We start from the raw sequence: 57,671 nt of genomic DNA, 5'->3' as shown, positions 1-57,671 counted from the left end.
GGGTGCCGGTGCATCACCTCCAACGGGATTTCCCCCAAGACGTAACGCAGATACAGATCGGATTCCGTGATGGCTTCCACGTCCCGGCCGCACACATCGCACCGGTAACCCTCGTCGCATTTGGCCATCGGCAACCGCCTTTCACGGGGAAACGGGAATCAGCACCGGCCGGGGAAAGTGATATCCCAAGACGCTGCCGTGCCGTTTGCATAATTGAATGAAACTCAGTTTGAGAAAGCCGAGTTTCGCCAGGTCGGCCCCGTTGCGGAGGTAATTCTTCGCCAGCACGGCCATGTGTGCATCGTAGTTTTTCTTGCTCCCCGAATGGACCTCGCACCGGCCGCCGAGACGGCGAAAGTCTCCGTCGAAAGCGGGGGAAATGTGAAACAGTTCGTGAAAAATCGTGACGAGTTTATCCCCGAACGGCCGGTCTAAAAACCGGGGAAGGCAGAAGGACATCAGATAGAGTAAATCGCGGGATTCATACCGGAACTGCTGGACCGCGTAGAGCCGCCCCCGCTTGCGGGTCACCAGTTTGCCATTCTCACAACGCAACGGCGTCACACGGGCAATCAAGCCGGTTCGATCCAACGTCTTCGCGCGAACGATGCCGATCATCATCCGGTTGAGATCGATGTGGGCAAAGTCCGGACAACATTTCTTGATGTCGAGAACCACTTCCTCAATGGCCCGCGACAGATCGAAGGGATGGCCGGGCAGCCCAGTGTCGATTTCCGGGGGAATCTCCGGGACGACCGCCCGCAACGTGGAGGCCGACGGCCGCAACGCAAGCCGGGGGGCCGGTACGCCGAGTCCCCATTGGATTAGTTTTGGGATGGAGCGGGGATTTCGCACGTTGACTCGGTGAACTCAACTCAGGGAGATTTCGGAGCGGGCATTTTACCAACCACCTCGGCCACAATGGTGGCAATCTGCCGCCGCAGGCCGGTCACCTGGACCTTCTCGGAAATATGCACGCGGTTCGTCAGGATAATAACGGCCGTGTCGCTCGGGCGATCCACCCACAACGAGGTGCCGGTGAAACCCGTATGGCCGAAGCCATCCCGTTTGCCGAACAAATCGCCGCGAGGGGAACTGTATGACGTGTCCACATCCCAAGCCCGCGACCTGGCTCCGCCCGGTACGGTGAGCGGTTCGGTCATTTCCTTGACGCTCTTTTCGCTCAGAAATTGTTTCCCGGCATGTTTGCCGCCATTGAGGAGCATCTTCGCGTAAATCGCCATGTCATCGGCCGTGGAGAACAACCCAGCGTGACCGGCGACGCCGCCGAGGGCATCCGCGCGGGGGTCGTGGACTTTTCCTTGCAGCCAATCATCGCCCGCCTTGGCGGTCGGCACCGCTCTCGCTTGCAGTTCCTTGGCCGGGACATAGCCGCTGTCTTTCATGCCAAGAGGTTCAAAGACATTCTTGCGGGTGAACGCATCCAGCGTTTCGCCGGCGATTTTCTCGACCAGAATCCCGAGCGTGATGAAGCCCACGTCGCTGTATTTAAACTTCTCGCCGGGAGGGTTGTCGAGTTTCAACGCGGCGATTCGCTTCATCGCCTCCTCGCGGCCCATCTTGTAATCGGCGGCGGCATTGTCCGCCAGCAATCCGCTCGTGTGGGTCAATAATTGTTCAACAGTAATTTTGTCTTTGCCATTGGCCCCGAATTCGGGCCAATATTTGATAATTTTGTCATCAAAGGCAATTTTCCCGCGTTCGTGCAAGAGCATGATCGCCGTCCCGGTGGCGACGGGTTTCGTAAGGGAAGCCATGTCAAAGATTCCGTCAATGGTCATCGGCGCGATTTCGGGATGAAGCCGGCGGTTGCCGAACGCCTTGCGATAAATCACTTCGTTTGCGCGTAGCACCAGCACGACCGCCCCCGGACAGTCGCCGCGTTTGATCGCGGCCTCCGTCGCCTCGGCGATTTTGTCGAGCTTCGCCAGATCCAATTTCTCGACGGCAAAACCCCGGCTTGCCAGAAACACCATCGAGACAATCAGCAGCCGAATAGTCATGAGGATTCCCCGGTGTTTAGCCATTGAAACAAAATGATTCGCTGACCGTCCGGATCGGTGAAAACAACCCGGCGATAGCCTTCAGGACTGGTTTTCTCGGCGGCCACGGGAACAATCCCCGCCGCCGCCAGACGGGCCGTCACCGCATCAAGATCCGGCAATTCCAAAGTCAACGTCGTCGAACCCGGCACGCATTCCCCGGCTTTCAACGCCAGCCTCACCGGGGGAAGATCCATCAACGCAAATTGATGCGTTTCATCGATCATCGCCACGGACCGGCCGAGGAAGGTCTCGTACCACTGGCGGGACCGTTCCCAATCCCGCACGCGAACTTCGACCATATGCAACGTCAAGACCGAGCCTCGGCGGTTTTCTTTTCTTCCTCCAATTGAGGAATGACGACCTTGGTGGCGACCAAGCCAAAACCCACCAGACCGACAAGCATGATGACGAAAAGCACCATCTTGCCCTTGTAAGAATACATATTGAACAGACTCAACACGATTTGCAGCCCCAATCCAAGACCGACAATGGCCCCCGTGCCCATGATCACCATTGCGAAATACGGGCCGACGCCTTCCAACCGGGCCAGCCACCAACATGAGATGTCAGCCACTTGGGCGATCAAAACAATCGGCGACAGTACGCATTTGACAAAAGTCGGATAACTGGAATACGCGAACACCAAGCCGGTGAGCGTCCAGAGCATGGCGAACGACAACAAGTGAGCGTGTGTTGATTGCGTTAGTGAATTGATGGAAAGCTGCTTCGACTTGGCTTCCTTAAACGGATCGACTTTCTTGGGCACGGCCTTTTCTGCATTCTTGGGAAGTTGCGGGGCGGGCGTCGCATATTTTGGGGTGATAATTTTGCCGACAACCGGGTCCGGCAGGGGGAACGCATCCGCGTCATAGGTGGCTTCCGGCGCTCCCGCATCAATCCAATCGACCACAGACTTGAGTTCCGCTTCCCGTTGTTTCTCAAGTGTTTCTTTGCCAAGAGCCTTTAGTTGATCCTTCCAGTCATCTGATTTTTCAAAGAAGGCCTGCTTCATGGCGTCTTTGTTGAATTTCGTTCGATTGCCGTTGATGACGAAGTGAAATTGCCCTTTGGGATAATTGCTCGTCTTCACAAAGACCTTTTCCAAGTCCACATACTTTTCCAGCGGCACATCATCTTTTTCCCCGCCATTGCCGTGACACACCGCGCAACGATCCGCGATGATGGATTTGATTTTCACCCCCGGAACTTTCGGGGCGTTCGGATCAATTTGCGGGCGTTCTGCGGGCACGACGGCGAGGCTCTCATCCTTTTCAATCTTCGGCCAGGGCACCCCGGAGAATCGGCCGACCAAATCCTTGATGCCCGGCAACGGCTCGCCGCCGGACGAATGCTTGAAGTGGATTTGGGCCATGCCCCAAAAGTAGCCAAGGCCCACGGACATGAGAAACGTCGTCAGAACCAAACGAACGGGAAGCGGAAGTTCACGCAGGGTGATCCCGCCGGAAGAGGTTTGAGACATGGAGATGGTCTCCGCAAGGAAAAAGTGGGAGGGTGGGTAGGTTGGTAATCAACGGGCGATGGCCAATACTTCCGTGGCGGCCTTCAAAACGGCCTCTCGTGTCACGGACAACGCGGTGGTGACGGTCGCCCCGGCGGCCAGTTTGTGGCCGCCGCCGCCAAAGCGTTCCGCGAGTTTGGAGACATCATGCGGTTCCTTGCCGCGAAAGCTGACCTTCGTGCCGCCATCGGCCTGTTCGATAAAGATCATGGCGATCTCGGCCCCGGTGATGCTCCGGGCGTAGCTAATCAAATCTTCCGTGTCCGGCGGGACGGCCCCGGTCGCGGGATAATCCTCCATGCGGACCTCGGACCAGACAATCTTGCCGTCGGCCAGCGAACTCATCCGCTGGAGAGCCAAGCCAGTCAGCTTCATGCGGGGAAGCGAAATCTGTTCGTAAATCGCCTCATATACCTCCTGCGGCCTCGCCCCGGCGGCCATCAATTCCTCGGCCAAGGCATAAGTTTGCGGCGTTGTGTTCGCGTGACGGAACCAACCAGTGTCCGTGGCGAGGGCCATGAACATCGGATGAGCCATCTCGGCATCGATTTTGACGCCAAGGGCGTTCGTTGCTTCGTAAACCAACCGGCCGGCGGCCTCGGCGGTGGTGTCCACGAATCGCAATCCGCCGAGATCGTCCTGGGTGCGGTGATGGTCAATCACCGCCTTGCCGACGGGCCGGCTTCGCATGTACTCGCCGAAATCTCCAAGCTGGCTCCATGTTCCGGTGTCCACGACAATGATCGCGTCGCAATTGTCGAATTCCCGGCCCGGCGGGTGGAACCGTTCGACCGCTTTTCCACCAGGGTTCAGAAACTCATAACGCGGCCCGAGATTGCTGGCCACCACCACTCTCGCCGTTTTTCCTTTCTTCCGCAGGGCCGCCGCCAAGGCCAGTTCGGACCCAAGGGCGTCGCCGTCCGGCCGGACGTGCGTCATAATCAGGAACCGTGAATGATCTTTCACAAAGGTTACAAACGGCGACCAGTCAATTGGCATGAGAGCGGGAACTCGTGGTGGGAATCGCTGCCATTGATTATACTTCCCCGAAACCGAATGTGGTGAAGGAGTGTCTCCGTGATCCGATCTTTTCCTCTTCTCATCGCCGCATGGTGGGCCGTTTGCGGCCCGGCCTTTGCCAAGCCGAACGTGCTGGTCGTCATCACGGACGACCAAGGCTATGGTGATCTCGGCTTCCACGGCAACCCGGTTTTGAAAACTCCCAACTTGGACGCCTTCGCCAAACGCAGCGTGCGATTCAACCGCTTTTACGTCTCGCCGGTATGCTCCCCCACGCGGTCAAGCCTGCTCACCGGGCGATACACCTATCGCACCGGCATTGTGGATACTTTCCTCGGCCGGTCGATGATGCACGGGGACGAAACGACCCTTGCCGAAGTCCTGAAAGACGGCGGTTACCGCACCGGCTTGTTCGGCAAGTGGCATTTAGGCGACAACTACCCGATGCGGCCGCAGGATCAAGGCTTCCAAACCGTGCTGATGCACCGGGGCGGCGGCATCGCCCAACCGTCGGACCCGCCGGGGGGAAGCAATTACCAAGATCCGGTGTTGTTTGAAAACGGAGTCGAGAAAAAATTCACCGGCTATGTGACGGATATCTTCACCGACGCGGCCATCAAATTCGTGAACACCAAAGCGAACGAACCATTTTTCGCGTATGTGGCTTACAACTGCCCGCATTCGCCGTTTCAAGTTCAGGACGCGGATTGGGAACCGTACAAGAACATCAACGACGGGATGTTTCCGAAAATCGGCCAACCGTGGCTGACCGGAAAATTTGATGCCACCGAGGCCGGCAAAGCCTACGGAATGATCGCCAACATCGACCGGAATTTTCAGAAACTCATCAACGCCGTTCCCGAAGACACGCTGGTGATTTTCCTGACCGACAACGGCGTCGGCGGCAATCGTTGGAACGCCGGACTGCGCAACCGCAAGGGTACTGTCTACGAAGGCGGGACACGGGCGCAATGTTTCATGTCTTGGAAAGCCAAATGGAAGGAATCAAAAGAAATCACGACGCCCGCCGCCCACATCGACCTTTTCCCGACGATTTTGGAAGCTTGCGGAGTGAAGATCCCCAAGGCATTAAAGATTGACGGCCGGAGTTTGCTTGCCCTGATCGAAAACGGCAAACCGCTGGAAGATCGCACCTTGTTTCTGCAATGGCATCGCGGCGACGTGCCGGAACTTTACCGGGCCTTCACCGCCATCGGCGGCAAATACAAACTAGTCCAGGCCAGCGGGGCCATTCCCCCGGCCAAGGGGAAGAACGATCCCAAGTGGAAATTTGAGCTGTTCGACATTCCGAACGACCCGTTCGAGGAACATGATCTCGCGGCCAAATTGCCCGATGAAGTGGCGAAACTGAAAACCAAATATGAAGCGTGGTTCGCCGATGTGAAGTCCACCCGGCAATTCGCCCCGCCCCGAATCGCCGTCGGCGCCAAACAGCAACCCGTCACCGTGCTGACCCGGCAGGATTGGCGGGGCGACCGGGCCGGCTGGCAACCGGGGGATTTGGGTGAATGGATGATTGATGTCACCCAATCCGGGACTTACCGGTTAACGCTGAATGTGAACCCGGTTGACCGCAAGCGAACCGTTTCCATCGGGATCGGGGACGGTGCCACAATGATCGCATTTGAGCCGAAAGAAACAAAACATGTTGTGGAGAAAATGAAGCTGGAAAAGGGAGAGGCCACCGTCCGGCCGTCGAGCGACGACCGGGCGATTCAAATTCAATCCGTCACGCTGGAACGGATCGGGAACTGATTCAGGACTTCAACATCCCGACTTTTTTCGCATACTCGAAGATACCGCCGGCCTCGATGATCGGGGCCACCTCCCCAAGGTCTTGCAACTTCCAAGTGTCCTTGGTGGTGTGATTGGTCAGCGTGTGGTTCTCAAGGTCGATGGTCAATTCGTCCCCGGTGGCAATGTCATTGATCAAGCGCGTTTGACATTCCACGGGCACCAGATAGCTGCCGTTTACCGAGTTCCGGTAAAAAATACGGGCGTAAAACTCGCACACCACGGCTTTGATCCCGGCGGCGGCCAAAGCGATGGGGGCGTGTTCGCGGGAGGAACCGCAGCCGAAATTTTTCCCGGCGACGATGATCGTAAACGGCGAGACAAATTCGTCATCCGTGTGGAAGGCTTGATGCCCCTTCGGCAACCCCATCTGGCCGGGCGGCACGCTGGAGAGCGCGAACTTGCCGAACATCTTGTACTCGGCCGGAATCGACGGGTTGTAGGTGAGGTATTGGGCCGGGATGATCTGGTCCGTGTCCACGTTGTCGCCCAGCACGAACGCCTTGCCCTTGATGATCTTTTCCATTTTCTCGTCTTTTTCGGTTCGGTTTCCAGAAGCCCGCATTTTATGGCGTCGCCGCCGGGTTGTCGAGTTGCAACGGCTCCCGGCCGAAGCGGGCGCGAATCTTGTTGATGCCGAGAGAGACGCCTCTTCGCCGAAGAACCCACCGTTCCACATTGCGCTTGCCCGGAAATTCCAACAACATGATGCCGACCATGATGGTCAAAAAACCCTGGCCGGGAACGCCCGGCAGGGACATCACAATTCCGAGCAAAATGAGGACAATGCCCAAGAGTTGCGAAAGAATGGTCATCGGCCAGCGAATCAGCGGGTGGGATTCTTTCCAACGATTAGCCGCCCGGTCGCTGACGAAATAATCGCCCGGCAGCCTCACAACGACCCACGCCACCATCGCCAGACTGATTACGGCCGTCGCGATGGTAAACCCGGCGGTGACGAACAAGACCTCCCGGCTGTCCCACCCCTCCGGCACGAATTGTTGCAGCCATTCCGGCATGATGACACTCCCGTCCCCCTCTATTATGGGACTTCGTGCAAATGCCTGATCGCTTTGACCATCACCTCCAAAATTCGCCGCAATGATTCGTCGGATGTCCCAAGAGGGGGCATCGCATAGATCACGTTCCCCAACGGGCGCAGCATCACCCCATGCTCCAGCGAGAACCGCCGGACGCACGGGCCGACCTCCGCGAGATACCCGCCGGGAACATCCAGTTCGACCGCCAGAATCGTCCCCCGTCGCCGGACCGCGATCACGCCGGGCAAACCCTCAAAAACACCGTTGTTCGCCGCCCAGAAGTTCTCAATTCGTCGAACATCCGCCAGCCAATTGTCATCGGCCAGCATCTTCAAATTCTCGGCAGCCACCGCGCAGGCCAACGGATTGGCCGTGAATGAGTGGCCGTGAAAAAGCGTCTTCGTGCGATCAACAAAATCAAAGGATTCAACGATTTTCGGGGAAGCTAGGGTGGCGGCCAGCGGGAGCATTCCCCCGGCGAGCGTTTTGGAGGAACAAATCAAATCTGGCTCGATCTTCGCCTGCGAATGCGCCCACCAACTTCCCGTGCGCCCCCCCGTCATGACCTCATCGACAATGAACAAGACTCCATGCTTACCGGCTACAGAACAGAGTTCAGCCAGAATTTCCGGGGAGTGCATTTGCATTCCCCCGGCCCCCTGCACCAGCGGTTCGATGACGACGGCCGCGATGCGGTTTCCTTCGCGGGCCAATGTTTCATCAAGCGATTTCGGGGAAACGGGAATTTGAACGGCATTGAACAGCAACGGCTCAAATTTTCCGAAGAACAGCGGATCGCGGCCAATGGCCATCGCCCCGAAGGTGTCCCCGTGATAGCCGTTCTCGAAGCCCACAAACAACGTGCGTTGTGGTTCGCCCTGGTGAACCCACCATTGGTAAGCCATCTTCAAGGCGACTTCGACGGCCGTGCTGCCATTGTCCGAAAAGAACACCCGGCCGCCCGATTCCCACGGCACGGTTTTCAAAAGGGCCTCGGCCACTTCGACGGCATGGGGATGGGTGGCTCCGCCGAAGATCACATGATCCAACTGTTCGATGGCCCGATGCAACGCCGCCACCAATTTCGGCGGCCGGTGACCGTGCAGGATTGTCCACCAAGACGAGACGGCATCGATGATTTTCCGGCCGTCTTCAAGAATCAAATACTCGGCCTCGGCGGCCACAACCGGCAATGGGTCCAGCGGGTCTTTCAACGATGTGTACGGATGCCAGATGGCCGCCCGGTCTCGGAGGATCAAATTCCGTTGTTTTTCAGGGGCTTTGAGAACTTGTTCCAGATCCGCGAAGACTTGACGGCGAGCCGTGACAATACATTGAAATCCGTCCCGATCCCAAACCTTCGGCACATCAAGCGAGAACACCGGGACAGGCGAGCGCCTGCCAATTTGCTCGACGGCATACGGATCATCCGGTCCAAGCAACACGACGGCCGCCGGAATGATGCCCTCGACACTCAGAGATTTCAAGCACGCAAGCGTGCGTCCGATGGCCCCGACCGCTGAATTGGAAACCAGCACCGCCGACAATTGAATTTGCCGGATGAAGTCCAGTTGCAACTCGGATTCGTTCAACGGGGAGAAGGGGCCGCCGAAGGTTTCGATCAAGAGGGGTTGGTCACCGACTGGCCGCAATTTCAACAGTTTGCCGGCTGATGGGATTGGCCGACCTTCCCGCCTTGCCGCCAGTGGCGGGGCGACCGGTTCCGCGAATCGCATCACCGGGGGATGAACGACTGTTTGCGGGCAAAGACGCCGGATTTTTTCCGTGTCCGAATCGCCGGTTTCGAGGGGTTTCCAATAGGCACAAGCCGGGCCAAACGCCGTCAGCCACAGAATGGAAAACGTCGTCTTCCCTGCGTCGGTGTCGGTACCCAGAACAACGAAATCAGACATGATTCAACGCTTCCGAGGTGTCTCGGGCGAGGCGGCTCAGTGTGTCCGTGTCGTGGTCGGCATGAATCGAAATGCGGAGTCGGGATGTCCCCGGCGGCACGCTTGGCGGCCGGATGGCCCGCACGTCGTAACCCCGTTGTTGTAACACCTTGGCCGCCGCCACGGCTTTCGCATCATCGCCAACGATCACCGGGGCGATGTAGTGTTCGCCAACGGCCGTCACCCCGTGATTGGCCAATTCCATGCGGAAATGCCGAGCGTTTTCATGAAGTTTCCGGCGGCCGATCACATCTGTCTTCACATGGTCAAGCATGTGCTTCCAGGCCAGCCCGGTGATGGGCGGTAATGCCGTCGTGAAGATGAGATGCCGACACTTGTTGATGAGGTATTCGCGGAGCAGATTGGAACAGGCCAGATAAGCACCGGAGACACCGAGCCCTTTGCCGCCGGTGTGCATCGAAGCCAGCACTTGCCCCCGCACCCCGGCGGCATCAACACATCCGGAGCCGGTTTCGCCAAAGCATCCGGTGGAATGAGCCTCATCCACAATGAGATGGGCTTCGTACTTCTCGGCCAAGGCGGCAATCGCCTTCAGCGGGGCGGTATCGCCATCCATGCTGAACAGGGATTCCGTGATGATGAACCGCATCCGCTCCGGGTCGTTGCGGGCGGCCTCGGCCTTCAACCCGTCTTCCAGATGGTTCAAATCGTTGTGCCGATAGCCGAACCGGCGGGACTTGGCCAGCCGCAGCCCGTCAACGATACAGGCGTGATTCAACTCATCGGAGGCAACCCAATCACCCGGTTCCATGATCGTCGAGAGCAAACCTTCGTTGGCCGTGTAACCGCTGTTGAGCATCAGCGTTGTTTCGCTGCCATGCCAGACGGCGAGGTCTTGTTCCACCTCTTCCCAAATGGCATGATGACCGCGAAGCAAACGGGAGGCGATGCCGCTCACCGGGTAAGCGGCCAAATCTTCCGCAGGAATCGGGAAACGGCGGGATGAGCCATAACCCAAGTAGTCATTTGAGGTAAAGTCCATCCCGCGTGGAAGGGCAAAGGAGCGGTATCGCCCCTGTGTGCGGAGTTGATCGAGAGAGGACTGCCAGCGAGAGAACAGGCTCATGCGGAACATGCCGGAACTTCCGGCATTCCCATCGCCCGGAACAAGGCGGCATCTTCCGATTCATCCGGGTTTCCGGCCGTCAGAAGTTTCTCACCGAAGAACACAGAATCAGCCCCGGCTAAGAAACAAAGGGCTTGAAGTTCGTTGCTCATCCGGTCCCGCCCGGCCGACAATCGCACGCGGGATTTCGGAAAGGCGATCCGGGCGGTCGCAATCAACCGCACCAGTTGGAACGAATCCACTTTGGGGGCCATTTGCAGGGGCGTCCCCTTCACCGGCATCAGACAATTGATCGGCACACTCTCAGGCGGGATGGACAGATTGGCCAGTTCGACCAGCATCATCAACCGGTCTTCTTCCGTCTCGCCCATGCCAATGATGCCGCCACAGCACACGGAGATTCCAGCGTCCTGAACATGCTGGAGGGTTTCCAGCCGGTCATCATAGGTGCGGGTGGTGATGACTTCCGGGTAATAACGCCGGGAAGTGTCGAGGTTGTGGTTGTAGGCGGTCAACCCGGCTTCTTTGAGCCGCTTTGCCTGATTGCCGGTCAGCATCCCGAGGGTGACACAGGCTTCCATCCCCAAGGATTTGACCTCTTTCACCATCTCCAACACGCTGTCGAACTCCGGGCCGTCCTTCGGGCTTCGCCAAGCGGCTCCCATGCAAAAACGGGTGGCGCCGCTGGCTTTCGCTTCGCGGGCCTTCTCGGCCACATCGGAAACGCTCATCAACGGCTCGCGGGCCACCGGCGTTTTGTAATGCGCGCTTTGGCTGCAATACCCGCAATCTTCCGGGCAACCGCCGGTTTTGATGCTCAGCAGAGCGCACTTCTGAATGTCCCCGGCCGCGTGTTCGCGCGTGGCCGTCATGGCTTGGCGCATGAGTTCCGGGAGGGGAAGTTGATAAACCGCTTTGAATTCGGCGAGCGTCTTCATGAGACCTGATTTAGCGACGGGACGACCGGAAGGCAAATCACTTCACGCGGGTGGAAATGGCCGCCAGCATTTGCTCGCAAAACAGCGGCAAATCGGGGTTGCCCCGACAGGTGATGACGTTGCCATCAACGATCACGCCCTCGTCCCGGTAACCGGCGTCCGCGTTGCGAATATCGTCCCGAATGCCGGGATCGCCGGTGGCGAGTTTGTTGTCCAGAACCCCGGCGCTGATGAGCAATTGGGTGCCGTGGCCGATGGCCGCGACGATGCCCCCGTCTTGGGCGAACATTCGCACCAAGTTCACCGCTTCTTCTCGCAAACGGAGTTTTTCCGGAGAACGACCGCCGGGAACAATCAAAATCTCGTATTCGTTCGGGCTGAGTTCCGGGATCGGCATGTCCGGTTCAACCGTATAACCGTGAAGACCTTCGGCCGATTGGGCATTCGTGGCAGCCGCCACGGTGACAGTAATGCCCTCTTCACGGAGACGATAATACGGATGAAAGAATTGAAGATCTTCGTAGCCGTCAGCGATCAAAAACAACGCTTTCATGCGAACACACTCACGGATCAGGATTCAGGAAGAAAGATGGCGATGGCATCTTATCCCTGAACCGAAAAACGGGGTAGGTGAGTTTGATTGGTTGAACGGGGCAAGAAACGGGGCCGGATTCTCTTACTCGTACAGCAAATCCTCGGCGAGTTGTTTCCAGTTCACATCGTTGAACGAGTCGTACAGAAGATCTTGTTCAAGCGAGCTTTTGGCCTTGGGAACATCCTTGGTAAGATCGGTCCGCAAGGTTTTGGCCAGTTCCTGCACGGCCATTTCCCCGGAGGTCATGGTGTTTTCCAACACCTCGCGGGATTTCCCGGCCACCTGTCGCTGGGCGGCGGCTTTGTCCCGCCACTCGGCCAGTCGCTTTTTGTCCGCATGGAGAAAATCACTCACCCGTTTGGTGGACGGGCTTGGCTCCCCCGATTGGGTGTGCGAACTTCGCCCCTTGCCCATTGCCACTTTCTGCTCGACCGGAACGCTTCCATAACTGACCGAGTCGAACGTGGCCCCGGTCTTGGCCGGAACCTTGTTCACGCCGGACGGATCAATGAAGTAATTGGCCACCGATTGGCGGGTCTTTTGATCCTGGGCGCCAAGCCACATCACGAGAAAAAAGGCCATCATCGCCGTCACGAAGTCGGCGTAGGCCACTTTCCAAGAACCGCCGCCGCCGCTGGCCATCTGTCTGCTCCCGTTGGATTCAATGAAGATTGATTAACTGACAATAGCGTTGGCAAATCCGAAACTTCTCGCCGCGATCAAGCCGCTTCCGCGTCTTTCAATAATTGGGCAAATTCCGTGGCGCTTGGCCGCAATTCGCTTCCGACCATTCGTCTGGCTCCCCAAGCGACATCTCGCGGGCTTTGCCCTTCGCAAATCGCCACGAGGGCCACGGAAATACTGCGGAAGAAACTGGCCTCAATCGCCCCCAAAGTATCCATCCGGGCGGCCATCGGCGCCACAAACCCGTAGGACGCCAAAATACCAAGGAAGGTGCCGACCAGCGCCGCCCCCACTTTATGACCGATCTCTTCCACCGGGCCGCCAATGGCTTGCATGGTCACCACAATTCCCAACACGGCCGCCACAATCCCGAACCCCGGCAAACCGTCGGCCACCTTGGCCAAGGCTCCGCTGGCGGCATGATGTTCGGTCTCCATCACCCGGATTTCTTCGTCCAAATCACGGGCCAGAATGGCCGGATCGGCTTTGCCGTCGGCGATCACTGTCAGGGCATCGCCAAGGAAGTGTTGCAAGTGATGATTTTTCCCGACGCGGGGGAATTTGGCGAACAAACCGGCGTTCGGATTGGCCACGACCCCTTCAAGAGCCAGCACGCCTTCACGACGGACCAAACGACTGACCGAATACAGGAACATCAGCAATTCGGAATACGTTTTTTTGTTGAACGGCGATCCCTTGATCGTTTGGATGATCCCTTTGACGAGATCGATAATCACTTTTTTGGGTGATTGCAGCACCAAGGCACCCATTGATGCGCCACCGATGGTGATGACCTCGGAAATGTGCAGCAAAGCCTCGGCATGTCCGCCAGCCATGCTGAAGCCGATGTAAATCGACCCGATCACAATCGCACAGCCGATAAAAACAATCATGGACGGATACCAACTTTGTTGAGGGGAGCGTTCAAACCTTACCTCAACATCGAACGAAACCGCGACAACTTGCCGAGGATCAGATTGGCCCGGTTTGTGCCGTGGATGAAATTTGACGGGGAGACGGAAATCCCTTGGTTGACCATCAAAGCCGTCCGTGCGATAATCCCCTCTCCCGCCAATGCTCTCCCGTTTTTCCCGAGGCAAATCAATGTTGAAACTCCGACGAATCCTCACCTCTTCGTTGCTGGCCGGGCTGATGGGGCCGCTGGCGGTCACCGCCCAGGAAAAAGAACCCACGATTGTCTTCAAGGGACACACGGACGCCGTCTATTCCGTCGCCCAAACACCAGACGGCAAGCTGATCGCCACCGGGAGTTTCGACCGCACCGTGCGATTGTGGGATGCCGCCACCGGCAAACAAGTGCGGAGCTACGGCGGGACCACCGGACACCAAAGTCTTGTGCTGAGCGTGGCGGTGCATCCCTCCGGGGAATACATGGCCACCGGCGGGTCCGATAATGCCGTGTTCCTGTGGGATATTCCCACCCGAACCGCTGTGCGGGAGTTTCCGCATTCGGCCAGTGTCGTCGCCACAAGTGTCAGCAACGATGGCAAAACCCTCGGCGGGTTGGGGAAAGACGGGGCCATCCGGCTCTGGCAAACGGCCGACGGCAAGCAACTCCAAGCCATCCCGGCGGTTCGCGGTGGGGGAACAACGGGAATGTTCACCTCGAACGGCCAACAGTTCGTGGCCGCCACCGATGATGGCTTCGTGCGCTGGTTCAACACGACGGACGGCAAACAGACGGCCAGCCTCGGAGCAACCAAGGGGACCATCACCGGCCTGACGGTGGCGGGGAACTCCGTGGTGACGACGGACGAAGAGGGACAATTGAAATTCTGGCAAACGCCAACAGTGTTGCCGAAGCCACTGCCCCCGCACACCGATGCCATCACGACCTTGCAAACCAGCCCTGACGGCAGTTTCCTCGTCACGGTCGGGGCCGACAAAGTGATTAAAGCGGTCAGCACAAATTCCGGAACGGTCGGCAAGGAATTCACCGCCCCGGCACCCGTCACTAGTCTGGCGATCTGGCCGAACGGGACCATCGTGGCCGTGGGCCAACCGGACGGCAAAGCGATCCTTTGGAACCGCACGGAAGGCAAGGTTGTTGAAACGCTCTCCGCCCACCCCAAAAAAGTATCGGGCATCGCCGTTCATCCGAACGGCTCATCGTTCATCACAGTCGCGGACGACGGCACCGCCAACGTGTGGGCCTTCCCCATTGTGAAACCAAAACCCGCGAAAGATGCAAAAGACCCGAAAGACCCCGGTGAAGTCAAACCGACGGCCACCTTCAAGATTCCCGGCGGCGACGTTCTCGGGCTGATATTTCACAACGGTAGAAACCAAGTCCTGGTGTTGACGGCCGACAAAACGGTGAAACTCTTCGATGTGCCCGCTGGCAAAGAAGCCCGCACCGTCGCCACGCTTCCGATTATCCCCAAAGCATTTACCGTGAGCCGGGACTTTGCCACGCTGGCTGTCGTTCTCGACAAGTCGGTGAAGATGTTCAACATCGCCGATGGCAAGGAAAACGGAACCATCGCCCTGCCGACGGACGCGACCAGCGTGGCCTTCAGCGCTGACAAGACGAAACTGATCACCGGCCACGCGGATAAAACCGCCCGCGTGTGGGATGTCGCCAAGGGGGGATTCATCCAAGCCGTGGAACACACCGGGCCAATCACAGGCGTGGCCTTCAATCAAAACCAGCCGCTTGTCTATGTGGTGAGTTCGGACAAAACCGGGGCGATTCTCCCGATTCAGCAACCCAGAATATCGCCGATTTCCATGAAGCCTTTGCGGGCCATGACACTGACGGCCAACGGATCACATGTCGTTGTCGGCGGCGATGAACCGCTCGTCCGGGCATTGAACGCGGGCAACGGGAACGAGGAAAAGAAATTCGAGGGGGCCGAAGGGCCGGTCTATGCGGTGGCCGTCAGCAAGAATGTGCAAACCGTGGCCGTCGGCGGGGCCGACAAGACGATTCGGCTGTTCCAGTTCAACGACGTGAAACCGCTGGCCAATATCCCCGCGACGGGCGTGATCCGGGCGTTGGCTTTCCACCCGTCCGGCAACATGCTGGTGTCGATCACGGAGGACAAAATCCTGACCGCTTGGGGCGTGACGTATCAACAAGGCCAGCCACTTCCGGACGATTTCGGCAGCATGATCCAACAATGGACGCTTCCCGACGCCGGGACCAGCGTGAGTTTCTCCGACAAGGGGGACCTGTATGTCGGGTTGGCTGACAAAACGGTGAAACAATTCAAAATCGCCGGCAATACGCCAATGCGAGCCGCCTTGGGCCACCCGAACTTGGTGGATGCCGTGGCTTTCGCCCCCAACGGCAAACTGCTCGCCAGCGGCTGCCACGACGGCCTCCTCCGGTTGTTTGACACGGAAAAATGGGCGGCCGTCAACGCCATCCCCGCCCACTCGACGCCCGCCCCCGGCGCGGCCATCTATTCGGTGACGTGGACGCTGGACAGCAAACAGATTCTGACGACCAGCTTCGACAAATCCATGAAACTCTGGGACGCGACCGGTGGCAAAATGGTGATTGAGTTCAAGGGATTCTCCGAGAAGGGCAACACCAAAGGGCATCAAGACCAAGTCTTTACGGCCATCTTCACGAAGGACGGCAAAACGATCATCAGCGGATCAAGCGACCGGCACATCAAGAAATGGAATGTCGCCGATGGCTCGGTAACCGGCGAATTCGTGAACCCTAACATCAAGGGAGAACCGGGCCAGGCCCACCCCGGCGGCATCTACGGCCTGCGTCTGACCCCGGACGAAAAGTACCTCATCAGCGTGGGGCCGGCCCCGAGGAACCGGGGCTACATCGCCGTCTGGAACATGGCCGACGGCAAACTCGTCAGCGGCACCGAAACCTCCACCGGCCCGATTTACACGCTGGCCCTGACGCCCGACGGAAAGAGCATCATCGTCGGCTGCGGTCCCAAGGTTCGACAAGTGCCGGAAGCGGAAGCTTTAGTGATCCCGTTGAATTTGAAATGACGGTCTGCCTCTACAACATCGGGCCAACTCGCCGTTTGGGCCAATTGGCCCAGAATGGCGATCCGAGAACCAACATGGAGCGGTTATTTTGGGCCATGAGAAACGCCCCCAAAAGGCTCAGGATTACTCCAAAATCATCAGATGATGTGTCGATTTGCCGGGGGTTTTGAAAAATGGTGTTCAGTTGGCCCACTGTTTTTGACCAGTTGGGTGGGTGTCCAACTGTCCAAAAATGGTCGCCTGAAGGGTGTTTTGTGCTGTTTTCAGGTCACTTTTGGGTCGGTTTTTGACTGGTTTTCAAATCGGGAAACGTCATGCCCTGTAACCTCATTGCTTGCGACGAAGCGATGGGCCGATTGCATGATTTGAATGCAGAATCGGCCACAAATCTCACGAGTAACATATGCGTGAGGCGACCCGGAAGAGATGCGTTTCACGAAAGCCCGAGACGGGCAAACTCACCACCGGGGAGGTTCTGGAAAAGTCCTTTGCGAGAGAGCGCTTTTCGAGGGTTGTCGGACGGGAGCGAAGTTCTAAGATTCTGAATTCGAGAAATTCACGTTATGCGTGGCAATTAACAATCAGGAGTCGGGCACATGGCATCCCGTCGAGGAAGTGGTCGTCGAAAGGTCGGTCGGAAGAAGCGTCGGATGCGGGCCAAGATTCGCCACCGCAAGTAACAGCCCGCCGGTTCGCACACCCGCCGATCACATCGTTCGCCCACCATCCACCACCACCACCTGGCCGGTCATGAGGGTCGTTCCGACGGCCAGAAACTCGACGACGTCGGCAACGTCGTCGGGACTGGCCGCCCGTTTCAGCGGTGTTTGAGCAATGGCCTTGGACACATGCTCTTCGTGCCCTTCCAGCCAACGAGTGAGAATTGGCCCCGGCGCCACGGAATTCACCCGCACGTCCGGGGCGAAGGCTCGCGCCAGTGATTGCGTCATGCAATTCAGGGCTGCTTTGCTCGCGGAATACGGGATTGAGCTGCCGTGTCCTTGCAACCCCGCCACGGAAGATGTGTTCACCACGCATCCTTTCCGGGCTTTCAGCAACGGCATGGCCGCCCGTGTGGCGTACATCGCCCCCTTCAAATTCACCTGAAAAATCTCGTCCCACACTTCATCGGTGAGGGCTTCGAGATCATCGTGCGGAATGAATTTGGTGGTCGCGGCGTTGTTTACCAACACGTCCAACCCGCCGAGTTCTGCCCGACATCGTTCAACCATCGCCCGCACTTGGGCGTCATCGGCCACCGTCGCCTGACACAAAATTCCCGGCACATTTTCGGCTTTCACCAGCCGAAGCGTTTCTTCCGCGTCTTCTTTTGAGCGGGAATAATTCACCGCAACGGCAAACCCTCGCTTCGCCAACCGGACGGCAACCGCCCGCCCAACCCCGGTGGCCGAGCCAGTGACCAACGCTACTTTTTGCATGAATGTTCCTCAAAAAACATTTTCACCGCGGAGAAGCAGAGAAGCAGGGAAGGCAGAAGAATAATTGTTTTTGTCTTCTCTGCTTCTCTGCTTCTCCGCGGTGAAAATGTTTTGATTTTTGATTAATGACTTGCCGGCAAACCCGCTTCAAGCCGGGCGACTTCCGCACAATCTTTGTCGCCGCGACCGGAGAAGCAAAGCACCACCACATCCGTCTTCGGGCGTTTGGCGGCGATTCGCATGGTTTCGACGACCGCATGAGCCGTTTCGAGGGCGGGCAAAATTCCCTCCAGCCGGGACGAGACGCGGAAGCCTTCCATCGCCTCGGCATCGTTGATGCTCGTGTACCGCACCCGGCCGTTGTCTTTCCAATAGCTGTGTTCCGGGCCGACGCCGGGATAATCCAGTCCGGCCGAGATGGAATGCACCGGGGCGGTCTGGCCGTCGTCGTCTTGCAGCACATAGCTGAAACTGCCGTGCAACACACCCGGCTTGCCGTTGCTGATGGTCGCCGCGTGTTCGCCGTAGACGTTTGTGCGGCCACCGGCCTCCACACCGACGAGTTCAACACCCGTGTCATTCACAAACGGGTAGAACATCCCGGCGGCATTGCTTCCACCACCGACACAAGCCACCACCACGTCCGGCAACCGGCCGAACTGCTCCACGGATTGTTCCTTGGTTTCCTGCCCGATGACGGCCTGAAAATCCCGCACCATCATCGGGAACGGGTGCGGTCCGATGGCGCTACCGATGATGTAATGCGTGGTTTCGACGCTCGCCATCCACTCCCGCATCGCCTCGTTCACGGCATCCCGCAAGGTCTTGCTGCCGCTCTCCACCGGGAAGACTTCCGTGCCCATCGCCCGCATTTTGAAGACGTTGAGTTCCTGGCGGCGGATATCTTCCGAACCCATGTACACCCGGCAAGGGAGATCAAACAAGGCGGCGGCGGTCGCGCTGGCGACACCATGCTGCCCCGCCCCGGTTTCGGCGATCACCCGCTTTTTCTTCATCCGCTTGGTGAGCAAGCCCTGCCCGATGGCGTTGTTGATCTTGTGAGCGCCGGTGTGGTTCAGGTCTTCCCGCTTCAGGTAAATTCTCGCCCCGCCAGCCTCTTTGGTGAGGCGTTCAGCAAAGTAAAGCCGGGAAGGCCGGCCAACGTATTCATTCAGGATGCGGCGAAATTCGGCCTGAAACGCCGGGTCTTGACTGGCTTCCGCGTAAGCCTGCGTCAATTCTTCCAAGGCGAACATCAATGTTTCAGGAACAAATCGCCCGCCGTAGGGACCGAACCGCCCGCGTAAATCGGGAACAACCGCAGGTTTGGCGGGAGGTGAGAGTGTCGGCATGTCGGCAAACCCCTTCTAAGAAAACTTCCATTTCACCAATCCAAGACACGATTTCAAGCGGGTATCACCGGCGGTGCATTCCCCGCAACACCGGCCCGGCCAGACCGGGAGCCAGTGCCAGAAACCGAACCAACAATTTCGTCAATCGGGGGCGACGCAATACGCGTGAAGTCCAACGGCAAATCATCTGCCGCCGGGCAACCTGCCGCTGATAAGCTCGCACCCATTCCCCGGCGAGGCCGTTGGTATCCCCGGACAATCCACGTTGCAAAATCGGGACCACGGAAACGGCCGACGCCAAAGCCCACGCCATCCCCTCGCCGGTGAAGGGTTCGACATAACCGGCGGCGTCACCGATGCGAAATACCCGCTCCTCGGCCAATGATTCGCGGCGGCGAGTCAGAAACGGCGTCCCCTTCCAAGGCATGTCTTCTAACCCGGCGACCGCCGGAAACCCGGCCTCGGCCAAAATGCGAACCGCCAGCGGCCCCAATCCCCCAGCCTCTTTCACGGCCGCCGGATCAAACGCCGTGGCGACATCCAACCGCCCTGCCTCAACCCGGACCAACCCGACGTAACCATCTTTTCCACAGGCCATGTGGATGATTCCCGGCGGATAATCATCCTCCGCGTGATCGATCATCACCCCCGCCCCGATGCGGGAATTCGGCGAGACCTCATCGGCCAAGTCGGCCGCCAATTTGCCGCCTAGCCCCGAGGCATCGACCACAAACCGAGCTTCAACAACAGTCTCTTGGCTGCCCTGCCGAAACGTCACCAGCCGATGATCGGCATTCGTTGACGGTTCCAGTTTCGCAGGCGTTTGAGGCAGAAAGTCCACACCTGTTTTGATGGCGGCTTCCACCAGAGCGGCATCAAAAACCTGTCGTGAAAGAGCAAACCCCGCCGGAAGGGCGACCGCCGATCTTCGGCCACCAGCGGCGATGGTCACCCCATGAAGGGGGGTTGCCCCAGCTTCTTTCAAAAGCGATCCAAGCCCGGCTGTTCCCAGCAACTCAATCGAACGTGGATTCAAACAACAACCGCAGACCTTGTACCTTGGAAACGCCGCCCGCTCAACCAGCAGAACGGAAGCCCCTGTTTGGGCGATTCCGCGAGCCGTAAGCGTCCCCGCTGGTCCTGCTCCCACGACGACAACATCCCACCGTTTGGCGGCGGCTTGTGTCAGCATGATTGTCGGATTAAGGGTGATGTTCGGCTCCTGATGATTTTCGGACGCCGATTTAGACGGCCCCGCCGTTGACCCGGACGATTTGCCCGGTGATGAAACCCGCGTTCGGCGAAACCAGCCAGCGAACGGTTTTCGCCACGTCTTCCGGCAGGCCCCAACGCCCCAAGGGCGTTTCTCGTTGAACACGTTCCTGCCACTTGGGGCTGGTCTGTTCTCCCCAAGCCGTCTTGATCCAACCTGGTGCCACACAATTAACTCGCACATCGGGCGCCAGCGATTTCGCCAAACTGCGGGTGAAAGCCATCACCGCCGCTTTGACCGTGCCGAACAATTGGCCGCTATCCCCGGCGAAACCTGTTTCAGCTTGATCCCAGCCCATCGTGACAATGGCGCCGGCGGACCGGGTTTTCATCCGTTCGCCGAAGGCTCGGGCAAGAGTGAGCGTCGATGTGAGATCAACCGCCAGCAGGGCTTCCCACTTTTGTTGAAAACTCCAATCGGGGGCGTCACCCGTCAGCAAATCGGCCCCGGCGTTGAGGACAATGATGTCCAATCCACCCCAAAAATTCCATGCGGCATCCACAAGGCCATCCCGCTCTACTGGATTGGCGAGGTCAGCCATCACCACCCCTGATCGGATGCCGTGGGTTCCGAGTTGGCGGGAAGCCTTGGTGGCCTCCTCCGACGAGCGACGGCCGTGAACCAGCACATCGGCTCCGCCTCGGGCGAGTTCGGCGGCGATGGCCAAGCCGATGCCTTTGGTCGAACCGGTCACCAACACTCTTAGACCATTGAGTTCTTTGGCAGAAACAGGTTCATGCCGCGAAACAGATCGCGGCGGCGTTTCATCCGGCGGGAGTTCCCGGAGAAGTTCGGCGACGGTTTTGCGAAGCACAGGATGCACGAAATCGGAGGCAATTTCCGCAAGCGGTTCCAAAACGAACCGCCGTTGGTGCATCCGGGGATGCGGAATGATCGGATCGGGGGTGGAACGGCATAAGTCGCCGTAAAGGAGAATATCGAGATCAAGCGTTCGGGGGGCGTTCGGTTCGGAACGCACCCGGCCAAGCTGACGTTCGATTTCCAAAATGGCGGCCAGCAATTTATCCGGAGGAAGTGAGGTTTCCCCCTCAACCACCGCATTGAGATACGCCCCGGCATCAGCCGGGCCGCCAACCGGGGCAGTTTCGTAATAAGCTGAAGCCGTGACAACGCGGAGACCGGGCATGGCTCGCAGACGCAGGACCGCTTCGTCGAGAATGCGTTCCCGGTCACCGAGATTGCTGCCGAGGGCCAGAAAGGTGCGGATCATGGGGAGGCGGGTTCTCGCGTCTTAAAATCGCGGGAACCCGAGCAAAGACGGGCTTACTTCTTCTTGGCCGGGGCCTTGGTGTCTTCTTCTTCCTTTTCCTTCTTGGCCTTCTTCAAGCTGATCTTCAGAACGCGAACCTTCGGGAGACCAAAGGGGCTGCGGCCTTCGACCCACTTGTCCGCATCCTTCAGCGTGTTGATTCGCTCGGTTCGCGTAAGAACGCTCCGGTTGCTGATACCGCCGGACTTCCGCTTCAGCGATTTGTCGATCGACATGGGACTTCACAAAAGAAAAAGGTTGTCTCAACCCACGGGAACACATGGCCCGCAGAATTTATGGCAAAAAGGGATGATATGACTGCCAGCCACGGCGACAAGCCAAAGCTCTGTCGACAACTCCCTGTTTAACAACACAACGAGCAAAACGCGGCAAAACGCTGTTTGAAAAATCCAGATTTCGCGTGAACATTCCCGAGGAAAAATCGGTTCATCTTTTACCAAGCCGACTGAAAACGAGCCTGCGAAATCGGGGATCTCTTTTCCCAACTTCCGACGATGACCTCGGCGATGTGATTGTGACCATTCCGTAAGCTGTGAGTTTTTGATGAAAAAAAGATCGATGATTCCATGTGTTTCATCCGTCAACCAACTCAACAAAAGTCATCCATCACAGTGAAATGGGCGGTTAAGTGAAAGCAAGAACAACATTCCCAACGATTGGCCCATCTGTCGGCTGAACTGTTTGAAACACTCTCCGAATCAAACAAATGAGGACAGAAATGAAGGCAAAAAATGTGTTGGTGCTGCCGCTATGGCCTGTTGATCGCGGGCTGGCTTTGATCGCTTGCCTGGGGGTGATTGCTTATCGTCGCTGGATCTCTCCGCACAAAGGCTTCACATGTGCTTATGGCACACTGACGCACGAGCCTAGTTGTTCAACCGTTGCCCTTCAGGCATTTCGCACGCAAATTTTCTCCCAGGCGATGCCCGCCGTCCGGCGTCAACTGACGAAGTGCCGCGAGACCTACAACCACTTTGTGAGCGAACAGCTTAACGCGGCCAACAATCAATCTTTTCCGCACGCCAGTTCAACCAATGAAACGGCATTGGGATGCGGTCCTTGCGAGGCGAACCCGCCGCTCAAAAAGGATGATGGCAAACCGCCTTCGGAACCACAAAAGACGCAAGATCGTTGAACAAACGCCTCACCCGATGAAAATCCCTGCCTGCTTGTTTCATGGTCTCAAAAGCGAAACGGGACCGGTCTCCGATCATTCCCTCACCCCGGAAGATATCTCTCGTTTTTTCGACAAAACGGGCTGGACCCTCGCCTTTGCCAATGCGTTAGACCGACTGGCCTATTCCCGGCTGTTGTCAAACGGCCATTTCTCCGAAGCCTCGGCCGTGTTGGACATCGGGGCTGGCGTCGGCCATCTTGCGGACCGGCTTTTGAAGGGGCATTTGTCGCCCGCTTGCAAAGTCACTCTGATCGAAGTGGCCGCTTCGCTTGCCTCGCGATTGAAACATCGATTCGCTCGCTTTGGCGAACGGGTCCGAGTGGAATTGATAAATCCGAGGGTGCCCTACCCGCTCGCATCCGGATCGTTTGACCGCATCGTGAGCACATATGTGTTTGAAATGATGAACCACGACCAACTTGTGGCAATGACGAAGGAAGCGCACCGGCTTTTGAAAAAGCACGGGTTGCTTTGCCTGCTGACCACATCACGGGGAAATGACTGGCTTTCAAGGATCAACTCAGAGGTCTCTTCGATCTTGTATTGTCTGGACCCTCGCTTTGTGGGGTTGAGTCGTCTGGTCAATCTGCGACCGTATTTCCATGCGAGCAATTGGGAGTTGGTGTTTCTCAACCGGGTGAGTCATTTCGGATTTTGCAGCGAGGCGACCATCTTCAAAAAAATCTCCGATGACGGTTCTTTTGAACCTGCCGCCGAGGAAGAGTTCGCTGTTGGCGACCATCGGGGGAAATGATGAATGCGGACGGGAGCATCGAGGAACAGGCCAGGCGTTTGTTCGCCAAGATTGACATTCACAACTGCAACTACGATGACTTGGGCCGGATCACGGCTGAATGGATCGAACTCGCCGGAAATTCTTTTTCGACCGCCTGGCCCTTCTCAAGACTTCAGTTGGACCGCATCAAGAACTTGATTGCCAGACGCCGGATTAACTCTTGGAGGAAAAGATTACGGCCTCGCTCATTGTTGGAAAACGCCCTGGCCGAACTCTTCCTGTTATCGCGAATTCGTTCATACGTGTCGGCTTACTTGAGTGTTCAGGAGGGAGAAGATTTCGAGGGAGTGGACCGCTACGACACGCCCGTGCCACAATTCATTGCCTCGCTGCTCAGAAATCTTGGAAAGCAGCCTTACGCCACCATTAATCTCGGCGGCCGACATTTTCGGTTCATTTGGGGAGTTGACCCGCTTGTTCACTTGCGAAAAATGTACGGCTTGGAATTGCTCCAACGACGGCGAAGCGGTCGAAAGCCGTTATTCGCAAAATTGGGCATGGTGTTTCACAGAACGGCCTTCTCGCTCAAGACGAAATTGATGTCGATCATCCTTCGTATCGGCCTCAGAAAATTGATCCGCTCTCCTTCTCGTTTCAAAACCGCGTCATGGGTCGCCTCACCATACATGCGTCGACTCATGGAGGTCGCCGTTTTTCATCTGTTCCCCTCCGCTGGCGAATTAACAACGCAAGAATCGAATGAGTTGCAAAGCAAACTGGTGGCGTATTTCAAACCCAGAATTTCCGGTTTGTCGCAGGCCATTTCTCGTGATTCCGTTTTCAACCACGGTTTGATCAAATTGTGCAAAGTCGCGTTTGGCGTTCTTGTTCACCGTGTTGCCGCAAAAAAGAACCACCAAGAAGATCATCCCACATTTATTTTCAACACACTTCGGCTGGCGTTCTCTTGGGGGGTGACATATCCCTTGGTGGACAATGTGCTGGATAGCGGACAGACATCAAACGCCGACCGTGAAATGTTAACGAGAATATTGAGCGATCTGTTCGGTGAAAAACACGTTGTTCAAACACCCACCAAGACAGTCGATCACGTTTGCCCGAGCATCCGAGAGGTTCATTCATGCTTGAGCGAAATGCTTTCGCTTGTGCCAGCCCAACACATTCCGCAAACACTTCGAGTGCTTGGCTTGTTGCTGGAATCGCATCGGCGTGATGCCACCCGGCGACTTTCAACACTTCATGATAACTCTCCGGAAGTGTTCAAGGACGTGATGGTGGACACGGCTCTGAAAAGCGCCTTGGTCCGAATGGCAACAATGGAAGTTTGCGGCATCACGATCACCAACAAGACATTCGCCCAAAGTGTCGTCCGCTCCCTGTTTAATCAACTGGGGGATGACCTTTGGGACATTTACGAAGATTTTGATGCCGGCCGGGTAACACCGTTCACACAATATCTGACCAAAGGCGGCGGCAAGAATCCGTTTCAATTTTATCTGCTTTACTCGACGTTGATCTCTCAAGAAATGTCTCGTCGCCGGCAAACAGCGACGTTCCTCGGATTCTGCGAAACGCTCCGCGATTCTCTCCTCACGTTGAAATCCCAAGGGGACGACCCGCTGGGTGTGTCGAAAGCAATTGCGAATATGCTTGAAATTGTGGCGAACCCGCCGGCAATGAAATGGGTAAGAGTTGTGCCGCATGTCGATTTCGATGCGGTGCTTTTTGCCTTTGAAAATGCTATTTTCGATCTGCTGCCGGAAGCAAATCGTTGACGTCGGTTCGTCTCTCGTCCGGCAAACAGCCCTGTCAGCGGCCCTTGTCCACCGGTCGGATTTGGTTGATGCGGAACGGGGGATAGCCAACCGTATCCCCATGCGGGCCATTCAAGGGGGCCAGCAAATCGCCTTCCAAATAGACGTAATCTCCGTTGCGGAACGTGGCGAGGCGGGGATCATCGATCAATCGCACCTTGCCGCCCCACACGTCATCGGCGGCAAAGTCTGCATATCGCAAGGTCCAGTAACCGCCTCGTTGATGCTTGTCCAGCACACCAGCCACCCATCGATAATCCGTCCCGTGACCGAACCGTTCGCCCGGTTTCAACTTCATCGGCTGAAGTTCCGGAGTCGTGTCCTTGGGAGCGGTCACCACTTCGGTGACCGGGGCGGGGCCGAACACCCGATTCGGGGCGGCGACAAACGGGTCTGGTGAACTAGATGCGGGAAGCCCCGTCAACACGGGACCCGTCGGAGCTGGTTCGGCTTCCACCCGTTTCGTCGGCGGAATCACCACCGTGGCGGGTCGTTCTCCTCCACCGGGGCCCCCGTTGGGCAGGATGATATTGATAGGCGCCGATGTGCCTGTGCGGCTTTGCGGAATGGCCGGGGGAATTTTGGCGTAATCAGCCGGAGGCGGCAGTTCGGTGACCGGATTCTTCGGGGCCGTTGGTTCCGCAGCGACTGGATCGGTTGGCGGGATGTAAGGTCGCGGAACCGGCCCGGCGATCATTCCAACCGGCATGGAGCTGACGGCAGGATTTGGATACGCCATCGCCCCGGTGTCTTGGACGAACGGAGCATGCACCATCGGAACATCCGTGACCGGTTGTTGCTGATGATGATGCTTGCAGCCGGCCAGCAAAGCCAGGCCACCCGCCGCGATCATTCCGGGTGTCCGAAGTCGGAACATGACTGTGTCCACCAATTCGGCCGTAGTTCTCCCCAACCGGGCAAACATCGGCCATGATCCCGGTGGAAATTCACTCCAAGCCGGAGAATTTGGTAAAGAGGGATGCGAGTTGACGGGTTGGGCCGATTAGCCGATCGGCCCCATGAATTCCTCGCGGATGCGTTCAATGGCCTCCCAAGCCTCGCTGACGATGTGCGGATTGTCCGTTTCCGTGAGCAAGTCGAGGTCAGGCCAGAGCCACGACAAGCCCTCGTTCTTGCAAAGCTGGATGGCGTCCTGCACCTGATGGAGATTTTCGCGGGTGAGCATCTCCCGAAGCGTTTGCAGGGCGGAACATTCTCCCAAGCGGGCCGCCGCCGCCAGCGCGGCCCGGCGAACCTGCGGTTGAGAATCTTGTTTGGCCACCCGGATCGCTCCGAGAACTTCCGCTCGGCGAACAGGTTCCCACCAGCCAAGGCTTCGCAAAGCCCCTTGTCGCCAGGCCACGTCCGGATGAACCACACAGGCCAGCAGCACTTTCTCGGTTTCCTCGCCGGGGTGCCCCCGCAAGGCGAGAATGCACGTCTCCACATCGGCCGATGAGCTGACGTTCTGGCCCACGCCAAGTCGTCGCAGCCATTTGGGGGTGCGCCCCCCTTGTGTGGCGTGGGTCACCAACGCGCACAACAAGGATGAAGTCATGGCCGAACGGGACCACCGCAGGCAGGAGATCGCCTCGGAGCGGTATGGAAAATCCGGTTCTGCCAGCAGTGCCAAAGCCGCCTCGTCCGAATCAATGTGCAATTCGTTGATTGCTTGCAGGATCTCCTTGATGCCGCGCCCGCTGGCGGCGGGCAGCATGCGCACCATGTCCACGCCCAGATCGTGCAGGTATTCCCGCATGACGGCCTCGGCGTCCCGCATGAAGGCGTTTTGCCAGCGGACGGTTTGTCGCCGCACCGGATCGTCCCGGAAGGCCGGGGCCGTGTGATAGGTCTGGCGGCAATGACGCATCGCCTCAATGAAAACAAGGGCCAGCCGGGGATTGGTGGCGTCCGGGCAATTTTCCGCAAGACGCCGGATGGCGTCGCCGAAAGCCGCCTCGGCATACACGCCCACGGGGATGCGATTCATCCGAATCCCCTCCATCACCACCCGCAAAGCACGCAGGCCCGCCTGGCCTTCGCGGCTCAGGGGATCGTGCAGAAACTCGGCGAAGGAGGGGAAGCTCACCACTTCGACGGCAAAGCCTTCGCCAGAGGGGAGGTCAAGAGCTTCGTCGATCCGGCGAAGCAAGGCGGGAACCGCCTCGTGCATATTGAGGTTGCGCATCCCCTCGGCAAGATCCATCCAATAACGGACCTGCTCCAGGGGACTTTCGGAAACCCGGCGGTGAAGCTGCCCCTCGAAGAACGTCAGGGCGCCAACGAAATCGACATGGCTGCGACGGCGAATTTCTTCCATGCAACGATGGCCGGGCCGCACGCGGGCGGGTTGAGACGAATTCAAGGCAATCGCTCCTGGAACGGTGGCATGAGCAGCCTCCCGTTCCGGTGTCCGGTCAAACCGGTTGAAATGGGGGGTCGGCGTCATGAAGCCCGTGGACGCCGCCCGCCTGCGACGCCGCATCCGTCGGCTGAGGCCCACATACAGGGCCGACGCGGCCATCGTCAAGATCAAGGCGGAGACGAGCATCCCGACTCCTCGACGGCCCTCTCATTCCCTGAGATGACCGTCGCCAAAGACGACGTACTTGTACGTCGTGAGTTCCTGTAAGCCACAAGGACCGCGGGCGTGGAATTTGTCGGTGCTGATCCCGATCTCCGCCCCCAGTCCCAACTCGTGCCCGTCATTGAATCGTGTGCTGGCGTTCACCATCACCGCGGCGGAATCCACCGCGGCGACAAAACGCCTGGCCGCCCGAAGGTCTTCCGTCACAATGGCGTCGGTGTGATGCGAACCGAAGCGACGGATATGGGCGATGGCCGACTCAATATCGGGCACGATTTTCATCGACACGATCAGATCGCAGAATTCAGCCGCATGATCGGCATCCGTCGCGGTTAACGCATAAGACAGGTAACCTTTCGTGATTTCGCAACCCCTGATCTCGACTCCCTTCTCGCGCAAGGCTTGCCCAATCCGCGGAACAAACCCAGCCGCCGCGTCTTGATGCACCAGCAAACTCTCCATGGCGTTGCACACGCCCGGCCGCTGACACTTGGAATTGATCACAATGCGCTCGGCCATGCCCAAATCGGCGGCAGAGTCGACGTAAACATGGCAGTTCCCCAAGAAGTGTTTCAGCACCGGCATGGTCGCCTCGGCCACCACCCGGCGAATCAAACTTTCGCCGCCGCGAGGGATGGCCAAGTCAATGAATTCGTTCAACTTCAGCAGAATGCCCACGGCCTCCCGGTCCATCGTGGGAACCAGTTGCACGGCATGGGCGGGCAGGCCGATTTTCTCCAACTCTTCCGCGAGGATGCGATGGATGATCGTGTTGGAGTGAAAGGCTTCCTTGCCGCCGCGAAGAATCACGGCATTGCCGGATTTCACCGCGAGGGCGGCGGCATCGACGGTGACATTTGGCCGGGATTCGTAGAGGAAAAAGATCACCCCGAGCGGCACGCTGACCTTTTGAATCTGCAATCCGTTCGGCCGGATGCTCCCCTCGCGGACTTGCCCGACCGGGTCGGTCAACGCGGCCACCTGCCGCATCCCCTCGGCGGCCGCTCGGATGCGTTCCGGCGTTAGTTTCAACCGATCCCGCATGGCCGGTGAAAGATCGACTGCCCCGGCAAGGTCGAGGGCGTTCGCCGCGACAATCTCGTCCGTGCGGCGTTCAAGGGCATCGGCTCCGCGTTGAAGCCAGATGTCCTTTTTTGCCCGTGTCACCAAGGCCAGGTCATCAGAGGCGGCGCGGGCCTGTTTCGCCAGCGTGAGGCAAAGGGTTTTCAATGATGCGTCGGCCACGAGGTGATTCCCCAAGAAAATTGCGAAACAATCATTCTACCGCCGGAACCGCGTTGGCGATGGCATCCAACATCTTCAATGCCCCGACCGTCGGCCCGACGTCATGGACACGAATAATGTGAGCCGAGTTCGTGAGGGCCGCCTGACAGGCCACCGCCAGGGAACCCGCAAGCCGGTCATCCACGGGTTTCCCGGTGATCTCCCCGATGAATCGCTTGCGGGAGACGCCCAGCAACACCGGGCAGCCAAGGGTGGAAAATGTTCCGAGATTACGGATTAGCCGGAGATTGTGGGCCGTCGTTTTCCCGAAACCGATCCCCGGATCGACGGCGATTTGAGAAAGCTCCAACCCGGCATCGAGCAATTGGTGAAGACGATCCCCAAGCCAGTCCCGCACTTCGCCGACCACATCGGCATAAACAGGATTTTGCTGCATCGTGCGAGGTGTTCCTTGCATGTGCATGATGACGAGACCGGCTTGAAACTGTCGTACCGTGGCGGGCATGTCGCCGTCAAAAGCCGCCCCGGAAATGTCGTTGATGATGGCCGCGCCGGCTTCCAGACAGGCTTTTGCTACAACGGCCTTGGTGGTGTCCACGGAAATGACGACACCGGATCGGCCGGCCAGTTTTTGCACCACCGGCAACACTCTCGCCAGTTCTTCCGCAGCCGAGACGCCTTCGGCGCCGGGCCGGGAGGATTCCCCGCCGACATCAAGGATGTCGGCTCCCTCGTCCAATAATCGTTCCGCATGGGCCACGGCCAGATCAGCCGTGTCGAACTTGCCGCCATCCGAAAAACTGTCCGGGGTCGTGTTTACAATCCCCATGACCAGCGGCCGCGATCCGATGGTGATCGAACCGCCCCGAATATTCCAGCCCCGCATCGAACCGGCCCTTTCACCAAGGGCGTTCCATCGCCGAGACAATTTTGACAGCAAGCCGCTTGAGAACCATGTCCAGCCCCGAGGCGTTGGTTTCTCCCAATTCGGGAATGACCCGCCCCTTGTCGCTGATTAACACCGGCTGTGGCTTTTGAGGCCCTTCCGGCGCCGGAGGATTCAGAGTATCAAATGGAAGATCGCCAACATCGACGGCAGACTTCTTCCGTTGGGGATTCGTGAGGATCTTGCCTTCTTTTCCCGGTCGCAGATCGTGCCAGACGATTTCAACACCAATAATCAGTTCCAACTCACGAACTTCGTTGAAGGGCGTGCGGTTCAGGACGTTCTTCCGCATGCTCACAATCGTCCCTTGCAATTCGGTATCGGCCCGGTCCGGTTCGCTAATCACCTTGAAGGGAGTCGTGGATTCGATGGTGTCGACCACCTGACGGGTGAGGGTGAATTCCATGTCTCGATAGGGAGTCGTCTCAAAGATGCCTCGGCCGATCTTGAAAATCGGCACATAAACCGAGCGGATATCCGGGTCATAGTTGGGTTCGGTCGAATACCCGAGGAAGCAAAAGTTTTTTCCCGAGGTGGTGCAACCGAACGACAACACGGAACCGAGGCCGAACAGCCCCAGAAGGGCTTGCCGACGGCTCGGCTGAATCGAATGAGGCTGCGTCCGTGCCATATGACTTCTCGGGTGCGGTTACCGGTTGGGAATAATGTCTTTCGGAAGATCGGCCCTGGTGGCCGGGACCGCCGGCGAAGAGCGGTTCTCGGGAAGTTCCTTGACGTCCGGCTTGTCCGGGATTTTCGCGGTCGGAACCTGATGGCCCAAGAGATATTTCTTCAACATCCACTTCGTTGAAGTCGTGGTTGACGGGTCTTTCAACTCGTCCATTTCCGCCTTGAGTTCCCGTTGTCGTTCGGCCGCCCGTTCCGCGAACTTCTCGATGCCCGGATAGCGGCGAATCACCAGCTCATATTCAAACCACGCGGAACCGTAGCGACCCGTCCGGCGATAGTATTCGGCCGTCTCGAAATCCTTCTCAGCCTGCTGAATTCGGACCATCACCGCCTGCGAATCCAGCATCTTGCTTTGCTCCTGCACCAACTTGGGGCTGGTGGCCTTGGCCATCGTGATGAGCCGCATGGCCTCGGCGGTGTCCCGGCCGTCGTACATCGGGCCGCCCGAACTGTTGTTCTTGGTGATGATGGCCATTTCCAACGCCTCATCCCGCAACGGGCTCTTGTCGTGCGTTTCCACCAATTGCTGGAAGTAGCGGGAGGCTTCGCGATAGTTGCCGCGAACTTCGTTCACCTTGCCCAAGATGAACAACGCCTTGTCCGCGAACGGGCCGGTCGGATCGTTCAGGTAAACCCGTTCCAAAGTCTGGGTCGCCCGGCCTTCGGTGTCCATCGTGGGAAGTTTGCGGTCAAAGTTCACCAAAACGATGCTGTCCGTCCAGCTCTTTTTCTTCCGCTGGTCGGCCGGTTTCTTCGCATCTTCAATCTCGTCGCGGAACGGTTGCAGCCATTCGTTGGCGATGGCAAACATCTGCCCGATCGCCTGTCCGCGATACACGCCGGACGGGAAGTCTTGCAAGAGCTTGTGGTAGGCGTCCGTGGCCTTGGGGTAATACCCCTGACGCCGGAGCGATTCGGCCTGATAGAATCTGGCCCGCTCGGCGATTTCCGGGCGTTGTTTCGTGTCGTCCGCGATGGCCAAGTATAGCTCCTCGGCCTTTTCAAATTTTTCTTCTTTGAAGGCGGCATCCGCGTCGACCATCACGTTGGCGGTCGGGGCGGCATCCTCGCCTTCGGTGTGGCCGGCCTGTTTCACATCTTTTGAGGAAGAGGAGCCTCGGAGGGAACGCGGCAATTCAAAACGTTCACCGATCCCCTGACAGCCCGAAAGGAGAGCCGCACCACACAGAACCAGCCCGATTGACGTGCGACCCAAACGCATGGCGTGTTCCCCCTGCCGTGCTAACCCACCGCAATGAAGTTCAGCATCCGGGGCCGGCGCCCCAGGACCGAACTGATGTAAAACCCCAACACTTCCCGAACTTCCCGCCCGACGGCCGGATGTTCGCCCATCACCAACTCGTTCAGACAAACCAGCCCGTCCATCGAGACGGTCCGTCGGTCGTTGAATTCTTTCCCGCAGGGTCCGCATACCACGCCGCCCGCCATCGGGCTCATGGCAATCATTCCCGTGTCCAGTCGTTGCGTCCCGCAATGAGCGCACCTGTCAAGGATTGGTTTCAAACCCAGTTCGGCCAGCCATTCCAACTCATACCCGGCCACCAACGCGGAGGGGTCTCCCCCCGCCGAGAGTTTCCGCAGCGTGTCCAGGGACGAGTCAAACAACTTGGGATGCGGATCGTAATCCTGCGTCCCCTCGCCGAGCAACTCGGCAATGTAATAACCCGCATACAAGGCCGGGAGGTTGGTTCGCAATCCCGCGAACCGTTCAACCACCTGCGCCTCCGTCAGAAGGTCCAAACCTCCGGACGACTTGCGGAGCAGGACGATACCGCAGACGGTGAGGAGGTCAAGTGCAACCTCGAAGTTGGATTTCAGCCGACGCCCCCCCTTGGCCAGCACGCTCACCTTGCCCAATTCCCGCGTCCAGATGGTGGCGATGCGGCTGGTCTCGCTCCAGTCCGTCGTCCGCACCACAATCCCGGTCGCTTTCTCGGCAGGCATCGGCAAAACCCTGTAAAATGGGCCAATCAAGTAATTCTAAGCGTTCGGGGAGTTTGGGCGTGCATCGTTGTAGGCGATGTCTGCGGATGAACCCGCGCGGGGCGGCGTACTGTTATTTTGACGGGACGGCCATCGACGCCTCCCCGCCCCCCTCGGAATTGTTCCCCAAGGAATGGACATTCGCCGGCCGGCGACCGTGCCGCACCATCGACGAACTGGCTCGCGGTTGCCTCGCCGAATGGGGGGAGGCCAAAAACGCCCTGCTCCGACGCGAGTTTCAACAATTCTTCAGGCAAATACAACGCGAGGATCTGGCGAAGCTCGTCCCGTCGCCCGATCAGGACGGCGATGTCGCCTTGCAATCTTTCCTGGAACGCCTGCCCGCTAAAGTCGCCGTCAAACCCGCCATCGATGTGGCCCCCCGGCGCCTCCACTTTGCCAATCTGCGCAAAGGCCCGCCCCGGACGGTCATGCTTCAAGTGATCAATCGCGGCTCCGGTTTGCTCGCCGGACAATTGAGTCTGGTGGAGAATGTCCGCTGGCTCAAATTAAGCACGACCAAACTGCGAGCCAGACCGGAACAAGCCATCGAATTGACCATCGATCCGGCCGAACTGCCGGGGGCGGGAAGTTTCTTTGCCAAGTTGAAGGTGGAGAGCAACGGAGGCAACCTCGAAGTCCCTGTGCAGGCAGACATGACGCTCTCGGGAATCCCATTTCAGGGTTTCACGGTCAGCGATCCCTACGATCTGGCGAAGGTGATGCTGGCGCATCCGAAACGAGCCGCCAAATGGATGGAAGACGGGTCCGTTGCGAGACTTTTTTGCGAAGAAGGGTGGGACTTTCCAATACCGGGACCGCTCGCCCCGTCGCTCGGTGCGGTGCAACAATACTTCGAGGCATACCGGCTTTCGTCCATTCCGAAGGTAAGTTTGTCGGAATCGACCATCGACTGCACCTGCGAGTTCCCGGAACGCATCACCCGAAGCGTGACCCTGACAACGGCGAAAAAATGGATTTACGCCTCGGCCGAGAGCGATGCCATGTGGCTGAAAGCAGTCGGGCCAATGGTGACCGGAAGTCGCACGGTTGAGGTTCCGTTTGAGGTGGATTCCGGGCTATTGCAAGCCGGCCGGGTTTATGAGGGCTTGCTTCGGATCATCGTCAACGGCGGGATGGAATTGCCGTTGCTGGTTCGCGCGGATGTCCGCAAGCCGTTTGAACCGTGGACCCGCAAACTTTTTCGACCCTTCACCGGATGATTCCGAGATCGTCCGACTGGCCTCTTGCAAGCGCTTTGCCGTTGGCAGATAATCCCCCTACCTGCGTTTCATCACACACCACCTTAGAAGGGCTCTCCATGCGTTTCCGTCTATCACTTCTTTTGCTCTTCGCCGCCATCGGCGTTTCGTTCGGGGCCGAACCGACGATCACTTGGAAAAAGACGGTCCTCGACAAGAAGTTCCGCAGCGAAGGCGTCGCCATCGCGGACGTGAACAAAGACGGCAAAATCGACGTCCTGAACGGCGAATACTGGTATGAGGCGCCGGACTGGAAGGCGCACGAAATGAAGCCGCCGACCGATTACAAGGACGGCCTCCAGAACTACAGCCATTCCTTCGCATGTTGGGCCGACGACTTCAATGGCGACGGCTTCCCGGACTTGATCGTGATCGACTTCCCCGGCGACCCGTGTTACTGGCTGGAAAATCCTCAAGGCAAGGAAGGGCACTGGAAGAAGCACATCATCTGGCATTCGGCCTGCAACGAAACCCCGATTTACGCCGACCTGCTCGGCACCGGCAAGAAGGTGTTGTTGATGGGCTTTCAGCCGAAAGGCAAGGGTAACGAAGGCCAGATGGCCTATTTCACCCCGAACGCCAAAGACCCGAACGCCCTTTGGGACATGCACCCGATCAGCACGCCGAGCATGCCGCCGAAAATGGAAGATGGCAAGCCGGTCAAAGGCACCGGGTTTGAAGTGCCCGGAACCCAAAAATTCAGCCACGGTTTGGGCGTCGGCGATGTGAACAACGACGGCAAAAATGATGTTCTCTGCACCGGCGGTTGGTGGGAACAACCCGCGAAGACGGACGGGACGACGCCCTGGGCGTTCCACCCGGCCAACCTCGGCGAAGCCTGCGCGGACATGTTCGTGCTGGACATGGACGGCGACGGCAAGATGGACGTGGTCTCTTCCAGCGCCCACAAGTTCGGCATTTGGTGGCATCAACAAAAGCCCGGCAAGGAAAATCCGACCTTCCTGCGGCACGATCTCTTCAAAGATCTCGTTTCCGAAACACATGCGATGCACTTTGTGGACATTGATGGCGACGGCTTGAAGGATCTCGTCACTGGCAAACGGTTCTGGTCGCACGGTCGCAGCGAACCGGGTTCGGACAAGTCCGCGATGGTCTACTGGTTCAAAGCCAGCAAGTCCAAGGACGGCGTGATTTCCTTCACCCCCATGCCCATTGACGACGATTCCGGCATCGGCACGCAATTCTGTGTGCAGGACATCAACGGCGACGGATTGCTTGATGTGATCGTCTCCAACAAAAAAGGCGTGTGCGTGATCGAACAAGTTCGTAAATAGTCTTTGGTTTGGGTTTGAGTCTTGGTTTGCGACACGGTAAAAAGACCGGCGGGCATCGGGCACACATCCCGGACGCCCGCCGGTCTTTTTGCCGTGTCTGCTTTGGTCATCCTCTAAATTGATTATTCCCCCATCTCGTCGGAGTTCACTTTCATGCCACTCTCCCCACCGGATCGCGTCTGCGTGATTGTCGGGCGTACCCGTCACAAAATGATGCAAATCGAACTGGAAGAAGCCGTCACCCGCGGCGCCAAGTTCATTGAGGTTCGGCTTGATTTCCTGTCCCGAGCGGTTGATTTCCAACGGCTGATGCCGCACAAGAGATGCGAGTGGGTCGCCACGCTTCGCCGCCATACAGACGGCGGCCGTTGGAAGGGAACCGAGGACGAACGCCGGACGGTGTTGCGCCAGGCCATTGTCGGCGGGTTCGATTGGGTGGACATCGAAACGGATGTCGCCGGGGACATTCGGCGGTTTGGCAAAGTGAAGCGGATCGTGAGCTATCACAACTTCGAGGGCACGCCGGACAACATCGAAGAAATCTACGCGAAGATGTGCGAACAGGATTCGGACGTGGTGAAGATCGTCACCATGGCGCAGCATCCGAAGGATTGCATGAAAATCCTGAAACTCATCAAGAACTCGAAAAAGCCGACCATCGGCCATTGCATGGGGGAAATCGGCCTGCCGAGCCGGATTCTCTCCCTGAAGATGGGGGCTCCGTTCTTGTACGCGGCCTTCAACAAAGAACGGGGCATCGCCCCCGGACTGCCTTCCCTCGACGAAGTGAAACGGTTCTTCCAAGTTGACCGGATCAACTCGGACACCAAAGTGTACGGCGTCATGGGCGATCCGGTGTCACATAGCTTCAGTCCCGCCCTGCACAACGCGATGTTCCATCGGGTTGGGGAAAACGCCGTTTATCTGCCATTCCGCGTTCCACGGGGAGAATTTCAGGAAACCGTCCAAGCCTTCGAGCAACTGCCCGTCACCGGCTACAGCGTGACTATTCCGCACAAGGAATCGGCCGCCGCCATCGCCGTCGAGAAAGACGCCCGCGTGCAGGAAACATCCGCCGCTAACACGCTGGTGCGGAGGGCCAACGGATTCCACGCCGCCAACACGGATTACGATGCCGCGTTGAATGCGATGAAAGACACCCTGCCGAAAACAGAGGACGGAGTTTCCAAACCCCTGAACACCTGTTCCGCGATGATTCTCGGGGCCGGTGGCGCGGCACGGGCGGTGGTTCACGCCCTGCACCGGGCCGGGGTGGCTCCGATTTATGTGGTCGGCCGGACGATGGAGAAGGCGGAAAAACTGGCCGCTGAAGTGTCAGGGAAGGCCGTCGAATGGGAGAGACGGCACAATCTCACCTGCGATTATGTGGTGAACTGCACCCCGTTGGGGATGCACCCAAACCTGGACGAAAGCCCGCTGATCCCCGGTTTCCTGAAACCGGACATGGTGGTCTTCGACACCATTTACAACCCCGAGCAGACAATGTTGCTCAAGGAAGCAAAACTACGCGGCTGCCAGATCGTTTCCGGCGTGGATATGTTCGTCCGACAGGCGGCGATTCAATTTGAATTGTTCACCGGCCGAAAACCGGCCTTGGAGGAGATGCGGGAGATTTTCCGCCGGGCCATGTCTCCGGTGAATTACGACCGGGACAAGGATTCCGAAGAAGAAGAGCAAGGATGATCTGTTTTGAAAGCCATCCTCGCCCTTCGCAACGGATGGCTTTCAAAATCGGTTTTTACTCAATCACAATCATGGTGGCGCTGGCAGCCGGAATCGTGAGATTGACGGCACCATTCACTTGCTTCGATTCCGTTGGCAATTCCATCACCTTCCCATCGGTTTCCTGATCGAACCGCCACATCCGCATCCGGCCCTTCAAACCGGGAAGGTCGAGAGTGGTCTTCGCCTCTCCGGTCAGGCTCTTGTTCACGACAACAATGGTCGTCGCCCCATCTTTGGATCGCTTGGCCGCATAGACGCTCACGTCTTGGGAATTACTATCGGTCGGGAGATAACGGTCGCCGAAGCGGCCCCCTTGCTGATCGTAATCGCGGAAGAGTTTCCACGCCAATTCTTGCGTGCCTTCGGGCGTGTTCCAGATGAACGCCAGATCCACTTGTTCGCGGGCCAGAATGCCCAGCACATCGGCTTGAGCCAACCCCCCGGTGATGTTGTCCGAACCGCCGAAGTTGTATTCGCCGACAGACAATTCCATTCCCGGATTGTGTTTGGCGATCCATTCTTTCGCCCGGCGAACCACCATCGCCGGCCCGCCGCCGGCGGCGTCCTTGGTCCATGATTCCGGCACATAAGCCGGATCCCACAGGTCGCGGGTCGTTCGCATCCGAAGTTGGTTGAACTTGAGGCTCATCCCGTGACCCAGATAAGGGTCACGCCCTTCCAGTTGGGCCTGGGGATACCAATGCAAGTCGAACACATCAATCAATGCTTTGCCGTTATTTTTCTTGTAGTCGGCACACTTCATGATGAACCATTCCGCCAGCGGAATACGGCCGTGGGCCGAAAAATCCGGGTGGGAACGGTATTGGTCGTCCCCTTCGTCGGCGGCCGAGTAAAACAGGTCGGACCAGCCCCAGCTACAAAAACCGGCCACCTTTGCAGACGGGTCTTCCCGCTTGATGGCCTCGGCATACTTCACCGTGAGATCCCACAATTCGTCATATCCCACGGCTTTTTTCCGCACATCGCGGTGCGTGAGATGCCAGAGCATGGGTTCGTTGTCCAACACCCAATACTTCACGCCGGGGTTGGAAGCATTGGCCCGTCCGGCCTTCTGGGAGACAAATCGCACGGCCTCCGCGATGTATTGAGGGCCGACGGCCACGGAGGTGTCCTCGGGATCGTTCCAGTTGATGGCGCCCCGCTCAAGACTCACGCCGTTGCCCACATCGGAGTGACCGCTTTCAACCGCTTGTTGTTTGCCGTATTTGCCAACCGAGAACGCATGGGAATGATGATCCTTGGCGACATAGCCGAGCATCGGGATCGTGAGATAGGCTGTCGCCCCAGCTTGTTGGTTCTGCCGGATGAATTTCACATAGGCGCTGTCGGACATATCGGAGATGCTCTGGCCGCCGTTCTTGAAGAACCAATCCTTGCCGGCACTGTCGGCGTTGATTTTCCAATTGAACCGGGAGGTCCGGTTGCCTCCCCACCGGGTGATCGGGATTCCATAACGGGAAACTTTTTCTCCGGGCAGATCACACACCCCATAAATGCCATCGGGGATCATGTGGCCCTTCCCGTCGATGTTCACACGGGCGACGGCATTGAAACTCTCGCCGGTCGGGAACTTGGGCGGCGGCGGCGAGTCTTGGTTGAAGGAGATCCGGTCAATTTGGAAGACCAGCCGCTGGCTCGATTCGGTCGAAAAATCGATGCCCCAGATTTTCCGGAGATCCAGTTCCTTGTTGGCCGCGAATTTTTCGAGCGGCAGAACCACTTTTCGCCATGTGGAATCAATGCGCGTCAACGCCCCGTTGGCCACAACCGCCAGCGGATTGCTCACCGGCAGTTGTTGGGGCCGTTTCAGGTTATCTTTGAGGTGAATGGTCAGATCCGCGTCCGCGCGGTCGGTTACTTGTCGGATGAGAAACGTGAGGCTCTTGTATTTGCTGACATCATCGGCCGCGTCTTCGGGATACCAACCCTTCCAATTCAGCCCGCACCCACGCCAGCCGTTGCCGTCGAGGGTAAGGGTGATGGCCTTGCCGGAACCATCGCAACCATTGCCGTCGAAAGAGATCAATTCGCGATCTTTGTTTCCCCAAGTCTTTCCACAAGGCGCGTCGGCCGACCAAACCACCAAGGAGCCTTTGCTCCCGGAGTTTGACGACGACTTCACCGACGTCGGCTCCAGCTCGGCCGCCGCTCCGCTGGTGGGGTCGTATTGCCCCATCCACCAGAGCAGGAAAACCTGACCGATGCAAAACGCCAGAAGAAAAGTACGCAATCCCGGCATGTCATGTCCTGACAAGTTATAACGATCAATCCGGTGGGGAAAGCACTACGGATTAGCCAAATCGTAGGACGGGTTTTTGGCGAGTGCAAACCATCACAAAGCATGCGGTCGTGAAAGATTCCGTGATGCGTAGATCCCGGATAAAACGTTCAGCCAGTATAACCGTCAAGGTCAAACAAAATCGGTCGGCAAACTTTTACCAGATTACCGAAATTAAGCCGTCAAACGAATGGCCGCATCAGTCTGGCAAAATTTGTCGCTTGTGACGATAATTTGGCGTTTAACGAATCCCCGCCAGCCGAGCAATCCGAAATATTTAGGAATCTTGAAAATGAAGCAAGTCGAGACAACCGATGAGTGAACCCACCCTGAAATGCCCGCATTGTGGCAACCCGGTTGCCTTCTCCCCGGCCGTCGCCGGTCGGGTGGTCGCCTGTCCGCACTGCCGGGGACAGTTCCAAATGCCCGCCTCGGCCCCCGCCAGCGCGCCGGCCACGCGGCAAAAGCTCAAGACGGAGCCGATTCCCGAGCGGGAACTTGGTTACAAATCCGAGCCGCTGCCCTCGGCCGGCGGTTCGGCGGCCGTCGAAAGAGTGGTGCGGGCCGAATTGGGGAGTTACCGGGCGGCGACGGCCCTGGCAAACGGGTTCGCCATCGTCGGGACATTCGCCGTGATCCTCACGGCTGTGCTGATGGCTGTCGTATTTGTCTTGCCGCAGTTCCGGGAACCGGACGGCCAGCCCCGGTCTTTGACCGCCGCCGTCTTGTGGATGATTTCCGTGTTTGTGTTCACGTTCTTCGGCATCATGGGGCTGTTCCTGGCACGAGCCTGCGTCTTGGTCGGCGTGGACGCCGCCCGGACGGTGCGTGCCATTGAACGCGATGCTTACGCCACACGCTCAAACCAGTCGTGAGGATTCCGGCATGGAATCACTCTCCCGGTTTGAGCGGCGTCGAGCGATAAACGGCCACTTTGACATCCTTGGGAGACGCATCGGCCGGATATTGGAAGACGATCTCCCCCCGAGCGGCCAGTTTGTCCGCCAATTCCAGCCACGGCAGCCGTGAGTGATGTGATTTGGCGTTTGGCTCGATCACCGAATACATGAATGGACCGGTATTCGTGGCGGTCGTCCACCCTCGAACAGTCCGGCCGCTGTAGAACTCCGTCCATCCGAAGGGATCGACGACCGGATACTTGGAATCTCCCTCCCGCCGAATCCACTCCCCGGCTTCCCGGTGTCCGGCCCGCTCGGCGTGCAACTTCTGAAAATCTCGCGGCAGGCATGAGCCGAGGATGACGAGAACCCACATCCCCATCCAGAATCTCACGGAACCGCGTTTCAGAATGCCGACTCCCCACGCCCCAATGGCAGGCAAGAAAGAAGCCGCGAAGATGGCGGCAACCATCACGCTCAACAGAGTGTGCCGTTGTGAAACATAACCAACCCCAACCGCCAGATACCACAGCACCCCCATGTGAAGCCCCAGCATCAACATGAGTAACAGGACCGGGGATTCCGTCCAGCGTCGTCGGGACAGGAAAATTCCCAAAATGGCGAAGAAAGGCAAAAGGTAGTGGGCTCCTTTGAGGAATTCCGAACCCAGAGCTTTCGCCCCCCAGACAACCCGTGAACCGTTGCCGTCCGTGTTCGGATCCCACCACGCGGCGAAAGGAATTCGCACAACAGGAAGCTGACTGTGGCGCTCAAAGTATGTTGGCTTGTTTTCGTCGCCGTCAATCGTGTCGGTCAGCTTCTGGCCGGCGGGTTTGTTGGTGATTTTGCCAATGATCGAGACATAGGGCGACATGAGCAAGACCGTGCCCACGACTACTCCGATTCCCCCTAAAAAAACCACCCGGCCGCTTTCTCGCCGAATCCAACGGGCGGCGCTCGTCGCGGCGAACATCAAGCCGATGGCCAGCCCGACAATCAGCGAATCCGGCCGGACCAGATACCCTGCCCCGACACAGACGCCCGCCAGCAATCCGTGCAGCAATCCCCCCTTCCATGTCACGCGGTCAAACACATTTAGCCCGAACCAAAGAGCTGAAACGGATGTCAACAGAAACAGTCCGTCGGAAAGACCGTCACTGGTGACTTCCACGAACACCGGCAAAACTTGATACCACAGGCAGGCCAGCAACCCGACCACCGGGCCAAAAACACGAGAGGCGACGCCGAACATTGGAAAAATCAACAACACGCCGGAGAAAAGGCTGACGAGTTGGGCCGCCAAAATCATTTGATCGGCCGTGACTGTCGAAAGATCGTCACCCAACATCTTCGCCATGCCGAGGATGGCCAGCGGATAGCCCGGCGGTTGGTCGGTTTCGCGGAGAACGTCAGCCGGTCCGTCAAGCTGGCGAAACGGGGGAAGTTTGGATGTCGGCGGATCGTACAACTGCATGGCGATCCGCACAAACACCAGGCAATCCCGCGACGGGACGACCGTGTGGGCCACCATCCACCAGCGCAAACCGATCGAAAGCAATGTGATGCCAAACAAGGCCAGCACGACGGTGCGCCGCGAGGCGGTCGGCGGGGGGGGGAAGGTCATCCTGACACTCCGGTTAATGGAGACGGTCAACACCGGGTGATGTTTGTTGTAAACTACGAAGAGGATCCCAAGACAGGGAGACGGCCATGCTGGAAGTAACACCGACCATCCGCATCCCGCTTGAGGAATTCGAGTGGAGTTTCGCCCGTTCCGGCGGTCCGGGGGGGCAAAACGTCAACAAAGTCGCTTCCAAAGCGGTGTTGCGCTGGAATTTCGACGGGACCGAAACCGTCCCCGCCGTCGTTAAAAACCGCTTTCGCGGCTTATATGGCAGTCGGCTCACCACCGAGGGGGAATTGGTGATTTCCTCCGAACTCACGCGGGATCAAAGCCGAAACCGGGAAGATTGCCTCGAAAAACTCGTCGAAATGCTGCGGGTGGCGGCCACGGTGCCGAAGATTCGCCGCGCCACGCGACCAAGCCGCGCCTCCAAACGTCGGCGGGTGGACGACAAACGCCGAACCTCGGCCACGAAAGATGCCCGTCGCGGCCCCAAGGGAGAAGATTGATTTCTGACGAAATTTCTTGCACTGGACGAGTTTTTGACCGAATACTATCTCAATTGAATCATGTCGGCAACGATGACATCCCCGGCTGACTTCCCGGCCGCAGGTCTTGCATCCCCGACGCATTTGGGAAAAGGAATAATCTTCAATGGCTCACATTGTCACCGAACCGTGTCATGACTGTCGCTACACGGATTGTTGCGTGGTTTGTCCCGTGGAATGCTTCTACGGCGACGAGAATATGCTTTACATCAACCCGAACGATTGCATCGATTGTGAAGCCTGTGTTCCCGAGTGCCCCGTTGAGGCCATCTACGGCGAAGCCAACGTGCCCGAACCGTTCACGAAATACATCCAACTCAACGCGGACATGGCGGCCAAACTGTCCGACGTCCACATCACCGAAAAAGTCACGCCGAAGGAAGGCCCCGGCTGCAAGAAGAAGTAATCACTTTTTTGCTCGAACCGAACGAATTCACCCGACGGGCGTGCTTTTGCAAGCGTGCCAGGCGGGTGTGTTTGTTTTCACCCGTACTCTTCCTCTACCATGATGGGTAGATCGGCTCACAACCCCCGCACCGCACGAATGACCGGCATTTTGTTGATTCAACTCGGCACTCCCGATGCCCCCACCAAACCCGCCCTCAAAAAATACCTTCGGCAATTCCTCGGCGATCACCGCGTCATTGAAGTTCCCCGGCTGCTCTGGTGGCTGATCCTCAACCTGTTCATTCTGCCGACACGCCCCAAGGCATCGGCCGCCAAGTATGCCCGGATCTGGGACGCCAAAACCGGCTCCCCCCTGCTCCACCACACCAAAGTCCAGACGGAACTGTTGCAGAAGATGTTCCCCGGAGTTCCTGTTCGCTTCGGCATGCAGATTGGCAATCCGCCGCTGGAGGATGTTGTCAACGAGATGATCGCCCAAGGGGTGGATCGCCTGATCGCCTTGCCGATGTATCCGCAATACTCGGCGACCACCACCGCCAGCGCCACCGACACGCTTTTCAAAGCCTTGATGAAAGTTCGCAAAGTCCCGGCGATCCGCATCGTGCCGCCGTATTACGCTCACCCAGCCTATCTGGATGCGATGGCCGCCTTGATTAAGGACGAGTTGGCAAAGCTCTCATGGGAACCGGAACATTTCGTTTACAGTTTTCACGGCATCCCCCAGAAGTACGCCCAACGGGGCGATCCCTATGCCACGCATGTGGTGCGGACAACTCGGGGCTTGCAAGAGCGGCTGAAGTTTCCCAAAGGCAAGTTCACGCAAACGTATCAATCCTTGTTTGGCAAGGATGAATGGCTGAAGCCCTACACGGACGACACGCTGGGAAAACTAGCCAAGCAGGGCGTGCGAAAGGTGTTCGTGATGCTGCCGGGTTTCACGGCCGACTGCCTGGAAACCATCGACGAAATCGGCCACGAATCTCTGGAACACTTCAAGGAGGCCGGAGGCGAGATTTTACACCAATGTCGCTGCCTGAACGATCATCCGGCGTGGATACAGGCGATGAAGACGATCATTGAGGACGAGGGAGCCGGTTGGCTGCCCGCCGAAAAAGTGCAACTACCAGCGGTCAGCGACCGGGATACCAGCGGATTGAGCCATTCAGCCGTCGTGTGAGATATTCCAGCGGTGTCACCATTGGAATGCCCATCGGGCTTCCGAAAATCGCCGCGTTGACGAAGACCGTCGGCGGCGTGATGGCCAAAATGGCTTTTACTTCCTTTTCATCGAAGTCGTCCGCATCGGTCAGCAGGAAGATCGCATCCGGTTGGACGCTTAAAGCCTCGCGGAACCCTTTCAAATGATCGCTGCGCCCCTCGGCGACCAAATTTTTCAACCATTGATCGGCGGCCGCCAAGTTATCTTCATCAGGAAGCCGCGAAGCGGTGAAGCAACCCGTTGCCCCGCCGTTGTACGCCACCAGTTGGAACCGGCATTCCGGCCCAAGTTGTTTTAAGGACTCCTGGAGGGTGGCTTTCGCCCGCTGAATGCAGCCTCCCATGCTGGAAGAACAATCCAACAGATAAACAATGGTCTTTCCTGATTTCACCCGGCCGTGCAATTTGGGAATGTTGGCCGGAAGGGGTGAAGAAGGTTCTTGCTCCGGCGAATAATTTGCTGGCTTCAGTTCGGGATTGGAGCCCTGTTCGATGGGTAATTTCTTCGGCAACGGCGCGGGGACGTCTTCGCGTTTGGGCGTCGGGACCACAATCGTTTTGATGATCCTTATGGGTTGGTCCCGCAGGACAATGGTGGTCTCCCGGTCATCGTCCGGGCTGTCCACAAGAGTATCCGGAACTTCGGCAGGCCCGCCCCTGATGGGTTTCACGCCAAACCAACTCCCCACCATCGCCAGATGGATGACAAGGGAACATGCAATGGCCAGCAGCCAGCGAGATCGGGAGATGGAACGACGGGAACGCATGATATCCGGCCATACCAACCGGATTTCGGCCTGTCGATGGCAATTCCCGGTATTGGAAGTGTTTTGTGGGTCGTCTTCATATTGATGGGCACAGTTGGTTTTCCCGGTTATAATTCCGGTAAGTCTCGGCCGCCCAACCAGTTTTCGCTCGGAGTCTCCCGATATGGCCACGCTTCTTGACGCCACCAAAGCTCCGAATTCGGCCAAAGTCGAGGAATTTGTCAATCGTCAGCTCAAAGCCGCCCGCCGCCGGGTGCGCGTGTTGGACTTCTTCGCCGCCGGGTTGGTCGTCGCCATCACCACGCTGGTCTTCCTGCTGATCGTGCAATTCATTGACCGGGCCTATGAAACGCCACCGAAGATCGGTTATCTGGTCTGGGGCGTTTACGGGGCATTGGCCGTCGGCTACCTATACTGGTCCGTCTTCCGGCCCTCCCGCCGGGAGATTAATCCGTACTACGCCGCCCGCGAGTTGGAACTCAACGTCGATACGGCCAAAAATTCGCTGGTCACATGGGTGGATCTGGAAGACGATCAGAAACTCCCCCCTTCGATCCGGGCGGCCATCAGCCAAAAAGCCGCCAAGGATCTCAAGGGCCTTGATTTGAATCAGGCCATCGAGAACAAAACGCTCTTGTGGGTTGGAATCGCCGCGGCTGTGCTGCTGATTGGCAATGCCATCGTCGCTTTTCTGCCGCCGACACGAACGGCCCTAACCCTCGAAGAACCGGCCAACGGGAATGTGACCGTTTTCAACAACCAAGACGTGAAGTTCCAAGTGCGGGTCCGAGGCCGGATTCCCCAACCGAACTCGGGCGAATCGGTTCGTCTGCGACTGTGGTACAACCCCGAAGACCCGGAGACTTTTGAAGAACGCCCTCTGACGGTTTCCGAGACGGACAAGCGGCAATTTGAACTGACCATCCCGCCGCGTCAGGTGCGGATGGGCTTCCGTTATCGCATCCTCGCCGGGAACACTCAAACACCGGAATATACCGTCACTTGCAAGATCATCCCAGAATTCACCGGTTTCGACGTGAATTACGAATACCCGACGTACCTCAAACGGCCGGCCGAGCAAAACAACGACCCGAACCTGCTCGCCCCATATGCCTCCACGGCCACGCTGATCGTCCACACCAATCGCGATGTGAAAAACGGCCACATTGAGATCGACGGCCAAGCCCGCACCATCGACGGCCAACTGATCGAGGGGCAAACCGACTCGATCAAGTTTGCCGTCCCGTTTGAAAAGGAATCGCAATACCGGGTCTGGTTCACGACGACCGAAGGGGACAAAAACAGCGACCCGAAACGCTTCCGGCTCGCCGTGATTGATCCTAAGCCGGTGTTCCGGACTTTTGACATCAGTTATGAATATCCTGCCTATCTGCGTTGGAAGCCTGCCACCGGCACGGATATCCGGGAGCCGGAGATTGAGGCCATTCGCGGCAGCGTTGTCACCCTGACCGCCAAGACCAATCGCGGCGTGAAGAGCGCGCAATTGCAATTGGAAGGTCTGCCGCCGATCATTGGAACGAGCGTGCCGGACGAGCCGATGTGGGTCCGCTTCAAACTGCCGCCCATCGACAAGGACGGCACGGCGAAGGTGAGTTTCGCCCCCGGCACGCCAGAGAACCCGACGCTGCCGAAAGCCATTCCCGTCCGGGCGATCATTGATCAACCGCCGACCGTGCAACTGCAAACACCCACGACGGACGAAATCACCCTCCCCGCCAACGGCACATTAGAATTGAAGGGCTTTGCCACCGACGATCACGGCATCGACGGCATGACCCTGCAAATGAAACTCGTCGGAGCCGGGGATTTGTCGCTTGACGGGAAACCCTATCGCAACGGAATCTCCTTCTTGCGGAAAGAAGACAACTCGTGGCCGATACGGGTCGATTACAAGGACTTCGTCAAACTCCCCGACATCCGAATGCCGAACAACCCGAACTTCCGGATTGCCCAAGGCAGCACCGTCGAATTCTGGGTGGAAGCCAGGGACAATTGCACCGTTCCCCCCGGCCCGAATGTCGGCCGTTCCAATGCCAAGCGATTCAAGGTGATCGCGCCTGTTCAAGCCCCCGCAGAAAAAGCGAAGGTTGAGAATCGCAATCAGGAACTGAACAAGGAACAAAAGAACCACAACGAGAAGCAAGACAAGCAACTTCAGGGCGAACAACGCCCGCAAAACCAACCGCCGGTGAAAGGCCAGAACCCGCCGGAGCCGAAAAACGACGGCAACCCGCAAGACAATCCGATGCCGATGGGAGGCCAACCGCAAGGCAACCCGATGCCGAAAAACGGCAATCCCATGCCGAAGGATGGCGACCCCATGCCCGGCGGGATGAACCCAGACAACACGGGCAACAACCCGATGCCGATGCCGAAAGAAGGCATGAACCCAGACCCGAATCAGGACCAACAGAATCAAGAGATTGAACGGGCCGCCAAAGAATCCGAAAACGCCAAGAAGGAGGGCAAACAAAAGCCCGACTCCCGGCCGGACCCGAACGCCAAAGTGGAACCGTCCGAGCAGCGGCCGGCCCCCAAGAACGACCCCAACGGCGAACCCCCGGCCGACCAGAAGCCAATGCCCAAGAACGACCCGAACCAGAACATGGGCGACAACGCCCCGGCGGGTGAAAAACGCGATGGTAAGGTCGACAAAACCAAGGAAGACAAGAGCGAGAATAAGCCCGGCGGCGACAAACCGATGGACATGAACGACGAATCGAAAGACAAAGAGGCCCTTGGCGGAAGTGGTGGCGGGGACAGCAAACAAAAGCCCGAGCCCAAGCAACCCGCCGGGAAAGAACCGCCCCCCGAAAAAGGTGGTGCCCGGCCGGAGCAATCCCCCGAGCAGAAAGGGATGAATCCCGACCAAAAGCCGCAAACGGGAGCCAACAAGCCCGAAAAGGAAGTCACCCAAGGCGAGGAAAAACAACCGGCCCCGAAGGAAGGCATGGGCGGCTCTGGTGAAAAAGACCAGCCCGACCAAACGGCCGGGAGTGACAAGCCGAAAGAACGCCCCGGCGCCGGGGAAGGTCGGCCTCAATCGAAGAAATCCGGCCCGATGGAAGAAACCGCCGGAGAAAAACGGCCGCAACCCAAGAGCGGCGGCCCGGAAGCCGGAGAAAACCGCCCCGAACCCAAGCATGACATGGGCGACGAGACCGCCAAGAGCGAAGGCAAGCCGCAACCCGGCCAAGGCCAGCCCAACGGGGAGAAGAACGAACTGGACCGCGAAACAGCGGGTGAGCTTGATCGGGAGGTCAATTCTCCCAAGCCCGAAATCAGCGACAAGGGCAAGAGCGATGTGGAACGCCTGATGCGGAACAAGGAAACCCGCCAGAAGACACGCGACGAACTGGACAAGCTTGAAAAGAATGCCAAGGACCAACTGAGCCGCAAGAAAGCCCAAGACTTGAAGAAGGCCGGCGAGGAAGCCGCCAAGAATTACGACCAGGAAAAGCCGACGGAAGAAAAGGTCGACGAACTGGCCAAAAAACTCAATTCCAAGGACCAGCAAGAACAAAAGGACGCCGAGCAACGCCTCAAGGATTGGCAGAAGGATCAACAAACGAAGAAGGACTTGGAAAAAGAGGTCGACCAACTCAAGAAGAAAAAGCCGGAAGAGGGCAAAAAGGTCGAGCAGGCGATGAACAAGCCGAACCCGAAAAAGGACGACGAACCCGGCCAGTCGGGCGACACGCCAAAGCCGGACGAACAAAAGCTCAACGAGATGGCCAAGGACTTGCAAAGCAATGATCCCATGAAGCGGGAGCAAGCCCAAAAGCAACTCGAACAGATGATGAACGATCCGAAGAACCGAGATCAAGCCAAGGACAAGTTGAACGAGATGGCGAAGAACGCCAACAACCCAGACGACAAAAAGAACTTGGAAAATGCCGCTCAAAAGGCCAACGACATGGCCAAAGCCAACGGCCAGAAGCAAGAGAAGGACTTAAAGGACATCGCCGACAAGATGGCCGGGAAAAACGAACAGGACAAGAAGGACGCCGAAAACAAACTAAACGAAATGATGAAAGACCCGGCCAAAGCGGAAGAGGCCAAGAAGCAACTTCAAGACATGGCCAACAACTCCAAGAATCCTGACGACAAGAAAAAACTGGAGGATGCCGCCAAAAAAGCGGACGACATGGCCAAGGCCAACGGGCAAAAACAAGAGCAAGACTTGAAGGACATTGCCGACAAAATGGCCGGAAAAGACGAGCAAGCCAAGAAGGATGCCGAGAACAAACTGAACGAAATGATGAAGGACCCGGCCAAGGCTGAGGCGGCCAAAAAGAAGATGGAAGAAATGGCCAAAAACGCCAAGAATGCCGACGACAAGAAAAACATGGAAGACGCCGCCAAGAAAGCGGATGAGATGGCCAAAGCCAACGGCAACAAGCCGGAACCCAAGACCGACCCCAAGGACTTGAAAGAGATGGCCGACAAACTGGCGGGCAAGGAGGGGGAGGCCAAGAAGAAGGAAGCTGAAGACAAACTCAAGAACATGATGAAAGACCCGGCCAAGGCCGAGGAAGCCAAAAAGAAGATGGAAGAGATGGCCAAGAACGCCTCCAAGGACGACGAAAAAAAGGCCCTTGAGGAAATGTTGAAGCAAGCGAATGAAATGGCCAAGAACCCGCCGAAGGCTGATCCGAAGGATCTGAAGGATCTGAAGGATCTTATGGACAAGATGAAGAAGACCGATCCGAAGGAACATGAGGAAGCCAAGGAGAAGCTCAAAGAAGCGATGAAAGATCCCAAGATCCGCGAGCAGATGGAAAAACTCAAAGAGCAAATGGCCAAGAATCAGGAAGACCCGGCCAAACAAAAAGAATTCGCGGACATCATGAAAGAACTCGGCGGCGGCAACCCCGAGGATAACGGCAAGCCGGACCCGGCCGACCCGAGGAACAAACTAAAGGCCGCCGAGTTGATGCTCGACAAGTTCAAGAAGAACCTGACAGATGATGAATTCAACCAGTCCCTGAAATGGACCGAGGATCAGAAAGCTGAGTGGATTCGCAAACAAGAGGCGACCATCGCGGAACTGAAGAAACAAGCCGAAAAGGGTGATTGGAACACGAACCGAATGGTTCGTCCGACGACGGACAAGGGACCGGCCTCCGTGAAATTCGATCCCAAGAGTGGCGTCGATCCACTCCGTGGCGGCCGCTATGCCCCGCCCGCCGGATATGCCGACCCATACAAGAAGTTCACCGAAGAGGCATCCGGGGTGAAATCCAGCATTCCCGCGAAGTAGTTCCAATTGATTGCGAGAACACAGGCGGGGAAGCAATTCCCCGCCGTGTCAGATCGATTCACTTCTTCCAAATTGACTTCAACTCATGAACATCCACGGCCACCGATTTCGCCGAACCGCCAACAACCGTCAGCGAGACTGACTGGTCATCCGCTTTCGGGGTGAACGCAAAGGGAACATAGGTTAATCCATCGTCCGCGAAGATTTCAAAGCCAACGCGGTCGGCAATGATAGTCAACCGTTGTTTCCCCTCCCGCAACGGGGCCGGGGCACGCTGGCCGCTGACGACGATTTCCTGTTTCTTGGTGTCGTAAACCACTGTCAGCCCGCGAACGACAAACTTCACCTCGGCCGCCTCTCCCGGTTCGATTTCCGCGCGAACTTCCAGCAATTCTCCTTTGATGCCCTTCAACGAGTCTTCGCCGACTTTCAACTCCATCGGGCCAAACGAATGCGTTTTCGCCCGTAATTGTTCCAGTTCCTTCACCGGCGTCCAAGACAACCGGGGGCCGTCTTTCGTTCCGACCAGTTTCAATTCCAAGGGAATCGTCATCGCCTGATTGAAGGACATGCCGGGCGTGGCCAGTTGAAACCATCCCATCTGAACAACCCGGCCCTTGGGATCATGGCTGAACGTCTGGGCGGCATAGAATCCGCGGCCACGATGCCCCTTGAGTTTGGCTGTCTCCGGGGTGAATGATTTGCCGTCGAAAGAGCCGATCATGTAGTCACTGTTGGCGGCCGTCAGCACCCATTTCCGCTTGGTGGCGTCACCGTCCACCGGCAGTTCAAAAATGTCCGGGCATTCAAAAAAACCATCGATCCGGCTTTGCTCCGTCCATTTTTTCAAATCCGGCGAAGTGTGAAAAACGATCCACTGTTTCCGGTCCTTCTCGTCGTAAACGGCCATGATCCATGTTTTGGAAACGCTGTCCCACAACAACCGGGGATCGCGGCCGGCATGCTTGACAACCGGGTTGCCCTCGTATTCCGTCCACGTTCGGCCCCGGTCGTTGGAATACGCGATGCACTCCCCCCGGCCGGTGCTGGTGAACGCGGCGACCAGCAATTCGTTGTCCCCCTTCTTCCAACCGGATGTGTTGGCCTTGTCCACGACCGCGCTGCCCGAGAAAGCCATGTCATCGAATTTCGGCGGGTAAAGGGCGATCGGCAACTCCTCCCAACGGACGAGATCCTTGCTGACGGCATGGCCCCAGTGCATGTTGCCCCAATGCCAGCCATACGGGTTGTGTTGGAAGAACAAGTGATATTCGCCATCGGCAAAGACCATTCCGTTGGGATCGTTCGTCCAGCCCCGTCGCGGGGAGAAGTGCAACTGCGGCCGAAGCGGTTCACGGTATAGCGCGTCGGTTCCCCAAATTTCATCGGCTTGGGTGACGGCATCAAGGGCCTTGGAGTCTTCCGGCAGATTGACCGCCCGAAGGGTGACCTTTTGGCCCTTCCAAGCGGTCACATCCAGATGGGCGAACCATTCGGGTTTGTCGGACAATTCCATGTCGAAATCCCGGACGGTTTTGCCATCCACGATAAGCGATACACGCTGCTTCTTTCCCTCGGGCTGGCTCGTCTTGGTCGGCAGATGCAGGTATCGCTTCTCCAGCGTCAACGCTTTTTCCTTCGTGACCAACGGAGCCGGAACCGCCGGTTTTTTGTCGGTGAACACGAAATGGTCCGCGTTGATGTGTCCCCACCCCCCTTTGGCCTCGTCCACGATCACGATGCGGGCCATCTTGCCCGCCAAATCGGTCACATCCCATGCGGTCGGGGCGAGTTCCTCGCTGCCGCCCGCTTTGGTATTCGGCCCGGTGACGGTGCGGACAACCTTCCCCTCGACGACCAGATTCACACAGGTTTTGCCGGGATATCCCCCGCCGCCGATGAGGAAGGAGATGTGTTTGCGTTCCACCTTGAATTCCGGGGAAGTGAGCGTTCCCAAGGCGTCATCGCCGCCAAGGAAACTGTTCACAAGCCCTTTTCCTTTGAAGCCGCCAACGTGCATCTGCCCCGGAAGCGTCCCCTTCGCCGGGGCTGACCCGAAGGCTGTGCCGGTGGTTTTCCAATTTCCGTAATCGTCGCCCTCAAAATCGGCGAAGAGAATGTCCGGTTGATCGGCCCGGCATAATCCGGTGAGGGCGAACATCAGAAATACGACGGGAGAAAGTCGTGCGGACATGGTTGCCTCATGAAGTTTGAAAACGGGCTGTCAGTCGCTCGGGCAAGTCCGGGGTGGCTCCCGGCTGGGTGCAAACATAGGCCGCCACTTCGTTGGCCATTCGATTGATATCGTCGAGATCGTGATGCCGCAGCCAGCCAACAACGAGGGTCGCGGTGAACGAATCCCCCGCCCCCACGGCATCGCGCACCGTCACCGGAAAACCCGGATGTTCCGACCATCGCTCTTCCGCGAGCAGCAGGCTGCCCCCTGCCCCGCGCGTCAGGGCGACGAGTTTGAGATGGAAACGCCCGGCCAACCCGGTTACCTGTTCTCGTTCGTCGCCGCTGATCCCAAACAACCCGGCCAAAATCGGCAGCTCTTGATCGTTGAGTTTCAACACATCAGCCAGCCGGATTGACTGCTCGACCACTTCCCGCGTCCAAAATGGTGGGCGAAGATTGACATCAAACACCCGCAGCGTTTCCGGCCGGGCGGATTTCACAAGTGTTTGAATCGATGATCTTGCCAAAGCGGAGCGTTGGCCCAAACTGCCGAAACAAATCGCGTCGGCCTTGGCGACCGCCTGACCTGCTGACTCATCGGCCTGAAGATGGTCCCAAGCGACATCCGCATGAATCGTGTATTTGGGTTGCCCCCCGGCATCCACTTCGACTGAAACGGTTCCGGTTGGGGCATTGTTATCCTGTTGGATGGTCTCCGGTGGAAAGCCTTTCGCCGCAAAACGGGCCAAAACTTCCCGGCCAAGATCATCTTGCCCCACGCGAGAAATCAGCGTCGCGTCGGCTCCCAGACTGCGGGCATGACAGGCAAAGTTCGCCGGAGCCCCGCCAAGTTGTCGGCCTTCCGGCAGGAGATCCCACAACACTTCGCCGATGGCTGTGATTCGCAGGTTCATGCGACTTTGGTCTCCTTGGCGGATTCCCGGCCGAATCGCTGTTCGATTTGTTCCAAGGTTCCGCCTTTGGTCTCGGGCATGATGAACCACGCGAACAGAAACTGAAGACCCATCATTGCCGCGAAGAAGGCAAACGCCGCCGCCCCGGAGGCCGCGGCCACCACCGGGAACGACCACGAGATGGCGGCCGCCATGAACCAGTGTGTGAAACTACCCAATGCCTGCCCCTTGGCCCGCACGGCATTCGGGAACACTTCCGAAATAAACACCCAAATCACCGCCCCTTGCGAGAAAGCAAAAAAGGCGATGAAACCCAACAAAGCCGCCAGTAACACTGTTCCGTTGGCTTGATCGCCTTTCGCCATTTGAACAGCCACCAACCCAAGACAAGCGGCCGTCCCGACCGACCCGACAAGCAACAACGGCCGCCGGCCAAAGCGATCAATCATGAACATGGCCGAAACGGTGAATACCAGATTGGTTCCCCAAAGGGCGACGGATTGGAGCAAAGCCGAATCCCGTGAGGCTCCGGCCATTTGGAAGATCTTCGGGGTGTAATACACCAAGGCGTTGATGCCGGAGAGTTGGTTGAACATAGCAACCGCCCACGCCAGAAAAATCATCCGGCCGTAACGGGCTTGGAACAATCGATCCTGTCCGGCGTTTGCCCCGTCCGCAAGCGAAGTGCGAATCGCGGACAACTCCCCTTCCACATCAGCAATCCCTATCTGACGTAGCACCAAGCGGGCCTCGTCAAATTTCCCTTTTGAGGCTAGCCAACGGGGGCTTTCGGAAATGGTGAACACCAACAAAAAGAACACCAGCGAAGGCACGGCCACCACGCCAAGCATCCATCTCCAAGCCGTTTCCGAATCCAGCCATGAAGCGATGGCGTAGTTCGAGACGAACGAGAGAAGTATCCCGACGACGACGTTTAACTGGTTGAGGCCCACCAACCGACCCCGCCATACGGGTGGAGCGATTTCGGCAATGTACAACGGAGCGACAACAGACGATCCACCGATTGCCAAACCACCCAAGAACCGGGCCGTCAGAAAAAACCACCAGCTTTGAGCCAGCCCGCAACCAATCGACGAAATCAGATACGTGATCGCGAGCACGAACAAAATCTTTTTCCGTCCATGAAGATTGGCCAAAGGTCCGGCAACCATCGAACCGATCACCGTGCCGGCCATTGCACTGGAGATGGTAAAACCGAGCCAAAAATTGTTAAGATCAAAGACCGTTTGCAAGGCATCCGTAGTGCCTGAAGTCACGGCAGAGTCGAAGCCGAACAGCAGGCCGCCCAAGGCCGCCACCAGCGCGGCCTTGGCGACCACCGCACTAAGGGGAACGGGAGAGGCGCCTTCGACGGTTGAAACGGGGAGAGCGTTCATCGTCTGGTCGATTCGTATTAAAATGCAGATGTCAGTTGATTATGGCGGGGCAAGGGCGTTTGCCCATTGGAAGTTGCAAAATCACCACCAGAAAAAAGCTGTGCGCTGTCAAACGTCAAATTTTGGACAGCCTTGGGGAAGGTTCTCAACGGAAAGCGAGAAGCGAAGATTATCGCTTTCCGTTTGGGCCAGCCAAGATCGAAGACAACTGACAGCCCGAACCTTCCGGCTCGCATCTCCATCACTGCCGCATGGCGAAGATTCACCACCTTCTGAACAAACTGGCCCTCGCGGAAGACCGATTCCGCTCCGGGGAGTTTCTGGCCCCGTCGTTGGGCGGGGGCGGGGTCACGGTGCGCGTCGAGGGGGTTGTCACGCGGTATGAATTGCCGGGGCGGTTTGTCGGATGGGGAGTCTTTCGGGCCGATGGCTCGCGGGCGGTTTTTGATCGGCGGGCGACGCTGGCTGAACAGCGGGCTTATCGACAACTCTTCCCGGTTCGGCCGGTGTTCTTGATTGCCCAAGCTGAAGACGGCTGGCTGGCGTGGCCGGCCCACGACGGGGATGCTCGCTTCGGCGAAACCAGTTTGCTCACGGTTCAATTTGCCGAGGATGTGCAGCCGTTCGACCGTGTGGAAACGCGCTTCGACGGTTCCCAAGCGTGGTTCGATCATCTGAACGACCGCCGGGATGTGTCAGCCGCCCGACACTTGCGGGAAGCCCTGCGGGATCGCCTCTCTCCAGACTCGCTGGCGTTTCCGGGCCTGACGCCCGAACACCGGCAGGCTTACCGACTGGCGTGGCGGTTGCTGACCGGCCACGCCGAGGCCCCGGCGTCCGACCGGCGACGGGCTTGGGAGGTCACGGGCTTGAACCTTGGCCGGGGGTGATTATCAAAGAGGCTCCGAGAGATGCCGAGACCGGAAGTCGAATGATTCCCCATATTGTTGACCTGATCGCCGTCGGCGTGTTCGCCATCAGCGGTTGCCTCGCGGCCGGTCGCAAGCAACTGGACCTGATGGGCGTGTTTATCATCGCCGTCGTCTCGGCCGTCGGCGGCGGCACGCTGCGGGATCTGCTGTTAAACCGTCACCCCATCGCGTGGATCGCCGACCCGGCGTATTTGTTCATCATCATCGGGGCGGTCGCCGTCACCTACATCTTCCTGCGGGGCCGACGCCCTCCGCAACAATTGCTGGGGCTTGTCGACGGGGTCGGCCTGTCGCTCTACAGCATCGCCGGGGCCTACACGGCCGAGCAATGTGGCAAAGGGGGAATCGTGGCGGTCATCATGGGAACAATGACCGCCACTGCCGGAGGCGTGATCCGCGACACGCTTTGCAATGAGGTGCCGTTGTTATTGAAGGGAAAGTATCTCTATGCGTCGGCGGCCATGTCCGGGGCGGGATGCTATGTGATTCTTCAAATGATTGACGTGCCGCAATGGTGGGCGGCTCTTTTGGGAATGGGCGTCGTCGGCACCCTTCGATTCGGCTCGATTTTGAACGAATGGAGCTTGCCGGTCCTGAAAATCGACGACGAATGGAAGGGGATTTAAACCGGTTGCCTTTTATTTCTTCGCGGTGGGCGTTTGAACAGGCTCGATGGTGATATTCCCCCTGGCATCCGTCTTGATGACGTAAAGCAGATTGTCCTTGGCGGACGGGGCCGGAAAGGTTCCCGTGGCCAGAACCCGGTCAGGCTTGTTCGCGTCGTAAATGGTAAATTTGCGCAAGATATCAGCGGCCGGGGGAGTATCCCGTATCGTCTCGTTGGCAAAAATCTTCTGGGGGCGCCCGGTCCGGCCGGTCGCGTATGTTTCTTGGATAATCACGGGCTGTCCGGTGTCGTTGCGGAAGCCCATCCACCCGGCCAACAGAGACGACGGGGCAAGAGCCAGCATCGCCAGCCCGGCGGCCAAGATTCGACGGAAGTGTTTTTGGCAAAACAACATGTGCCACCCCCCGGCGACCATAAAGGCCGGGTTCGGGGACCGGATACGGAATAATACATGATTGAAACGCAAGGTAAGTGCCCCCTTGCGCGCGATAGTTTGAAATTTTCCTCAAAATTTCGGAAGATCGGCTCAAGTTTCTCGGCAACAATGGAGGAGCCTGTATTTGGAGGATCGGCAATGCCCCCCGCATGGAACAGTAATTCCGCCCCGGTTGCGGAACCAGAATCAAAAACACGTCCGAAAGTTCAGCCGCCTTATCATGTGTTGATCGAAAACGATGACGATCACACGATGGAATTCGTCATCGTGGTGCTTCAAAAAGTGTTCGGCTATTCAACGGAAAAAAGCTTTGAGTTGACGCTGCAAGCCCACACAAACGGGGAGGCCGTCGTCTGGACCGGGTCAAAAGAAGTGGCCGAGTTAAAACTGGATCAAATCCTGACTCACCACGAAAAACACTTCCGGGACGGCCGACCCCTCGGCCCGTTGAGCTGCCGAATCGAACCGGCCATCTGATCTAAAAAAGAAAAGGGCCAACCATTTATTGGTTGGCCCTTTTCTTTACACATCACTTATCGCCGACCGCCACCACCGCCG

General features: G+C 57.8%; 49 protein-coding genes (1 of these 49 running past the window's edge). 16 read left to right on the top strand and 33 right to left on the bottom strand.

Going from position 1 to position 57,671, the window contains the following annotated elements:
- The 6 genes in view from BGIM_RS0133480 to BGIM_RS0133455 are tightly spaced (at most 48 nt apart) and all read right to left on the bottom strand, a layout consistent with a single transcriptional unit that may run on beyond the window.
- A protein-coding gene (locus BGIM_RS0133480; protein WP_020474025.1) for a hypothetical protein crosses the window boundary here: on the bottom strand, positions 1-128 show its beginning. Its footprint begins 241 nt before the window's first position; 128 of the gene's 369 nt are visible here — the first part of the coding sequence; it begins with the start codon at positions 126-128; its stop codon lies off the left edge, out of view.
- 13 nt (positions 129-141) lie between these two features.
- Positions 142-855, bottom strand: a complete 714-nt coding sequence (locus BGIM_RS0133475) for a hypothetical protein (RefSeq protein ID WP_020474024.1) — start codon at positions 853-855, stop codon at positions 142-144.
- A gap of 20 nt (positions 856-875) precedes the next feature.
- On the bottom strand, positions 876-2,024 hold the full coding sequence (locus BGIM_RS53750) for a serine hydrolase domain-containing protein (protein ID WP_020474023.1): 1,149 nt from the start codon (positions 2,022-2,024) through the stop codon (positions 876-878).
- On the bottom strand, positions 2,021-2,377 hold the full coding sequence (locus BGIM_RS53745) for a VOC family protein (RefSeq protein ID WP_157369625.1): 357 nt from the start codon (positions 2,375-2,377) through the stop codon (positions 2,021-2,023). Before BGIM_RS53745 ends, BGIM_RS53750 begins: the two co-directional genes overlap by 4 nt.
- A complete protein-coding gene (locus BGIM_RS0133460; protein WP_020474021.1) occupies positions 2,374-3,546 on the bottom strand; it encodes a hypothetical protein in 1,173 nt (390 codons plus the stop codon). The genes BGIM_RS53745 and BGIM_RS0133460 overlap by 4 nt, the downstream gene beginning before the upstream one ends.
- A 48-nt stretch (positions 3,547-3,594) precedes the next feature.
- A complete protein-coding gene (locus BGIM_RS0133455) occupies positions 3,595-4,584 on the bottom strand; it encodes a DHH family phosphoesterase (RefSeq protein WP_020474020.1) in 990 nt (329 codons plus the stop codon).
- A gap of 78 nt (positions 4,585-4,662) precedes the next feature.
- On the opposite strand from BGIM_RS0133455, the gene BGIM_RS53740 reads away from it, so the two are divergent.
- Positions 4,663-6,381 (top strand): arylsulfatase, encoded by a 1,719-nt coding sequence (locus tag BGIM_RS53740; protein WP_020474019.1) that lies wholly within the window; start codon positions 4,663-4,665, stop codon positions 6,379-6,381.
- A gap of 1 nt (position 6,382) precedes the next feature.
- Here BGIM_RS53740 and BGIM_RS0133445 read toward each other — a convergent pair whose 3' ends face one another.
- The 8 genes from BGIM_RS0133445 to BGIM_RS0133410 all read right to left on the bottom strand — a co-directional run bounded on the left by BGIM_RS0133445 (position 6,383) and on the right by BGIM_RS0133410 (position 13,609).
- Positions 6,383-6,946 (bottom strand): LeuD/DmdB family oxidoreductase small subunit, encoded by a 564-nt coding sequence (locus BGIM_RS0133445; protein ID WP_029631103.1) that lies wholly within the window; start codon positions 6,944-6,946, stop codon positions 6,383-6,385.
- A 40-nt stretch (positions 6,947-6,986) separates the two neighbouring features.
- A complete protein-coding gene (locus BGIM_RS0133440; protein ID WP_020474017.1) occupies positions 6,987-7,439 on the bottom strand; it encodes a hypothetical protein in 453 nt (150 codons plus the stop codon).
- A 23-nt stretch (positions 7,440-7,462) separates the two neighbouring features.
- The gene (bioA, locus tag BGIM_RS0133435; RefSeq protein WP_020474016.1) at positions 7,463-9,373 is read right to left on the bottom strand and encodes an adenosylmethionine--8-amino-7-oxononanoate transaminase; all 1,911 of its coding nucleotides are present in this window, start codon (positions 9,371-9,373) and stop codon (positions 7,463-7,465) included.
- Positions 9,366-10,508 (bottom strand): aminotransferase class I/II-fold pyridoxal phosphate-dependent enzyme, encoded by a 1,143-nt coding sequence (locus tag BGIM_RS53735; protein WP_020474015.1) that lies wholly within the window; start codon positions 10,506-10,508, stop codon positions 9,366-9,368. The genes bioA and BGIM_RS53735 overlap by 8 nt, the downstream gene beginning before the upstream one ends.
- Positions 10,496-11,437 carry a biotin synthase BioB gene (gene bioB / locus BGIM_RS0133425; RefSeq protein WP_020474014.1) on the bottom strand — a complete coding sequence of 314 codons (942 nt, stop codon included), beginning with the start codon at positions 11,435-11,437 and terminating at the stop codon, positions 10,496-10,498. Before bioB ends, BGIM_RS53735 begins: the two co-directional genes overlap by 13 nt.
- A 37-nt stretch (positions 11,438-11,474) precedes the next feature.
- Positions 11,475-11,990, bottom strand: a complete 516-nt coding sequence (locus tag BGIM_RS0133420; RefSeq protein ID WP_020474013.1) for a type 1 glutamine amidotransferase domain-containing protein — start codon at positions 11,988-11,990, stop codon at positions 11,475-11,477.
- A gap of 123 nt (positions 11,991-12,113) precedes the next feature.
- Positions 12,114-12,674 (bottom strand): flagellar motor protein MotB, encoded by a 561-nt coding sequence (locus BGIM_RS67920; RefSeq protein WP_020474012.1) that lies wholly within the window; start codon positions 12,672-12,674, stop codon positions 12,114-12,116.
- A gap of 77 nt (positions 12,675-12,751) precedes the next feature.
- Positions 12,752-13,609, bottom strand: a complete 858-nt coding sequence (locus BGIM_RS0133410) for a motility-associated protein (RefSeq protein WP_020474011.1) — start codon at positions 13,607-13,609, stop codon at positions 12,752-12,754.
- Positions 13,610-13,820: 211 nt separating this feature from the next.
- Here BGIM_RS0133410 and BGIM_RS0133400 point away from each other — a divergent pair, with 211 nt between their 5' ends.
- Positions 13,821-16,703, top strand: coding sequence for a WD40 repeat domain-containing protein (locus tag BGIM_RS0133400; RefSeq protein WP_020474009.1), 2,883 nt, complete (start codon positions 13,821-13,823; stop codon positions 16,701-16,703).
- Between the two features lie 707 nt (positions 16,704-17,410).
- Here BGIM_RS0133400 and BGIM_RS0133390 read toward each other — a convergent pair.
- The 5 genes from BGIM_RS0133390 to BGIM_RS0133370 form a co-directional block, all read right to left on the bottom strand.
- Positions 17,411-18,142, bottom strand: coding sequence for an SDR family NAD(P)-dependent oxidoreductase (locus BGIM_RS0133390; protein WP_020474007.1), 732 nt, complete (start codon positions 18,140-18,142; stop codon positions 17,411-17,413).
- 122 nt (positions 18,143-18,264) lie between these two features.
- A complete protein-coding gene (trpB, locus tag BGIM_RS0133385) occupies positions 18,265-19,494 on the bottom strand; it encodes a tryptophan synthase subunit beta (RefSeq protein WP_029631095.1) in 1,230 nt (409 codons plus the stop codon).
- 64 nt (positions 19,495-19,558) lie between these two features.
- Positions 19,559-20,686 carry an NAD(P)/FAD-dependent oxidoreductase gene (locus tag BGIM_RS0133380; RefSeq protein WP_020474005.1) on the bottom strand — a complete coding sequence of 376 codons (1,128 nt, stop codon included), beginning with the start codon at positions 20,684-20,686 and terminating at the stop codon, positions 19,559-19,561.
- Between the two features lie 52 nt (positions 20,687-20,738).
- The gene (gene folK, locus BGIM_RS60610; RefSeq protein ID WP_020474004.1) at positions 20,739-21,998 is read right to left on the bottom strand and encodes a 2-amino-4-hydroxy-6-hydroxymethyldihydropteridine diphosphokinase; all 1,260 of its coding nucleotides are present in this window, start codon (positions 21,996-21,998) and stop codon (positions 20,739-20,741) included.
- A gap of 53 nt (positions 21,999-22,051) precedes the next feature.
- Positions 22,052-22,273, bottom strand: coding sequence for a small basic protein (locus BGIM_RS0133370; RefSeq protein WP_020474003.1), 222 nt, complete (start codon positions 22,271-22,273; stop codon positions 22,052-22,054).
- Between the two features lie 503 nt (positions 22,274-22,776).
- On the opposite strand from BGIM_RS0133370, the gene yidD reads away from it, so the two are divergent.
- Genes yidD through BGIM_RS0133350 form a run of 3 tightly spaced genes read left to right on the top strand, consistent with a single transcriptional unit; the run spans position 22,777 to position 25,767 of the window.
- Positions 22,777-23,193 carry a membrane protein insertion efficiency factor YidD gene (gene yidD, locus BGIM_RS0133360; protein ID WP_020474001.1) on the top strand — a complete coding sequence of 139 codons (417 nt, stop codon included), beginning with the start codon at positions 22,777-22,779 and terminating at the stop codon, positions 23,191-23,193.
- A 16-nt stretch (positions 23,194-23,209) separates the two neighbouring features.
- A complete protein-coding gene (locus BGIM_RS0133355) occupies positions 23,210-23,989 on the top strand; it encodes a class I SAM-dependent methyltransferase (RefSeq protein WP_020474000.1) in 780 nt (259 codons plus the stop codon).
- Complete coding sequence (locus tag BGIM_RS0133350; RefSeq protein ID WP_029631092.1) at positions 23,986-25,767, top strand: hypothetical protein; 1,782 nt, start codon at positions 23,986-23,988, stop codon at positions 25,765-25,767. The genes BGIM_RS0133355 and BGIM_RS0133350 overlap by 4 nt, the downstream gene beginning before the upstream one ends.
- Positions 25,768-25,801: 34 nt before the next feature.
- Here BGIM_RS0133350 and BGIM_RS0133345 read toward each other — a convergent pair whose 3' ends face one another.
- The 7 genes from BGIM_RS0133345 to recO form a co-directional block, all read right to left on the bottom strand.
- A complete protein-coding gene (locus tag BGIM_RS0133345) occupies positions 25,802-26,683 on the bottom strand; it encodes a hypothetical protein (RefSeq protein ID WP_157369624.1) in 882 nt (293 codons plus the stop codon).
- A gap of 126 nt (positions 26,684-26,809) precedes the next feature.
- Positions 26,810-28,357, bottom strand: a complete 1,548-nt coding sequence (locus tag BGIM_RS0133340) for a HEAT repeat domain-containing protein (RefSeq protein WP_020473997.1) — start codon at positions 28,355-28,357, stop codon at positions 26,810-26,812.
- 21 nt (positions 28,358-28,378) lie between these two features.
- A complete protein-coding gene (locus BGIM_RS0133335) occupies positions 28,379-29,638 on the bottom strand; it encodes a glutamate-5-semialdehyde dehydrogenase (protein WP_020473996.1) in 1,260 nt (419 codons plus the stop codon).
- A gap of 31 nt (positions 29,639-29,669) precedes the next feature.
- Positions 29,670-30,524, bottom strand: a complete 855-nt coding sequence (gene folP, locus BGIM_RS0133330) for a dihydropteroate synthase (RefSeq protein ID WP_020473995.1) — start codon at positions 30,522-30,524, stop codon at positions 29,670-29,672.
- A 13-nt stretch (positions 30,525-30,537) separates the two neighbouring features.
- Positions 30,538-31,215, bottom strand: coding sequence for an LPS assembly lipoprotein LptE (lptE, locus tag BGIM_RS0133325; RefSeq protein WP_020473994.1), 678 nt, complete (start codon positions 31,213-31,215; stop codon positions 30,538-30,540).
- Positions 31,216-31,233: 18 nt separating this feature from the next.
- Positions 31,234-32,496 (bottom strand): outer membrane protein assembly factor BamD, encoded by a 1,263-nt coding sequence (locus tag BGIM_RS0133320; protein WP_020473993.1) that lies wholly within the window; start codon positions 32,494-32,496, stop codon positions 31,234-31,236.
- A gap of 20 nt (positions 32,497-32,516) precedes the next feature.
- A complete protein-coding gene (gene recO, locus BGIM_RS0133315; RefSeq protein ID WP_020473992.1) occupies positions 32,517-33,239 on the bottom strand; it encodes a DNA repair protein RecO in 723 nt (240 codons plus the stop codon).
- Between the two features lie 59 nt (positions 33,240-33,298).
- On the opposite strand from recO, the gene BGIM_RS0133310 reads away from it, so the two are divergent.
- From BGIM_RS0133310 to aroE, 3 genes are all read left to right on the top strand, one after another.
- Positions 33,299-34,501: a hypothetical protein gene (locus tag BGIM_RS0133310; protein ID WP_162136315.1), complete on the top strand. Its 1,203-nt coding sequence runs from the start codon at positions 33,299-33,301 to the stop codon at positions 34,499-34,501.
- 98 nt (positions 34,502-34,599) lie between these two features.
- Positions 34,600-35,835, top strand: a complete 1,236-nt coding sequence (locus BGIM_RS0133305; RefSeq protein WP_020473990.1) for an FG-GAP repeat domain-containing protein — start codon at positions 34,600-34,602, stop codon at positions 35,833-35,835.
- 153 nt (positions 35,836-35,988) lie between these two features.
- On the top strand, positions 35,989-37,539 hold the full coding sequence (gene aroE, locus BGIM_RS0133300) for a shikimate dehydrogenase (protein WP_020473989.1): 1,551 nt from the start codon (positions 35,989-35,991) through the stop codon (positions 37,537-37,539).
- A 55-nt stretch (positions 37,540-37,594) separates the two neighbouring features.
- Here the strand turns inward: aroE and BGIM_RS58720 are convergent, their stop codons facing one another.
- Entirely contained in the window at positions 37,595-39,841 is a 2,247-nt protein-coding gene (locus tag BGIM_RS58720; protein ID WP_020473988.1) for a glycoside hydrolase family 44 protein, read from the bottom strand.
- Positions 39,842-40,194: 353 nt separating this feature from the next.
- Here BGIM_RS58720 and BGIM_RS0133290 point away from each other — a divergent pair, with 353 nt between their 5' ends.
- Positions 40,195-40,755: a TFIIB-type zinc ribbon-containing protein gene (locus BGIM_RS0133290; protein WP_020473987.1), complete on the top strand. Its 561-nt coding sequence runs from the start codon at positions 40,195-40,197 to the stop codon at positions 40,753-40,755.
- Positions 40,756-40,771: 16 nt separating this feature from the next.
- On the opposite strand, the gene BGIM_RS0133285 is transcribed toward BGIM_RS0133290, so the two are convergent.
- Positions 40,772-42,403 (bottom strand): glycosyltransferase family 39 protein, encoded by a 1,632-nt coding sequence (locus tag BGIM_RS0133285; RefSeq protein ID WP_020473986.1) that lies wholly within the window; start codon positions 42,401-42,403, stop codon positions 40,772-40,774.
- Positions 42,404-42,489: 86 nt separating this feature from the next.
- Between BGIM_RS0133285 and arfB the strand changes: the two genes are divergently transcribed.
- From arfB to hemH, 3 genes are all read left to right on the top strand, one after another.
- Positions 42,490-42,912: an alternative ribosome rescue aminoacyl-tRNA hydrolase ArfB gene (gene arfB, locus BGIM_RS0133275; RefSeq protein ID WP_020473985.1), complete on the top strand. Its 423-nt coding sequence runs from the start codon at positions 42,490-42,492 to the stop codon at positions 42,910-42,912.
- Between the two features lie 145 nt (positions 42,913-43,057).
- Positions 43,058-43,357, top strand: coding sequence for a 4Fe-4S dicluster domain-containing protein (locus BGIM_RS0133270; RefSeq protein WP_020473984.1), 300 nt, complete (start codon positions 43,058-43,060; stop codon positions 43,355-43,357).
- A gap of 138 nt (positions 43,358-43,495) precedes the next feature.
- A complete protein-coding gene (gene hemH, locus BGIM_RS0133265; RefSeq protein WP_020473983.1) occupies positions 43,496-44,536 on the top strand; it encodes a ferrochelatase in 1,041 nt (346 codons plus the stop codon).
- Here the strand turns inward: hemH and BGIM_RS0133260 are convergent.
- The gene (locus BGIM_RS0133260; protein WP_020473982.1) at positions 44,490-45,344 is read right to left on the bottom strand and encodes a VWA domain-containing protein; all 855 of its coding nucleotides are present in this window, start codon (positions 45,342-45,344) and stop codon (positions 44,490-44,492) included. The two genes, hemH and BGIM_RS0133260, sit on opposite strands and share 47 nt — an antisense overlap.
- A 163-nt stretch (positions 45,345-45,507) precedes the next feature.
- Between BGIM_RS0133260 and BGIM_RS0133255 the strand changes: the two genes are divergently transcribed.
- A complete protein-coding gene (locus tag BGIM_RS0133255) occupies positions 45,508-50,628 on the top strand; it encodes a hypothetical protein (protein WP_020473981.1) in 5,121 nt (1,706 codons plus the stop codon).
- Positions 50,629-50,686: 58 nt separating this feature from the next.
- Here BGIM_RS0133255 and BGIM_RS53720 read toward each other — a convergent pair whose 3' ends face one another.
- The 3 genes from BGIM_RS53720 to BGIM_RS0133240 are packed head-to-tail and all read right to left on the bottom strand — an operon-like array spanning position 50,687 to position 55,117.
- On the bottom strand, positions 50,687-52,822 hold the full coding sequence (locus BGIM_RS53720) for a glycoside hydrolase family 32 protein (protein WP_020473980.1): 2,136 nt from the start codon (positions 52,820-52,822) through the stop codon (positions 50,687-50,689).
- A 7-nt stretch (positions 52,823-52,829) separates the two neighbouring features.
- Positions 52,830-53,720, bottom strand: coding sequence for a carbohydrate kinase family protein (locus tag BGIM_RS0133245; RefSeq protein ID WP_020473979.1), 891 nt, complete (start codon positions 53,718-53,720; stop codon positions 52,830-52,832).
- Positions 53,717-55,117, bottom strand: a complete 1,401-nt coding sequence (locus tag BGIM_RS0133240; protein ID WP_020473978.1) for a sugar porter family MFS transporter — start codon at positions 55,115-55,117, stop codon at positions 53,717-53,719. The genes BGIM_RS0133245 and BGIM_RS0133240 overlap by 4 nt, the downstream gene beginning before the upstream one ends.
- 251 nt (positions 55,118-55,368) lie before the next feature.
- Between BGIM_RS0133240 and BGIM_RS0133230 the strand changes: the two genes are divergently transcribed.
- Together BGIM_RS0133230 and BGIM_RS0133225 are read left to right on the top strand one after the other, a co-directional pair.
- Positions 55,369-56,007 carry a hypothetical protein gene (locus BGIM_RS0133230; RefSeq protein ID WP_020473976.1) on the top strand — a complete coding sequence of 213 codons (639 nt, stop codon included), beginning with the start codon at positions 55,369-55,371 and terminating at the stop codon, positions 56,005-56,007.
- A 41-nt stretch (positions 56,008-56,048) separates the two neighbouring features.
- Entirely contained in the window at positions 56,049-56,675 is a 627-nt protein-coding gene (locus BGIM_RS0133225; RefSeq protein ID WP_020473975.1) for a trimeric intracellular cation channel family protein, read from the top strand.
- Positions 56,676-56,687: 12 nt separating this feature from the next.
- Here the strand turns inward: BGIM_RS0133225 and BGIM_RS0133220 are convergent, their stop codons facing one another.
- Positions 56,688-57,071, bottom strand: a complete 384-nt coding sequence (locus BGIM_RS0133220) for a hypothetical protein (RefSeq protein WP_020473974.1) — start codon at positions 57,069-57,071, stop codon at positions 56,688-56,690.
- A gap of 180 nt (positions 57,072-57,251) precedes the next feature.
- Between BGIM_RS0133220 and BGIM_RS0133215 the strand changes: the two genes are divergently transcribed.
- A complete protein-coding gene (locus BGIM_RS0133215; RefSeq protein WP_020473973.1) occupies positions 57,252-57,590 on the top strand; it encodes an ATP-dependent Clp protease adaptor ClpS in 339 nt (112 codons plus the stop codon).
- The last annotated feature ends 81 nt before the right edge of the window (positions 57,591-57,671 follow it).

It is taken from the genome of Zavarzinella formosa DSM 19928, from assembly GCF_000255705.1.
GTDB classification, from domain to species: Bacteria; Planctomycetota; Planctomycetia; order Gemmatales; family Gemmataceae; genus Zavarzinella; species Zavarzinella formosa.
This window is presented reverse-complemented; position numbering and strand designations above follow the sequence as displayed.

Coding starts and splice junctions, on each gene's coding strand:
- BGIM_RS0133220 (WP_020473974.1), bottom strand. CDS start 57,071: ATGTTGTTTTGCCAAAAACACTTCCGTCGAATCTTGGCCGCCGGGCTG.
- BGIM_RS0133440 (WP_020474017.1), bottom strand. CDS start 7,439: ATGCCGGAATGGCTGCAACAATTCGTGCCGGAGGGGTGGGACAGCCGG.
- BGIM_RS0133445 (WP_029631103.1), bottom strand. CDS start 6,946: ATGGAAAAGATCATCAAGGGCAAGGCGTTCGTGCTGGGCGACAACGTG.
- recO (WP_020473992.1), bottom strand. CDS start 33,239: ATGCCTGCCGAGAAAGCGACCGGGATTGTGGTGCGGACGACGGACTGG.
- lptE (WP_020473994.1), bottom strand. CDS start 31,215: ATGGCACGGACGCAGCCTCATTCGATTCAGCCGAGCCGTCGGCAAGCC.
- bioA (WP_020474016.1), bottom strand. CDS start 9,373: ATGTCTGATTTCGTTGTTCTGGGTACCGACACCGACGCAGGGAAGACG.
- BGIM_RS0133370 (WP_020474003.1), bottom strand. CDS start 22,273: ATGTCGATCGACAAATCGCTGAAGCGGAAGTCCGGCGGTATCAGCAAC.
- BGIM_RS67920 (WP_020474012.1), bottom strand. CDS start 12,674: ATGGCCAGCGGCGGCGGCGGTTCTTGGAAAGTGGCCTACGCCGACTTC.
- BGIM_RS0133285 (WP_020473986.1), bottom strand. CDS start 42,403: ATGACCTTCCCCCCCCCGCCGACCGCCTCGCGGCGCACCGTCGTGCTG.
- BGIM_RS0133350 (WP_029631092.1), top strand. CDS start 23,986: ATGATGAATGCGGACGGGAGCATCGAGGAACAGGCCAGGCGTTTGTTC.
- BGIM_RS53750 (WP_020474023.1), bottom strand. CDS start 2,024: ATGACTATTCGGCTGCTGATTGTCTCGATGGTGTTTCTGGCAAGCCGG.
- BGIM_RS0133305 (WP_020473990.1), top strand. CDS start 34,600: ATGCGTTTCCGTCTATCACTTCTTTTGCTCTTCGCCGCCATCGGCGTT.
- bioB (WP_020474014.1), bottom strand. CDS start 11,437: ATGAAGACGCTCGCCGAATTCAAAGCGGTTTATCAACTTCCCCTCCCG.
- BGIM_RS0133225 (WP_020473975.1), top strand. CDS start 56,049: ATGATTCCCCATATTGTTGACCTGATCGCCGTCGGCGTGTTCGCCATC.
- folK (WP_020474004.1), bottom strand. CDS start 21,998: ATGATCCGCACCTTTCTGGCCCTCGGCAGCAATCTCGGTGACCGGGAA.
- hemH (WP_020473983.1), top strand. CDS start 43,496: ATGACCGGCATTTTGTTGATTCAACTCGGCACTCCCGATGCCCCCACC.
- BGIM_RS0133320 (WP_020473993.1), bottom strand. CDS start 32,496: ATGCGTTTGGGTCGCACGTCAATCGGGCTGGTTCTGTGTGGTGCGGCT.
- BGIM_RS0133390 (WP_020474007.1), bottom strand. CDS start 18,142: ATGCAAAAAGTAGCGTTGGTCACTGGCTCGGCCACCGGGGTTGGGCGG.
- BGIM_RS53720 (WP_020473980.1), bottom strand. CDS start 52,822: ATGTCCGCACGACTTTCTCCCGTCGTATTTCTGATGTTCGCCCTCACC.
- BGIM_RS53735 (WP_020474015.1), bottom strand. CDS start 10,508: ATGTTCCGCATGAGCCTGTTCTCTCGCTGGCAGTCCTCTCTCGATCAA.
- folP (WP_020473995.1), bottom strand. CDS start 30,524: ATGCGGGGCTGGAATATTCGGGGCGGTTCGATCACCATCGGATCGCGG.
- arfB (WP_020473985.1), top strand. CDS start 42,490: ATGCTGGAAGTAACACCGACCATCCGCATCCCGCTTGAGGAATTCGAG.
- BGIM_RS0133410 (WP_020474011.1), bottom strand. CDS start 13,609: ATGATTGTTTTTATCGGCTGTGCGATTGTGATCGGGTCGATTTACATC.
- BGIM_RS0133455 (WP_020474020.1), bottom strand. CDS start 4,584: ATGCCAATTGACTGGTCGCCGTTTGTAACCTTTGTGAAAGATCATTCA.
- BGIM_RS0133460 (WP_020474021.1), bottom strand. CDS start 3,546: ATGTCTCAAACCTCTTCCGGCGGGATCACCCTGCGTGAACTTCCGCTT.
- trpB (WP_029631095.1), bottom strand. CDS start 19,494: ATGCCGACACTCTCACCTCCCGCCAAACCTGCGGTTGTTCCCGATTTA.
- BGIM_RS0133255 (WP_020473981.1), top strand. CDS start 45,508: ATGGCCACGCTTCTTGACGCCACCAAAGCTCCGAATTCGGCCAAAGTC.
- BGIM_RS0133345 (WP_157369624.1), bottom strand. CDS start 26,683: ATGTTCCGACTTCGGACACCCGGAATGATCGCGGCGGGTGGCCTGGCT.
- BGIM_RS0133340 (WP_020473997.1), bottom strand. CDS start 28,357: ATGCTCGTCTCCGCCTTGATCTTGACGATGGCCGCGTCGGCCCTGTAT.
- BGIM_RS0133260 (WP_020473982.1), bottom strand. CDS start 45,344: ATGCGTTCCCGTCGTTCCATCTCCCGATCTCGCTGGCTGCTGGCCATT.
- BGIM_RS0133400 (WP_020474009.1), top strand. CDS start 13,821: ATGTTGAAACTCCGACGAATCCTCACCTCTTCGTTGCTGGCCGGGCTG.
- BGIM_RS0133230 (WP_020473976.1), top strand. CDS start 55,369: ATGGCGAAGATTCACCACCTTCTGAACAAACTGGCCCTCGCGGAAGAC.
- BGIM_RS0133420 (WP_020474013.1), bottom strand. CDS start 11,990: ATGAAAGCGTTGTTTTTGATCGCTGACGGCTACGAAGATCTTCAATTC.
- BGIM_RS0133355 (WP_020474000.1), top strand. CDS start 23,210: ATGAAAATCCCTGCCTGCTTGTTTCATGGTCTCAAAAGCGAAACGGGA.
- BGIM_RS0133380 (WP_020474005.1), bottom strand. CDS start 20,686: ATGCTGACACAAGCCGCCGCCAAACGGTGGGATGTTGTCGTCGTGGGA.
- yidD (WP_020474001.1), top strand. CDS start 22,777: ATGAAGGCAAAAAATGTGTTGGTGCTGCCGCTATGGCCTGTTGATCGC.
- BGIM_RS0133215 (WP_020473973.1), top strand. CDS start 57,252: ATGCCCCCCGCATGGAACAGTAATTCCGCCCCGGTTGCGGAACCAGAA.
- aroE (WP_020473989.1), top strand. CDS start 35,989: ATGCCACTCTCCCCACCGGATCGCGTCTGCGTGATTGTCGGGCGTACC.
- BGIM_RS0133290 (WP_020473987.1), top strand. CDS start 40,195: ATGAGTGAACCCACCCTGAAATGCCCGCATTGTGGCAACCCGGTTGCC.
- BGIM_RS0133245 (WP_020473979.1), bottom strand. CDS start 53,720: ATGAACCTGCGAATCACAGCCATCGGCGAAGTGTTGTGGGATCTCCTG.
- BGIM_RS0133270 (WP_020473984.1), top strand. CDS start 43,058: ATGGCTCACATTGTCACCGAACCGTGTCATGACTGTCGCTACACGGAT.
- BGIM_RS0133240 (WP_020473978.1), bottom strand. CDS start 55,117: ATGAACGCTCTCCCCGTTTCAACCGTCGAAGGCGCCTCTCCCGTTCCC.
- BGIM_RS58720 (WP_020473988.1), bottom strand. CDS start 39,841: ATGCCGGGATTGCGTACTTTTCTTCTGGCGTTTTGCATCGGTCAGGTT.